At 41.2% G+C, this 57671-nt stretch carries 69 protein-coding genes (2 of these 69 only partly in view); 61 read left to right on the top strand and 8 right to left on the bottom strand.

The window, feature by feature from the left end:
* Positions 1-427: the 3' portion of a L,D-transpeptidase gene (locus EKC99_RS00685; protein WP_163149992.1), read on the top strand. It extends 77 nt beyond the left edge of the window; 427 of the gene's 504 nt are visible here — the last part of the coding sequence; its start codon lies off the left edge, out of view; it ends in the stop codon at positions 425-427.
* 35 nt (positions 428-462) lie between these two features.
* On the opposite strand, the gene prli42 is transcribed toward EKC99_RS00685, so the two are convergent.
* A complete protein-coding gene (gene prli42 / locus EKC99_RS00680; RefSeq protein WP_009373849.1) occupies positions 463-558 on the bottom strand; it encodes a stressosome-associated protein Prli42 in 96 nt (31 codons plus the stop codon).
* Between the two features lie 142 nt (positions 559-700).
* Here prli42 and mce point away from each other — a divergent pair, with 142 nt between their 5' ends.
* From mce to gndA, 5 genes are all read left to right on the top strand, one after another.
* Complete coding sequence (mce, locus tag EKC99_RS00675) at positions 701-1114, top strand: methylmalonyl-CoA epimerase (RefSeq protein ID WP_035063622.1); 414 nt, start codon at positions 701-703, stop codon at positions 1112-1114.
* Positions 1111-2661 (top strand): acyl-CoA carboxylase subunit beta, encoded by a 1551-nt coding sequence (locus EKC99_RS00670; protein ID WP_035047846.1) that lies wholly within the window; start codon positions 1111-1113, stop codon positions 2659-2661. The genes mce and EKC99_RS00670 overlap by 4 nt, the downstream gene beginning before the upstream one ends.
* Positions 2662-2777: 116 nt before the next feature.
* A complete protein-coding gene (locus EKC99_RS00665) occupies positions 2778-3902 on the top strand; it encodes a tripeptidase T (protein ID WP_009373846.1) in 1125 nt (374 codons plus the stop codon).
* 4 nt (positions 3903-3906) lie between these two features.
* Entirely contained in the window at positions 3907-4374 is a 468-nt protein-coding gene (locus EKC99_RS00660; protein ID WP_163149902.1) for a chemotaxis protein CheW, read from the top strand.
* A gap of 65 nt (positions 4375-4439) precedes the next feature.
* Complete coding sequence (gene gndA, locus EKC99_RS00655; RefSeq protein ID WP_019416977.1) at positions 4440-5849, top strand: NADP-dependent phosphogluconate dehydrogenase; 1410 nt, start codon at positions 4440-4442, stop codon at positions 5847-5849.
* A gap of 58 nt (positions 5850-5907) precedes the next feature.
* On the opposite strand, the gene EKC99_RS00650 is transcribed toward gndA, so the two are convergent.
* Complete coding sequence (locus EKC99_RS00650) at positions 5908-6519, bottom strand: cyclase family protein (protein ID WP_163149899.1); 612 nt, start codon at positions 6517-6519, stop codon at positions 5908-5910.
* Between the two features lie 13 nt (positions 6520-6532).
* Positions 6533-8020 carry a glucose-6-phosphate dehydrogenase gene (gene zwf / locus EKC99_RS00645; protein ID WP_009373843.1) on the bottom strand — a complete coding sequence of 496 codons (1488 nt, stop codon included), beginning with the start codon at positions 8018-8020 and terminating at the stop codon, positions 6533-6535.
* A 119-nt stretch (positions 8021-8139) separates the two neighbouring features.
* Between zwf and rnz the strand changes: the two genes are divergently transcribed.
* The gene (gene rnz / locus EKC99_RS00640; RefSeq protein ID WP_163149896.1) at positions 8140-9069 is read left to right on the top strand and encodes a ribonuclease Z; all 930 of its coding nucleotides are present in this window, start codon (positions 8140-8142) and stop codon (positions 9067-9069) included.
* A gap of 2 nt (positions 9070-9071) precedes the next feature.
* Positions 9072-9389, top strand: coding sequence for a CHY zinc finger protein (locus EKC99_RS00635; RefSeq protein WP_163149893.1), 318 nt, complete (start codon positions 9072-9074; stop codon positions 9387-9389).
* Positions 9390-9426: 37 nt separating this feature from the next.
* Here EKC99_RS00635 and namA read toward each other — a convergent pair whose 3' ends face one another.
* Positions 9427-10428, bottom strand: coding sequence for an NADPH dehydrogenase NamA (gene namA, locus EKC99_RS00630; protein WP_163149891.1), 1002 nt, complete (start codon positions 10426-10428; stop codon positions 9427-9429).
* 72 nt (positions 10429-10500) lie between these two features.
* Complete coding sequence (gene proI, locus EKC99_RS00625; protein WP_006318101.1) at positions 10501-11322, bottom strand: pyrroline-5-carboxylate reductase ProI; 822 nt, start codon at positions 11320-11322, stop codon at positions 10501-10503.
* 438 nt (positions 11323-11760) lie between these two features.
* Between proI and EKC99_RS00620 the strand changes: the two genes are divergently transcribed.
* The 3 genes from EKC99_RS00620 to EKC99_RS00610 are packed head-to-tail and all read left to right on the top strand — an operon-like array spanning position 11761 to position 13819.
* The gene (locus EKC99_RS00620; RefSeq protein WP_009373839.1) at positions 11761-12708 is read left to right on the top strand and encodes an MBL fold metallo-hydrolase; all 948 of its coding nucleotides are present in this window, start codon (positions 11761-11763) and stop codon (positions 12706-12708) included.
* On the top strand, positions 12705-13490 hold the full coding sequence (locus EKC99_RS00615) for an SDR family NAD(P)-dependent oxidoreductase (protein WP_163149889.1): 786 nt from the start codon (positions 12705-12707) through the stop codon (positions 13488-13490). Before EKC99_RS00620 ends, EKC99_RS00615 begins: the two co-directional genes overlap by 4 nt.
* An 11-nt stretch (positions 13491-13501) precedes the next feature.
* The gene (locus EKC99_RS00610) at positions 13502-13819 is read left to right on the top strand and encodes an iron-sulfur cluster biosynthesis family protein (RefSeq protein ID WP_019417013.1); all 318 of its coding nucleotides are present in this window, start codon (positions 13502-13504) and stop codon (positions 13817-13819) included.
* Between the two features lie 28 nt (positions 13820-13847).
* Here EKC99_RS00610 and EKC99_RS00605 read toward each other — a convergent pair whose 3' ends face one another.
* A complete protein-coding gene (locus EKC99_RS00605) occupies positions 13848-14054 on the bottom strand; it encodes a CDGSH iron-sulfur domain-containing protein (RefSeq protein ID WP_163149887.1) in 207 nt (68 codons plus the stop codon).
* Between the two features lie 187 nt (positions 14055-14241).
* Between EKC99_RS00605 and EKC99_RS00600 the strand changes: the two genes are divergently transcribed.
* Complete coding sequence (locus EKC99_RS00600) at positions 14242-15357, top strand: TIGR04053 family radical SAM/SPASM domain-containing protein (protein WP_163149885.1); 1116 nt, start codon at positions 14242-14244, stop codon at positions 15355-15357.
* A gap of 10 nt (positions 15358-15367) precedes the next feature.
* On the opposite strand, the gene EKC99_RS00595 is transcribed toward EKC99_RS00600, so the two are convergent.
* Complete coding sequence (locus EKC99_RS00595) at positions 15368-15856, bottom strand: DUF6803 family protein (protein ID WP_019418686.1); 489 nt, start codon at positions 15854-15856, stop codon at positions 15368-15370.
* A 329-nt stretch (positions 15857-16185) separates the two neighbouring features.
* Between EKC99_RS00595 and EKC99_RS00590 the strand changes: the two genes are divergently transcribed.
* From EKC99_RS00590 to EKC99_RS00430, 33 genes are all read left to right on the top strand, one after another.
* On the top strand, positions 16186-16992 hold the full coding sequence (locus EKC99_RS00590) for a hypothetical protein (RefSeq protein ID WP_163149883.1): 807 nt from the start codon (positions 16186-16188) through the stop codon (positions 16990-16992).
* Positions 16982-17404 carry a cytochrome c maturation protein CcmE gene (locus EKC99_RS00585; protein WP_163149880.1) on the top strand — a complete coding sequence of 141 codons (423 nt, stop codon included), beginning with the start codon at positions 16982-16984 and terminating at the stop codon, positions 17402-17404. Before EKC99_RS00590 ends, EKC99_RS00585 begins: the two co-directional genes overlap by 11 nt.
* A gap of 11 nt (positions 17405-17415) precedes the next feature.
* Positions 17416-19365, top strand: a complete 1950-nt coding sequence (locus EKC99_RS00580) for a heme lyase CcmF/NrfE family subunit (RefSeq protein ID WP_163149877.1) — start codon at positions 17416-17418, stop codon at positions 19363-19365.
* Positions 19362-19736, top strand: coding sequence for a cytochrome c-type biogenesis protein CcmH (locus EKC99_RS00575; RefSeq protein ID WP_163149874.1), 375 nt, complete (start codon positions 19362-19364; stop codon positions 19734-19736). Before EKC99_RS00580 ends, EKC99_RS00575 begins: the two co-directional genes overlap by 4 nt.
* Before the next feature lie 92 nt (positions 19737-19828).
* Positions 19829-20524 (top strand): heme ABC exporter ATP-binding protein CcmA, encoded by a 696-nt coding sequence (gene ccmA / locus EKC99_RS00570; protein ID WP_163149871.1) that lies wholly within the window; start codon positions 19829-19831, stop codon positions 20522-20524.
* Entirely contained in the window at positions 20521-21183 is a 663-nt protein-coding gene (locus EKC99_RS00565) for a heme exporter protein CcmB (protein ID WP_163149868.1), read from the top strand. Before ccmA ends, EKC99_RS00565 begins: the two co-directional genes overlap by 4 nt.
* Before the next feature lie 4 nt (positions 21184-21187).
* A complete protein-coding gene (locus EKC99_RS00560) occupies positions 21188-21883 on the top strand; it encodes a cytochrome c biogenesis protein (protein ID WP_163149865.1) in 696 nt (231 codons plus the stop codon).
* 12 nt (positions 21884-21895) lie between these two features.
* On the top strand, positions 21896-22048 hold the full coding sequence (locus EKC99_RS00555) for a CcmD family protein (RefSeq protein ID WP_163149862.1): 153 nt from the start codon (positions 21896-21898) through the stop codon (positions 22046-22048).
* Positions 22045-22539: a TlpA family protein disulfide reductase gene (locus EKC99_RS00550; RefSeq protein ID WP_163149858.1), complete on the top strand. Its 495-nt coding sequence runs from the start codon at positions 22045-22047 to the stop codon at positions 22537-22539. Before EKC99_RS00555 ends, EKC99_RS00550 begins: the two co-directional genes overlap by 4 nt.
* Before the next feature lie 62 nt (positions 22540-22601).
* Complete coding sequence (locus EKC99_RS00545; RefSeq protein ID WP_163149856.1) at positions 22602-23117, top strand: NapC/NirT family cytochrome c; 516 nt, start codon at positions 22602-22604, stop codon at positions 23115-23117.
* Between the two features lies 1 nt (position 23118).
* The gene (locus EKC99_RS00540) at positions 23119-24543 is read left to right on the top strand and encodes an ammonia-forming cytochrome c nitrite reductase subunit c552 (protein ID WP_163149853.1); all 1425 of its coding nucleotides are present in this window, start codon (positions 23119-23121) and stop codon (positions 24541-24543) included.
* Positions 24544-24730: 187 nt separating this feature from the next.
* Complete coding sequence (locus EKC99_RS00535) at positions 24731-25903, top strand: nitrate/nitrite transporter (protein WP_163149850.1); 1173 nt, start codon at positions 24731-24733, stop codon at positions 25901-25903.
* Between the two features lie 135 nt (positions 25904-26038).
* Positions 26039-27370: a NarK family nitrate/nitrite MFS transporter gene (locus EKC99_RS00530; protein ID WP_163149847.1), complete on the top strand. Its 1332-nt coding sequence runs from the start codon at positions 26039-26041 to the stop codon at positions 27368-27370.
* Positions 27371-27482: 112 nt separating this feature from the next.
* A complete protein-coding gene (gene modA, locus EKC99_RS00525) occupies positions 27483-28244 on the top strand; it encodes a molybdate ABC transporter substrate-binding protein (protein WP_163149843.1) in 762 nt (253 codons plus the stop codon).
* Positions 28245-28246: 2 nt separating this feature from the next.
* Positions 28247-28942, top strand: a complete 696-nt coding sequence (gene modB / locus EKC99_RS00520) for a molybdate ABC transporter permease subunit (RefSeq protein WP_163149840.1) — start codon at positions 28247-28249, stop codon at positions 28940-28942.
* On the top strand, positions 28923-29960 hold the full coding sequence (locus tag EKC99_RS00515; protein ID WP_163149837.1) for a sulfate/molybdate ABC transporter ATP-binding protein: 1038 nt from the start codon (positions 28923-28925) through the stop codon (positions 29958-29960). The genes modB and EKC99_RS00515 overlap by 20 nt, the downstream gene beginning before the upstream one ends.
* A 104-nt stretch (positions 29961-30064) precedes the next feature.
* Entirely contained in the window at positions 30065-31066 is a 1002-nt protein-coding gene (gene moaA / locus EKC99_RS00510) for a GTP 3',8-cyclase MoaA (RefSeq protein WP_163149989.1), read from the top strand.
* Positions 31067-31070: 4 nt separating this feature from the next.
* A complete protein-coding gene (locus EKC99_RS00505) occupies positions 31071-31568 on the top strand; it encodes a MogA/MoaB family molybdenum cofactor biosynthesis protein (RefSeq protein ID WP_019418484.1) in 498 nt (165 codons plus the stop codon).
* Complete coding sequence (gene mobA / locus EKC99_RS00500) at positions 31565-32134, top strand: molybdenum cofactor guanylyltransferase (protein ID WP_006318147.1); 570 nt, start codon at positions 31565-31567, stop codon at positions 32132-32134. The genes EKC99_RS00505 and mobA overlap by 4 nt, the downstream gene beginning before the upstream one ends.
* A gap of 151 nt (positions 32135-32285) precedes the next feature.
* Positions 32286-33539 (top strand): molybdopterin molybdotransferase MoeA, encoded by a 1254-nt coding sequence (locus EKC99_RS00495; protein ID WP_163149834.1) that lies wholly within the window; start codon positions 32286-32288, stop codon positions 33537-33539.
* Complete coding sequence (mobB, locus tag EKC99_RS00490; protein WP_049720894.1) at positions 33530-34033, top strand: molybdopterin-guanine dinucleotide biosynthesis protein B; 504 nt, start codon at positions 33530-33532, stop codon at positions 34031-34033. The genes EKC99_RS00495 and mobB overlap by 10 nt, the downstream gene beginning before the upstream one ends.
* Positions 34014-34469: a molybdenum cofactor biosynthesis protein MoaE gene (locus EKC99_RS00485; protein ID WP_006318154.1), complete on the top strand. Its 456-nt coding sequence runs from the start codon at positions 34014-34016 to the stop codon at positions 34467-34469. The genes mobB and EKC99_RS00485 overlap by 20 nt, the downstream gene beginning before the upstream one ends.
* Complete coding sequence (moaD, locus tag EKC99_RS00480) at positions 34466-34699, top strand: molybdopterin converting factor subunit 1 (protein WP_163149831.1); 234 nt, start codon at positions 34466-34468, stop codon at positions 34697-34699. Before EKC99_RS00485 ends, moaD begins: the two co-directional genes overlap by 4 nt.
* Before the next feature lie 4 nt (positions 34700-34703).
* Positions 34704-35192: a cyclic pyranopterin monophosphate synthase MoaC gene (gene moaC / locus EKC99_RS00475; protein WP_163149828.1), complete on the top strand. Its 489-nt coding sequence runs from the start codon at positions 34704-34706 to the stop codon at positions 35190-35192.
* Positions 35192-36205, top strand: coding sequence for a ThiF family adenylyltransferase (locus tag EKC99_RS00470; RefSeq protein ID WP_163149986.1), 1014 nt, complete (start codon positions 35192-35194; stop codon positions 36203-36205). The genes moaC and EKC99_RS00470 overlap by 1 nt, the downstream gene beginning before the upstream one ends.
* Positions 36206-36221: 16 nt before the next feature.
* On the top strand, positions 36222-36911 hold the full coding sequence (locus EKC99_RS00465; protein ID WP_006318160.1) for a Crp/Fnr family transcriptional regulator: 690 nt from the start codon (positions 36222-36224) through the stop codon (positions 36909-36911).
* A 108-nt stretch (positions 36912-37019) separates the two neighbouring features.
* Positions 37020-37547: a hemerythrin domain-containing protein gene (locus EKC99_RS00460; RefSeq protein ID WP_163149825.1), complete on the top strand. Its 528-nt coding sequence runs from the start codon at positions 37020-37022 to the stop codon at positions 37545-37547.
* A 144-nt stretch (positions 37548-37691) separates the two neighbouring features.
* Positions 37692-41375 carry a nitrate reductase subunit alpha gene (locus tag EKC99_RS00455; protein ID WP_035066887.1) on the top strand — a complete coding sequence of 1228 codons (3684 nt, stop codon included), beginning with the start codon at positions 37692-37694 and terminating at the stop codon, positions 41373-41375.
* On the top strand, positions 41365-42840 hold the full coding sequence (gene narH / locus EKC99_RS00450) for a nitrate reductase subunit beta (RefSeq protein WP_163149822.1): 1476 nt from the start codon (positions 41365-41367) through the stop codon (positions 42838-42840). The genes EKC99_RS00455 and narH overlap by 11 nt, the downstream gene beginning before the upstream one ends.
* Positions 42841-42855: 15 nt before the next feature.
* Positions 42856-43407, top strand: a complete 552-nt coding sequence (gene narJ, locus EKC99_RS00445; protein WP_006318164.1) for a nitrate reductase molybdenum cofactor assembly chaperone — start codon at positions 42856-42858, stop codon at positions 43405-43407.
* Positions 43408-44091, top strand: a complete 684-nt coding sequence (gene narI, locus EKC99_RS00440) for a respiratory nitrate reductase subunit gamma (RefSeq protein ID WP_006318166.1) — start codon at positions 43408-43410, stop codon at positions 44089-44091.
* 109 nt (positions 44092-44200) lie between these two features.
* Positions 44201-44440, top strand: a complete 240-nt coding sequence (locus EKC99_RS00435; RefSeq protein ID WP_163149819.1) for a DUF2552 family protein — start codon at positions 44201-44203, stop codon at positions 44438-44440.
* 191 nt (positions 44441-44631) lie between these two features.
* Positions 44632-44832, top strand: coding sequence for a DUF3886 domain-containing protein (locus tag EKC99_RS00430; protein ID WP_009373831.1), 201 nt, complete (start codon positions 44632-44634; stop codon positions 44830-44832).
* A 20-nt stretch (positions 44833-44852) separates the two neighbouring features.
* Here EKC99_RS00430 and EKC99_RS00425 read toward each other — a convergent pair whose 3' ends face one another.
* On the bottom strand, positions 44853-45767 hold the full coding sequence (locus EKC99_RS00425) for an aldo/keto reductase (RefSeq protein WP_163149816.1): 915 nt from the start codon (positions 45765-45767) through the stop codon (positions 44853-44855).
* Positions 45768-45864: 97 nt separating this feature from the next.
* On the opposite strand from EKC99_RS00425, the gene EKC99_RS00420 reads away from it, so the two are divergent.
* The 16 genes from EKC99_RS00420 to spoVAD form a co-directional block, all read left to right on the top strand.
* Entirely contained in the window at positions 45865-46404 is a 540-nt protein-coding gene (locus EKC99_RS00420) for an NUDIX hydrolase (RefSeq protein WP_009373823.1), read from the top strand.
* 83 nt (positions 46405-46487) lie between these two features.
* Positions 46488-47132: a stage II sporulation protein M gene (gene spoIIM / locus EKC99_RS00415; protein WP_009373822.1), complete on the top strand. Its 645-nt coding sequence runs from the start codon at positions 46488-46490 to the stop codon at positions 47130-47132.
* 104 nt (positions 47133-47236) lie between these two features.
* Complete coding sequence (gene fur / locus EKC99_RS00410) at positions 47237-47689, top strand: ferric iron uptake transcriptional regulator (RefSeq protein ID WP_009373818.1); 453 nt, start codon at positions 47237-47239, stop codon at positions 47687-47689.
* Positions 47690-47784: 95 nt separating this feature from the next.
* Positions 47785-47997, top strand: a complete 213-nt coding sequence (locus EKC99_RS00405; protein ID WP_163149814.1) for a YqzK family protein — start codon at positions 47785-47787, stop codon at positions 47995-47997.
* Positions 47998-48004: 7 nt separating this feature from the next.
* Positions 48005-48901, top strand: a complete 897-nt coding sequence (gene xerD / locus EKC99_RS00400) for a site-specific tyrosine recombinase XerD (RefSeq protein ID WP_009373815.1) — start codon at positions 48005-48007, stop codon at positions 48899-48901.
* Between the two features lie 156 nt (positions 48902-49057).
* Complete coding sequence (deoB, locus tag EKC99_RS00395; protein WP_009373813.1) at positions 49058-50239, top strand: phosphopentomutase; 1182 nt, start codon at positions 49058-49060, stop codon at positions 50237-50239.
* Positions 50240-50252: 13 nt separating this feature from the next.
* A complete protein-coding gene (locus EKC99_RS00390) occupies positions 50253-51077 on the top strand; it encodes a purine-nucleoside phosphorylase (protein ID WP_009373811.1) in 825 nt (274 codons plus the stop codon).
* An 18-nt stretch (positions 51078-51095) separates the two neighbouring features.
* Complete coding sequence (locus EKC99_RS00385; protein ID WP_009373809.1) at positions 51096-52397, top strand: pyrimidine-nucleoside phosphorylase; 1302 nt, start codon at positions 51096-51098, stop codon at positions 52395-52397.
* An 89-nt stretch (positions 52398-52486) separates the two neighbouring features.
* Positions 52487-53644, top strand: coding sequence for a D-alanyl-D-alanine carboxypeptidase family protein (locus tag EKC99_RS00380; RefSeq protein ID WP_163149811.1), 1158 nt, complete (start codon positions 52487-52489; stop codon positions 53642-53644).
* A 100-nt stretch (positions 53645-53744) separates the two neighbouring features.
* Entirely contained in the window at positions 53745-54095 is a 351-nt protein-coding gene (gene spoIIAA, locus EKC99_RS00375; protein ID WP_021095893.1) for an anti-sigma F factor antagonist, read from the top strand.
* Entirely contained in the window at positions 54096-54536 is a 441-nt protein-coding gene (gene spoIIAB, locus EKC99_RS00370; protein ID WP_004889709.1) for an anti-sigma F factor, read from the top strand.
* A 13-nt stretch (positions 54537-54549) separates the two neighbouring features.
* Positions 54550-55287: an RNA polymerase sporulation sigma factor SigF gene (sigF, locus tag EKC99_RS00365; RefSeq protein ID WP_035066892.1), complete on the top strand. Its 738-nt coding sequence runs from the start codon at positions 54550-54552 to the stop codon at positions 55285-55287.
* Positions 55288-55366: 79 nt separating this feature from the next.
* Positions 55367-55987 (top strand): stage V sporulation protein AA, encoded by a 621-nt coding sequence (locus EKC99_RS00360; protein WP_009373802.1) that lies wholly within the window; start codon positions 55367-55369, stop codon positions 55985-55987.
* Positions 55977-56396 carry a stage V sporulation protein AB gene (locus EKC99_RS00355; protein ID WP_009373801.1) on the top strand — a complete coding sequence of 140 codons (420 nt, stop codon included), beginning with the start codon at positions 55977-55979 and terminating at the stop codon, positions 56394-56396. Before EKC99_RS00360 ends, EKC99_RS00355 begins: the two co-directional genes overlap by 11 nt.
* A 10-nt stretch (positions 56397-56406) precedes the next feature.
* Positions 56407-56751 carry a SpoVA/SpoVAEb family sporulation membrane protein gene (locus tag EKC99_RS00350; RefSeq protein ID WP_009373800.1) on the top strand — a complete coding sequence of 115 codons (345 nt, stop codon included), beginning with the start codon at positions 56407-56409 and terminating at the stop codon, positions 56749-56751.
* Between the two features lie 13 nt (positions 56752-56764).
* A protein-coding gene (spoVAD, locus tag EKC99_RS00345) for a stage V sporulation protein AD (protein WP_035066894.1) crosses the window boundary here: on the top strand, positions 56765-57671 show its 5' portion. The gene runs 101 nt beyond the window's last position; the window shows 907 of its 1008 coding nt (coding positions 1-907); the start codon lies at positions 56765-56767; its stop codon lies off the right edge, out of view.

The raw sequence follows: 57671 nt of genomic DNA, 5'->3' as shown, positions 1-57671 counted from the left end.
GATGATTATTGTTAACAAACAAACGAATCAACTTGCTTTTATTCGCCATGGGAAAATTGAACGTATATATCGTGTTGCTACAGGAAAAACGAATGCGCTCACGCCAGAAGGATTATTTACCGTCACGGTAAAGGCAATCAATCCGTACTATCGAAAGAAAAACATTCCAGGCGGCGCCCCGAACAATCCGCTCGGTACAAGATGGATCGGATTTGATGCGCGCGGGACAGATGGACGAACGTATGGGATTCATGGAACGAATCGACCGTCATCGATTGGACGTTATATAACCGAAGGATGTGTACGCATGCACAATCGCGATGTCGAGGCGTTATATCCGAACGTGCCAATAGGAACGAAAGTAGCGATTGTAAAAACAAATGAATCGTTTCAGCAGCTCGGTAAAAAGTATGGGGCGCTGAAATAAACAAAGAACAAGCTGACCGAATTGGTCAGCTTGTTCTATATCCACATGCTTAATCCAGCGAGCAAAGAAGTCAAAAGCATCGAGCCGAGCATTAAATAAACAACAATTTTTTGCACTTTTTTTGAATGCATGTTCTTCACCTCTTGCTTCCTATTGTACAAACATGCTGTTTGGCAAACAAGAAGGAAAAATGCAAAAAAAGAAGGAAAAAAGAAAAAAGATGTCGAAATACATAGATGGTTTGCAACCGAGAACAACAAAGGGGTTGGGGTTATGGAGGTAAAAAAAGTCGATCATATTGGCATTGCAGTCAAATCGTTAGACGAGGCGCTTCCGTTTTATACGGATACGCTCGGCTTATCGTGCATTGGCATTGAAACAGTCGAATCAGAACAGGTCCGGGTAGCATTTTTAAAAGTTGGCGATGTCAAGCTTGAACTGCTTGAGCCGCTCTCTGAACATAGCCCGATTGCTTCTTTTATTGAAAAGCGAGGCGAAGGCATTCATCATGTCGCGCTTGGGGTTGATCATATCGAACAGCGCATCGAAGAGTTAAAAAATAACGGCATTCGTATGATTCACGAGCAACCGAAGCGCGGTGCAGGCGGTGCACACATCGCTTTTATGCATCCGAAGTCAGCCCGCGGCGTGTTATATGAGCTTTGTGAAAAGGTCGGTGGGCAATAATGGACATGTACGATAAAATCAACGAGCTGTATGACCGTCGCCGAGAAATTGAGTTAGGCGGTGGCGACGATAAAATTGCAAAACAACATGAAAAGGGAAAATTAACAGCAAGAGAGCGCATCGATCTTTTATTAGATGAAGGGACGTTCGTTGAGTTAAATCCGTTTATTGAACATCGTTGCACCGATTTTGGATTAGCGGGAAAAAAAGGACCAGGTGACGGAGTTGTCACAGGATACGGTAAAATCGATGGGCGAACAGTATTTGTCTTTTCGCAAGACTTTACTGTATTCGGTGGAGCACTTGGGGAGATGCATGCGAAAAAAATTGCGAATATTATGGATTTAGCGGCGAAAACAGGGGCTCCAATCATTGGATTAAACGATTCTGGTGGCGCGCGCATTCAAGAAGGTGTATTGTCGCTTGATGGATACGGCCATATTTTTTATCGGAACTCGATTTATTCGGGGGTCGTTCCACAAATTTCCGTCATTATGGGGCCATGTGCAGGAGGGGCTGTCTATTCACCAGCCATTACTGATTTTGTATTTATGGTCGAAAAAACGAGCCAAATGTTTATTACCGGACCGAAAGTGATTGAAACGGTGACAGGCGAAAAAATTAGCGCGGAAGATTTAGGTGGCGCGCGCGTTCATAATACGATTAGCGGAAATGCTCACTTTTCAGGAGCGACAGAAGAAGAGGTGCTTGCGCAAGTACGACGACTATTAAGCTATCTTCCACAAAATTGTCAAGAAAAGCCGCCTGCTGCACCTGCACAAAAGGAAAGCGATTATCGTCCCGATTTAGCGGATGCCATTCCTATTGATGCGGTGCGTCCATACGATGTGCGAAACGTCGTGTGGCAAGTCGTTGACGAAGGATCGTTTATGGAAGTACAAAAAGATTTTGCGAAAAATATTGTCATCGGTTTTGCCCGCATAAAAGGGGAAGTTGTCGGACTTGTATGCAACCAGCCGAAGTTTATGGCGGGAGGACTAGATATTGACTCATCGGATAAAGCGGCGCGCTTTATTCGCTTTTGCGACTCGTTTAATATTCCGATTATTACATTTGAAGATGTGACAGGCTTTTTCCCAGGAGTCAAACAAGAGCACGGGGGCATCATTCGCCATGGAGCGAAAATTTTATATGCGTATTCGGAAGCGACGGTGCCGAAAATAACGGTCATTTTACGGAAAGCATATGGCGGAGCATACGTTGCATTAAACAGTAAATCGATCGGAGCCGATGTCGTATACGCATGGCCAAATGCAGAAATTGCCGTTATGGGACCACAAGGGGCAGCGAACATTATTTTCGCAAGCGACATCGAAAATAGTCCGAACCCAGAAGAAACGCGGGCGCAAAAAATTGAAGAATACCGCGATAAGTTCGCGAATCCGTATGTCGCAGCCAAGTACGGTATGGTCGATGACGTCATCGATCCGCGAGATACGAGAATCAAGCTCATTCAAGCGCTCGATATGCTTCGCCATAAACAGGAAGAGCGTCCAAAAAAGAAACATGGGAATATTCCGTTGTAAACATATACCGCCATTCGTTTGGCGGTATATATTTTTTGAAAAATAATCGTACATTTCGCAAACGATGTAAAAATCCGTTATACTTAAAAGTGAGTACATACATAGGAGGATGCATGATGGTCAATGAGCAACGTTTAGTTGATGAATTTTTAGAGCTTGTACAAATTGATTCTGAAACAAAATATGAACGTGACATTGCAGATGTGCTGAAAGCGAAATTTGAAGCGCTCGGTTTACACGTTATTGAAGATGATACGACCGCACAAACAGGTCATGGAGCAGGAAACTTAATTTGTACATTGCCCGCGACAAAAGAAGGAGTCGATCCGATTTACTTCACATCACACATGGATACCGTTGTGCCAGGAAAAGGGGTCAAGCCGTCGATTCAAGATGGATATATTGTGACAGATGGGACAACGATTTTAGGAGCGGACGATAAAGCAGGGCTTGCCGCCATGTTTGAAGCGATCCGAGTATTAAAAGAAAAACAAATCGCGCACGGCACAATTCAATTTATTATTACTGTTGGAGAAGAGTCCGGTCTCGTTGGGGCGAAGGCGCTTGATCCGTCGCTCATTCAAGCGAAATTTGGATATGCGCTAGATAGCGATGGAAAAGTTGGACAAATTATCGTTGCTGCTCCGACGCAAGCGAAGTTGAAAGTGACCGTTCACGGAAAGACGGCTCATGCTGGTGTTGCACCAGAGCGTGGCGTATCGGCAATTACAATCGCCGCGAAAGCGATTGCGCAAATGCCGCTTGGGCGCATCGATGAAGAAACAACCGCCAACATCGGCCGTTTTGAAGGTGGAACACAAACAAATATCGTTTGCGATCGCGTTGACATTTTAGCAGAGGCGCGTTCGCTCGTTCCGGAAAAAATGGAAGCGCAAGTCGCGAAAATGAAAGAAGCGTTTGAGCGAGTAGCGGAAGAAATGGGTGGTCGTGCAGATGTTCACGTGGAAGTGATGTACCCAGGATTTAAATTTGGAGATGGGGATCATGTTGTTGAAGTAGCGAAGCGAGCGGCTGAAAAAATTGGTCGTCCGCACGAGCTGTTGCGTAGCGGTGGCGGTAGCGATGCGAATGTCATTGCAGGATTTGGTATTCCGACTGTAAACTTAGCGATCGGTTATGAAGACATTCATACAACAAATGAACGAATGCCAATTGAAGAACTTGTCAAAGCAACGGAGATGGTGCTTGCCATTATTGAGGAAGTAGCGACAAGGGGGTGAAACGATGGAAAAAGTCGTCGTTTTTCAACTTGCGAACGAACAATATGCCATTCCCGTTGAACATGTTGTTTCCATCGAAAAAATGAGCCGTCCGACGATCATCCCAGGAATGCCTTCGTATATGCTCGGTGTTGTGCGCATTCGCGGCGAACTCGTTCCTGTGCTTGATACGTCGCAAATTTTATATCGCCGTCCATATACAGAAACAGAAAAAACGCGTCTCATCGTTGTCGATACAGACGATGTACATGTTGCGTTTATTGTAGACGATGCAAAAGAAATTATTGATATCCCGTCACATATGATGAAGCAAGTGAATATGCTCGCTTATCAACAAACGCCATACTTCATCGGCATTGCGAACTTGCCTGATCGGCTAATTACCGTCATTGATCCGACAATATTGTTCGATCATTTAGAAGGATCGAGTACAATTAAAGAACATATAAAAAATGAGAAACAGAACACTTGAACGAGAAAAGATGATTATGGTATGTTCTTTTTTGAACAATCAAAATATAGAAAGGAACGTTTGCTATGGCGAAACAACAAATTGGTGTGATCGGTTTAGCGGTCATGGGAAAAAACTTGGCGCTTAACATTGAAAGCCGTGGATATTCCGTTGCCGTATATAACCGTTCACGCGAAAAAACAGACGAGTTTTTAAAAGAAGCGGAAGGGAAAAACGTCGTCGGTACATATAGCATCGAAGAGTTTGTCAACGCACTTGAAAAACCGCGCAAAATTTTATTAATGGTAAAAGCAGGTGCCGCAACAGACGCAACCATTGAGCAACTAAAGCCGTATTTAGAAAAAGGCGATATCGTGATTGATGGCGGCAACACGTATTTTAAAGATACACAACGCCGCAATAAAGAACTTGCTGAACTTGGTATTCATTTTATCGGTACAGGCGTTTCCGGTGGAGAAGAAGGGGCGCTGAAAGGCCCTTCCATTATGCCGGGGGGACAAAAAGAAGCGCACGAACTCGTTCGCCCGATTTTTGAAGCGATTGCCGCAAAAGTCGATGGCGAGCCGTGTACGACATATATCGGTCCAGACGGTGCGGGCCATTACGTAAAAATGGTGCATAACGGCATTGAATACGGCGATATGCAATTAATTGCCGAAGCGTACTTTTTACTAAAACATGTGCTTGGCTTAAACGCGCAAGAGCTTCACGAAGTGTTTGCGGAGTGGAATAAAGGAGAATTAGATAGTTATTTAATCGAAATTACGGCAGACATTTTTACAAAAATCGATGAAGAAACAGGCAAGCCGCTCGTCGATGTCATTTTAGACAAAGCAGGGCAAAAAGGAACAGGAAAATGGACGAGCCAAAACGCGCTCGATTTAGGCGTTCCGCTGCCGATTATTACCGAGTCCGTATTTGCGCGCTTTATTTCCGCCATGAAAGAAGAACGTGTGCAAGCAAGCAAGCTATTAGCAGGCCCAGCAGTGAAGCCGTATGAGGGTGATCGCGCGCACTTCATTGAAGCCGTTCGCCGCGCGCTTTACATGAGTAAAATTTGCTCGTACGCCCAAGGCTTTGCGCAAATGAAAGCTGCTTCGGAAGAATACAACTGGAATTTACAATACGGCAATATCGCGATGATTTTCCGTGGCGGTTGCATCATTCGTGCGCAATTTTTACAAAAAATTAAAGAAGCGTACGACCGCGATCCAGCGTTGCCAAACTTATTGCTCGATCCATACTTTAAAGACATCGTCGAAAACTATCAACAATCGCTTCGCGAAATTGTCGCAACCGCAGCGATGCGCGGCATTCCAGTCCCAGCGTTCGCTAGCGCCTTAGCATATTACGACAGCTATCGAATGGACACATTGCCAGCGAACCTTATCCAAGCACAGCGCGACTACTTCGGTGCGCACACATACGAGCGTATCGACAAAGAAGGCGTTTTCCATACGGAATGGTTGAAATAAACGAACACCCCCTAGGGCAAGTGGCTCTAGGGGGTATACTTTTTCCACCAGCAAATGCTTATTGTTCAAACAATAATACACGCGCTGGGGCGGCGTCAGTGCCGACGAGTTTGAGGGGAGCAGCAACCATCCAATATTCGCCAGCTGGTACGTCTTTTAGGCGAAGTCCTTCGATGACGATAATGCCGTGACCGAACAACGTTTTATGTGTTGGATGTCCCGCTTGGTTTCGTTCGACGCCGAGCGCATCAATGCCGACGCCGCGAATGCGTTTTTTTGCTAAGTGCATCGCAGCATCTTCAGCAACGTAAATAAATTCAAAGTTAAAGGCATCGTCGAATGAATTTTTTGTTTTAAATAAGATAAAATCATTCTCTTGAATATCAAAATGAATGAGATCTTCTTTTGTAATGCGATCATTGACGTTTGTGACGTCTAAAACTTTGCAGTAGCCGACGAGTTTTTCAAGCGGAATCGTTTCAAATGTTTCCCCGTCTTTTACCATATGGAGTGGTGCGTCAATGTGCGTGCCCGTATGCACATCCATATCGATGCGCGATTCAGTGACGTAATCGTTCGTGACGGTCGTTAGCTTCGGCTGTTTTTCCGGCTTATTTTTATACACAGGCATCCCTTCAAAAATCGGGGCGGTGACATCGTACATTTTCATGTTTCGTTCCTCCTTACATTGTTCCGTTTAGCGACCACCAGTGGAAGCCGTCTTTTTGCAATAGTTCATCTGCCTTTTTTGGCCCCATCGAGCCAGCTTCGTAGTTCGGGAAGTCAACCGCTTTCGTATTTTCCCATACTTCAGAAATCGGGTCGACAAAGCTCCATGACGCAGCGACTTCGTCCCAGTGCGTAAAGTTTGTCGCATCGCCGCGCATGCAGTCATATAACAACTTTTCATACGCTTCTGGTGTATTAATGCCGTCAATGCAATTGTTGCAGTAATCTAGCTTAATCGGCGTCGTTTTCATGCTTTCGCCGCTTTTTTTCGCATTTAAATGAAGCGTAATCCCTTCATCTGGTTGAATATGAATGACGAGCAAATTCGGATGAACGTATTCGCTCGTGCGATAATATAAATTCATCGGTACGTCTTTAAATTGCACAACAATTTTCGTTGATTTTTCAGTCATTCGTTTTCCTGTTCGTATGTAAAATGGCACACCTGCCCACCGGAAGTTGTCGATCATTAGTTTCCCTGCGACAAACGTTTCCGTATTAGAATGTGGATCGACGCTATGTTCTTCACGATACCCGACGACTTGTTGCCCGCGCACAATGCCGCGCCCGTATTGCCCGCGCACGAAATATTTGTCGACGTCATCATGCGTCATCGGACGAAGCGCGCGAAGCACTTTCACTTTTTCACTGCGAATGTCATCTGTTGTCAGCTTAATTGGCGGCTCCATTGCGAGAAGGGCAACCATTTGTAGCATATGGTTTTGCACCATATCGCGAAGCGCACCAGAATGATCATAGTAACGACCGCGATCTTCCACTCCGAGCGTTTCGCTTGATGTAATTTGAATATTGGCAATAAAGCGATTGTTCCAAAGCGGTTCAAAAATCGCGTTCGCAAAGCGAATGACTTCAATGTTTTGCACCATTTCTTTTCCAAGGTAATGGTCAATTCGGAAAATTTGTTCCTCGGAAAACGATTGTCGAATTTCTTCATTTAATTTTTGTGCGCTCTGTAAATCGTGTCCGAACGGCTTTTCAATAACTAATCGCGTCCAGCCGTTTGTCGCTGTCAGTCCTTCTGATTTTAAATGCGATGTAATCGTTCCGAAAAACTCAGGCGCCATCGCCAAGTAAAAAATGCGGTTGCCTGGAATATGAAATTGCTCTTCCACCCGCGTTAATAATTCATTTAATTGTTCATATGATTTTGTATTTGTTGCATCTAATGAATGATAGTAAAAATGAGAAATAAATTGATTATCCATTAATTCTTGTTTTGTTGCTTCTTCAATCGTTTCTTTTACGTAATGACGAAACGATTCATCTGTATGGGGACGACGAGCGACGCCAACAACCGCAAACTGTTCAGAAAGCTTTCCTTTTTGATAAAGTTTATAAATAGATGGGAATAATTTGCGTTTTGCTAAGTCGCCAGTCGCGCCAAAAATAACAATTGTTGCTTTTGGTTGTACGTCATTCACGGACCATATACCTCACTTTTATTCATTTTTTGAAAGGTTCATGATAATGTAATTTTAGAGGTTTATTGTGGTAAACGCAAATGTTTTATCCGACTAAAGAAAAGAGAGGAGTTTGTAGCGTGGAATTATTGTTTTTAGGAACGGGCTCTGGTGTCCCGTCAAAAGGGAGAAACGTATCGGCAGTTGCCCTTCAGCTATTAGAAGAAAGAGGAGCGACATGGCTGTTCGATTGCGGCGAAGCAACGCAACATCAAATTTTACATACGTCTATTCGCCCGCGACGCATTGAACGTATTTTTATTACTCATTTACACGGCGATCACATTTTTGGCTTGCCTGGATTGCTTGGAAGTCGCTCATTTCAAGGGGGAGAAACGCCTCTTTTTGTTTACGGTCCGGCTGGTATTCGTTCGTTTGTTGAAACTGCCTTGGCGGTTAGCGGCACGCGGTTAAAATATGATTTGCATATTCATGAGTTTACAGAAGGTGTTATCTTTGAAGATGAGCAGTTTATTGTTACAGCGAAATTGCTTGATCACGGTTTGCCTTCATACGGTTTTCGAATCGTTGAAAAAGATTTACCGGGCACGTTGCTCGTTGATCAATTGCGTGTACTTGGCGTGCGCCCAGGCCCGATTTATCAACAAATTAAGCGAGGGGAGATTGTCACATTAGATGATGGAACTGTCATTGATGGACGGAACTTTGTAGCCCCGCCAAAGAAAGGACGCATTGTTTCGATTATAGGAGATACGCGTTATTGTGAGGCGAGTGTGGAATTGGCGAAACAAGCGGACGTCCTTGTCCACGAGGCAACATTTCGTGCCAAAGAAGCGCATTTAGCGCATGATTACTATCATTCAACGACGTTGCAAGCAGCGGAAGTAGCGAAACGAGCGGAAGTGAAGCAACTCATTTTGACACATATTAGTTCCCGTTACCAAGGAGAGATGTGTGACGAACTCGTTGAAGAAGCGAAAACGATTTTTCCGAACGTGTCACTTGCTTTCGATTTTTCATCGTTTCCAATTTTACGAAAAGAGGGTTAACAATGATCGAAGTAAAAGGAAGCGTCATTGATAAACACACACGATGTGTACATTATCATAGTGAACGCGATGTCATTGCGATTAAGTTTTATTGCTGCAAAACATATTTTCCGTGTGTACATTGCCATGAACAACATGGTTGTGGCAAGCATATCGTATGGCCGAAAGAACGTTTTCATGAAAAAGCGGTTTTATGCGGTGTTTGTCAAACTGAGCTGACGATTGAACAATATATGACAAGCAATTACCATTGCCCACATTGCAACGCGGCGTTTAATCCGGGATGTCAACTTCACGCTTACTATTATTTTGAAATGTAAAAGGATGTCCGCCACATTGGACATCCTTTGTCGTGTTTTACCACCCTCTGACATATGGCTTCGGTGCTTCAAGCGATATACCGAGTTCGTTGGCAGCTGTTTTTGGCCAATATGGGTTGCGAAGAAGCTCGCGACCGATAAAAATGAGATCGGCACGGCCATTGCGTAAAATTTCTTCCGCTTGTAAGCTAGACGTAATGAGTCCGACAGCACCAGTTGGCACGTTTGCTTCACGGCGAATCGTTTCCGCAAATGGCACTTGATAACCTGGATACGCATCAATTTTTGCTGGAACGACGGCGCCAGAGCTGACGTCAATGAGGTCAACGCCTTGCGCTTTCATTTGTTTTGCATATTCGACATAGTCTTTCACTGTTAAACCATCTGGATGATAATCGTGTGCGGAAATACGGACAAATAGCGGTCCGTTCCATACTTCTTTTACTGCTTCAATGATTTCACTTAAAAAGCGGTAACGGTTTTCTCCACCGTATTCGTCTGTTCGTTTGTTTGTGAGCGGCGATAAAAATTCGTTAATGAGATAGCCGTGAGCAGCATGAATTTCAATGACGTCAAATCCCGCTTCTTTGGCGCGTCGTGCCCCTTGTTGAAACGCATCGATCGTTTCTTCAATGTCTTCTTTTGTCATTTCTTTTGGTGTTCGCATCGTTTCATCAAATGGAATGGGGGATGGTGCAATAATTTCTCCAGAAACGGTTGCCTTTCGTCCGGCATGGGCAAGCTGAATGCCGATGTTTGCACCTTGTTCATGAACGAGCGTGGTAAGCGTACGCAAGCCGTCGATATGGTTATCATCCCAAATCCCTAAATCGCGAGCTGAAATTCGTCCTTGTGGCGTCACGGCTGTCGCTTCCACCATAATGAGCCCGACTTGCCCGACAGCGCGCGTTGCATAATGAACGAGATGCCAGTTGTGCACCGTTCCGTCTTCGCGATCGCACGCATACATACACATCGGCGACATAACAATGCGGTTTTTAAAGGTAACATCTCGAATCGTATATGGTGAAAATAACATGTTTCATCCCTCCCACAGTATGTTTCATAACAAATGATACCATGGGTGTTTGGAAAAGAAAAACAACTTGCACTATTGAACGGAAGAAAGCAATGCTTCGCCAAGTTCTTTTGATCGTTCAGTTGCTCGTTTAATGCATGCAATCATCGCTTCTTGGTAGCGATAACGTTCAAGTACCCCAATGCCAGCTTCTGTCGTTCCGCCTGGACTTGTTACTTCTTTGCGCAAAACGGAAGGATGTTTGTTTGTTGCTTTTAACATATGAGCAGCACCGATAATCGTTTGTAAAATAAGCTCTTTTGCAATATCGCGCTCAAGTCCAATTTCATCCGCTGCTTTTTCCATCGCTTCGACTAAATAGTAAACGTACGCCGGTCCACTACCCGATAGCCCTGTTACTGCGTGTAAATGCTTTTCATCAACAATCGTCACAATCCCGACCGTTTCAAATAGCTCTTTTGCCATGTGGACATGTTTATCTGTTGCATAGGCACCTTGTGCGAGCGCTGTGGCAGATTGCCCGATAGCTGCTGATGTATTTGGCATGGCACGAATGACAGGCATTTGTTTTCCGATGAGCGATGCAATCGTATCCGTCGTCACTCCCGCAAGCAATGAAATAATAAGTTGTTGTTCATGAAAAGCATGTGCGATCGGCGTTAAGCTTTCGGCAACGTCTTTTGGCTTCATCGCTAAAATAACGATATCAGCTTCTTTGACGGCTTGTTCTTTATTCGTTTCGATTCGTACCCCGTATGTTTGTTGCATATACGTCAGTCGCTCCATTCGAGAGCGATTCGTTACAATCATTTGTTTCGGCTCATATAGTGTCTGTGTCACTCCTGAAATGAGCGCTTCTGCCATCGACCCTGCACCGAGAAATGTGATCGTCATTTTTTTCTCCTCCTCGTCTCCAAAATAAAAAGACCTTTCGTCCGATAAAGGACGGAAAGGTCTTTATTTCCGCGGTACCACCTTTGTTGGCACAATGTGCCCACCTCTGATGCCGATATCGTCGGCAAGACGGTTAGGTTTGCCTAACTGCTCATAGGGTAGGTTCCATGATAAAGAGGGTAATGAAACCTTTCAGCCTATGGGTTTCACTCTCTTGTTACCGTTTATCATGTACTGGCCCTATTCATCGCTTTACACATATATGATTTGTTTGCAATTATGCATGAAAAACAAGCTTGTTGTCAATAGGTTATACGTTTTTATTTTCTGAATTTTTTAATAAATAAATAAAAATAAATGACAAACGAAAAAAATAAGTGTAAACTGATAAACAGACGAAACGAAAAGTTATGATGATATAATGAAGGAGCCGAAAAAATGGAACAGTTGCATCGCATTGTCGTCCCAACGCCATTTGCCGTTGGCGATGTCAATATGTATATTGTCAAAGGAGACCGTTTAACGCTTATTGATGCTGGGGTGAAAACGGAAGAAGCATGGCATGTCTTCGTTCGTGAATTACGCGAACTCGGCTATGAACCGGAAGATATTGAGCAAGTCATCATTACACATCACCATCCAGATCACGTCGGTTTACTCGATTATTTACCGCCGTCGCTTCCCGTTATTGGCCATCGCAAAGCTGCACCGTGGATTGCGAAAGATGCTGCTTTTTTTGCGTGGCATCAACAATATTTTGAGCAATTTTTAATTGAATGTGGAATTGGAGAAGAAGGGCTCGCGAAACTTGGAAACTTTCGACGCTCTCTCCGTTTTTCGTGCGAGCGCTCGCTCACCCAAGAAGTAAAAGAAGGGGATATGATTGAAGGCTGGACGGTTATCGAAACGCCAGGTCATGCACAAAGTCATATTGTATTATATCGTGAAGCAGATGGCTTGATGATTGGAGGAGATCATTTGTTAGCGACCATTTCATCTAATCCATTGTTAGAGCCGCCTGCGATCGGGAAACAAGAGCGCCCAAAACCACTTTTGCAATATAACGATTCATTAAAAAAACTACTGAATTACGACATTGCCACAATTGTTACAGGACATGGAGAAGATGTGACAGATGTTGCATCACTTGTCGAAAAGCGGCTTGAAAAACAAAAAGAGCGTGCACAATATGTATGGCAATTGTTAAGTGAAAAGCCAATGACGGCATTTGACGTATGTCGTGCGCTTTTTCCGTCCGTATATGAACGTGAATTTTTATTGACGATGTCCGAAACGATTGGTCAACTCGATTATTTAGAAGCGATCGGAGCAGTGAAAAAAGAAAAAGATGATCAAATATATATGTACGAAGTGGTGAGATCATGAATTTAGCAGGGAAATACGTCGTTATTACAGGAGCGTCGAGCGGCATTGGCGAACAAATTGCATACGAAGTAGCTAAACGTGGAGGAATACCGATATTGCTCGCTCGCTCAAAAGAAAAGTTGGCGCAAATCGCGCAACATATTGAACAAACGTACGGCATGTCTTGCTTATATGAACAGTTAGATGTCAGCAATCAAGAGGAAGTAGATGTTGTATTTGATCGATTACTTGCGTCTGTCGATATCGATATTCTCGTCAATAATGCCGGATTCGGTGTGTTTCGCTATGTCGAGCATATTGATTTGTTGGAAGCGAAGCAAATGTTTGATGTCAACGTACTCGGATTGATCGCGTGTACAAAAAAAGTGTACACACATATGATGAAAAAACGATCCGGCCACATTATTAATGTCGCATCTCAAGCAGGAAAAATTGCGACGCCGAAATCGAGCGTATATGCCGCAACAAAACATGCTGTCCTTGGATTTACAAATAGCTTGCGAATGGAAGCGTCCATGTATGGCATTTTTGTCACTGCTGTGAACCCTGGACCGATCGAAACAAACTTTTTTACCGTTGCTGATACGTCTGGGGAATATGTGAAAAACGTGAAACGATGGATGCTCCGCCCTGAATTTGTCGCAAAACGTATCGTTGATGTGATGCTTACTCCGACGCGCGAAGTGAATTTGCCGTTTTGGATGCATATAGGAAGTCGATTGTATCAATTATTTCCATCGGTCATCGAAAAAATGGGAAAACAGGCATTTTTAAAAAAGTAAGCGAGGTGTAAATGGTGAAAATTACGATAACAGAACGGGCGATCGAACAACTTCGCCGTGTTCGTGGAAACAAGCACGTCAAGCTGACATACGATACAGATGATTGCGGATGTGCCGTAAACGGAGTGCCTATGTTACTGCTTGTCAATCAATTAGACGAACATGATGTAGAGATTGAAACAAACGATATACCTATTTGGATGGAAAAACATCGGCTCATTTTTTTTGATGAACAAATGACGATTGATGTTGTTGATGGAGCAGGATGTTTTCAATTAAAAAGCCCGAATCAAATTTTAAATGCGCGCATGTCGCTTATGGAGCGTTGAAAAGACAAGCCCGGAATAAAAGCCGGGCTTATTCGTTTTTCGGAGCGCGAACGACGGATTGAAATTTTCCTTTATGAGCTGTATCACAAAATGGCATATTTTGTGAGAGCCCGCAACGACAGAGAGAAAATGTTTCTTTCGTTTCAAACTTGTTTCCTTCCATATCAATTAATTCAACATCTCCGGTTACACGAAATGAACCGTTATCCATCACTTTAATTTGCACTTTCGCCATATATCCCACCTCCTTGTATACCTTATATCGTATATACTATCTGTTTTATATCAGAAAAGCAAGAACGTGAATATTTGTCAGAACAGTGACAAGATAAATGGATATGATTTTTTGTGACCAATGTCACATGATATAAACATTCCTTCTTGTACAATGAGAAGTAGTGAGCGAATCGGAGGGATGAAATATGCGTGATTTTCAAAAAAATCCATTTATTGTTATATGGGAGTTAACGAGGGCGTGTCAGCTCAATTGTCTTCATTGTCGAGCCGAAGCACAGTATCATCGCGATCCGCGTGAATTAACGTTTGAAGAAGGAAAACAATTGATTAATGACATTTATGAGATGGATCAGCCTCTTCTCGTGTTTACAGGTGGAGATCCGCTTATGCGTCCAGATGTGTACGATATTGCTAAATATGCGATTGATAAAGGGCTTCGTGTATCAATGACCCCAAGTGCAACCCCAAACGTGACAAAAGAAGCTATCCGAAAAGCGAAAGAAGTAGGCCTTGCTCGTTGGGCATTTAGCTTAGATGGTCCGAATGCGGATATTCACGATCACTTTCGTGGGACGTCCGGTTCATTTGATTTAACGATGAAGGCGATTCAATATTTACACGAACTCGACATTCCAATCCAAATAAATACAGTCATCTCTCGTTATAACGTTCATGTGCTTGACGAGATGGTGCAACTTGTTGAAAAGCTCGGCTGCGTGCTTTGGAGCGTATTTTTTCTCGTACCGACGGGCAGGGGAAAAGAGACAGATATGATTTCGCCTGTTGAGCATGAAAAAGTGTTTCGCTGGCTTTACGAAACGAGCAAACGTGTACCGTTTGATATAAAAACAACAGCAGGACAACATTATCGTCGCGTTGTTTTGCAACAAAAAATGCGCGAACAGCAAATTCATGGCGACATTCGTTATGAAGATGTGTTAATGAAAGGATTAACTGGACAAGTAGACGGACTAGGGCGTGCTCCAAAAGGAGTAAACGATGGAAACGGTTTTGTATTTATTTCGCATATTGGTGACGTATATCCAAGTGGACTATTGCCTGTAAAAGCAGGGAATGTACGTGAACAATCGTTATCTCATATTTATCGCCATTCTCCAATTTTCAAACAGTTAAGAAATCCAGACGGATATAAAGGGAAATGTGGGGTATGTGAATTTCGTTACGTTTGTGGTGGGTCGCGTTCAAGAGCATATGCCGTTACAGGCGACTACTTAGCAAGCGAACCGTACTGCATCTACATCCCAAAAGCATGGCGTCAAAAAGAAAAGGTCGGCGAATAGCCGGCCTTTTTTACATGTTCATATGATGTCCTTGCCCATTTCCGAGGGATGGATCTAACATACCAAAAATCATGGCGATATGAGCGACAATTAAAAAAATACCAACGAATATAGCATGCATTTTTAATTTTTGTTCTTCGCTCCAATTTCGTCCAATAACATGTAAATCTAATAAAGTTAATCCAAAGAGAGGGATAACTCCTAATAAGTAAAATGTTACAGCAATAACATCAATCCACCCTCTCCATTCCCCATTCATTGTGAGTGGAATGACAGCTGTGATGAACAAATAAATGAAGACAAACAAAAAATAAATCCCACCTATAATGCTACATATTTTATTTACTTTTCGAATGTTTCCATCAAAACGTCTTGTAAAAAGAATGGCTAATTCAGTAATGGCAACAGTTTCAGCGAGTATCACGGGAATTGCCATGAATAAAATTAAATTCCATGGTTGATTAACGGCCAATAGCTCCATATAGTGCGTCATGCTCATATATGCTTCCTCCTTTATTTTTTTTGTTTCACATTGTATATAACAATAAATTGTGCATTTTTTTTGCAGAAACGAAGAAAAAATTGTGACTAATTCTATATTTTTAAAAAAATAGTTTGTGAATTAATGATCATTATGATTGTGCTCTAACAAAAAATTATAGCGCGAATAAAGTAAGGGAAATATGAACTTTATCACATTTCATGTTGTATTTTTCATGAAATGTGATATTGAACAAATTGTGAAAATATTATCATGTATACTCAAAAATTCCAAATATTTTTCTATACTAAATGTAGAAGATCGCTCAAAGAAACGAGGGGACAACAATGAGAAAGTATGTATATATTTTTACCTGTTTATTTTTCATATGTGTTCATTCTGTAGCTGCACAAGAAAATGTTTTTGTACTAGAAAATGCGTTGATACAAGTGATGCCAGAGTATGCAAATCATCCAAACGATCGAAGTAATAAGCCGTCCGTGTTAGTCGGAATGCATCTTTCGTTTCGAAATGTAAGTAAACAAAAACAAAAAGGAGCAATCGTCATCCCACTTCCAACAAAAGAAAAAGGGTTCCGAATTGGGTATGTTGCTCAGTATGTAAACGATGAGCCAGAAGAAATAGATTATGTACTTGATCTAGAAAAAGGGTATATTTCTTTTGAAGTAAATAAAGAAATTCAATCAAATGAGCGTTACGATGTTGTCATTGAATACTACACAAAAAATATAAAGCTAGAAAAAAAGAAACGGATGATCACTTACACATATCATCATTTGTTACCTATTGAACATATGAAAATCATTTTTTACCAACCATTGAAAGCGGATGGTTTCAAAATAACCCCTTCGCCACAATATTATGAAGAAAACAGTTATGGAATGGGAATGTATTTATATGAATTGACAAAACTCCAGCAAGGAGATGTAAAAACGTTCGATATTACATATTCTCGAGAAGATATGCGTCCCACGTACGAATTACTTAATGAATATCACGGAAATCAAAAAGAACAAAAGAATAAAACATTACCACCTATGTTAGTAGCTAGTGCTGTCGTTGGCGGAAGTTTATTTTCAATTACAACGATGATTTTTACGCTTTACAAAAGGAGGATGAAAAATGGGAAATAAAAAAATTGCCATTGGGATATGCTTCATCGTTTTGGCCATTGGTATGTTGTTATTTACATCTATGCCTTCTGCAAGCGTTGTAGAAGTGAAATTGAAAGATTTAACAAAAAGCGAACAATATGAAAATGAATATGTGTTAACACAAGGAATGCTCAAACAATCTTCTGTACAATGGGATGCGAAACGTACGCAATTATCGTTTGAGTTATATGATGAAAAAGAAACGATCCAAGTGCGTTACACGGGGGCGAAACCTGATAATTTTTCTGATGGAGTCATCGTCATTATCGAAGGAAAATGGCGTAATAACATATTTTACGCTGAAAAACTTCAGACGAAATGCCCATCAAAATATGAAGGGGAGGATATGAAAAATTACGATAAAGAAATGCATAAAAAACTTTTAGATTGAGGCGGTGCTTTATGTATATATTGGGATACACAACCATGATCGCTAGCTTTATTTTTTCACTATATGGCCTTTGGGCGTATGGATATGGGATAAAGAAGAAAAAAGAAACGTATGTGGAGAGCGGTAAAGGTGCTGTTTTTGCTGTTTTTGTTACAGCGACTATCGGAATTTGTTTACTTGTTTATTTACTAGTAACCAACCATTTTGAGTATAAATATGTCGCCGCATATACGAATTCATCATTAGCGTGGTTTTACCGTTTTTGCGCGCTTTGGGCAGGGAATGCAGGATCTCTTCTTCTATGGGCATTTTTGCTTAGTTTATTTGCTTTCATTATCGCATATTCGAAACGTACGCAGGCACATGCTTTAACGCCGTATGCGCTTCTCGTTTTACTCATGAATCTTGTATTTTTCTTTCTCGTTTTATCAATAAGCGAAAATCCGTTTAAAATGACAAAAACGATTCCGTTAGATGGAAATGGTCTGAATCCGATGTTGTTACATCCGGGAATGATCATTCACCCTGTTTCCACATATGTCGGTTATGTTACTTTAGCGGTCCCATTTGCTTATACAATTGGAGTTCTTTTTCAAAGGGATTGGAGTGCAATATGGGTTCCCCTTATAAGAAAATGGACGCTCATCGCATGGGTTAGTTTAACGATTGGGAATCTAGTCGGTGCATGGTGGGCTTATGTCGAATTAGGATGGGGGGGATATTGGGCTTGGGATCCTGTTGAGAATGCTTCGTTTATGCCATGGTTAACGACAACGGCATTGTTACATTCACTCATGATGCAAGAGAAAAAACAAATGTTGAAAGGATGGAACGTAGCACTCGTTATTGTATCGTACTTTCTTTCACTGTTTGGAACATTTATTGTGCGAAGCGGCGTGTTAACATCTGTTCATGCTTTTTCAAATTCAACGTTAGGAACATATTTCCTCGTGTTTATTATCGTTATGTTTATCGTTACGATGTATGTCGTTGCTGATCGCGCACATGTATGGAAACAAAACAAAGTAGTGATCGAACATATTTTTTCAAAAGAAATGAGCTTTTTAGTTGCGAATTTAATTTTCATCGGCGGAATGATAGCAATTTTCTGGGGAACCATTTTTCCACTTGTATCGGAAACGGTAATGGGAAAAAAAGTGAATGTCGGCGCTCCGTATTTCAATGAAGTGACAGCACCTATTTTTCTAGCACTCATCTTATTGATGGCCATTTGTCCCATTGTTCCGTGGAAATCAGCATTTATTCCGGTTATGTTGCGGCGCTTAAGCATACCTGCAATTGTAAGCGGATGTATCGTTGTAGCGCTATATGTCATGGGGAAAAAAGATTTATACGTCACTTTGGCATGTTTCATCGTTACGTTCATGATCGTTGTACACATCATAGAGTTATTTAGCGATGTATGGAAAAAGAAAAAAAGAGCGCAACAATCGATTGTTCATGTACTTGTTCATTTATTAAGGCATAACAGCCGCAAGTATGGAGGATACATCGTTCATATCGGTATTGCTTTCATCGCTTTTGGGGTGATTGGCTCACAGGCATATAGCGAAGAAATGATGAAAACGCTGTCACTTGGGGAAAGTGTGAAAATTGGAGACTATAAATTGTTGTATAAGTCATTAGATGAACGGTATGAAAAAGATAAAGATGTTGTGTATGCAACGCTAAAAGTACATGAGGATAATGAGAAGACGAATGTGTTAGAGGTAGAAAAATGGTTTTATCATCATTGGAAGGAACCTTCAAGTGAAGTTGCTTTACAGTCGAACGTATTTGAAGATTTATATATTGTGTTAAGTTCATGGGAAAGCGACCGAAGTGCAACATTTTTAATAAAAATAAACCCGCTCGTTTCATGGATTTGGATCGGGGGAGTGATCATGATGATTGGAGCCGTGATTGCGATGACGCATCCGATGAAAGGGGGGAGAAAATGATAAAAAAGCTTTGGTTCAGTTTCTTTTTAGCATGTATTTTACCAGTTAGCGTCTTCGCCCAAACGTATGATTACAATTCTAAAGTATTTCAACGTATTGTGAATCAATTGGCTATGCAAGGGCATAAAGAACACGATCTCGCTACGTGCACAGTAAAGCAACAGTATTACAAAGAAGTTCTTGATATGTTGAATAAAGGAAAAAGTGAAGATGAAATTTTAAATTATTATGTTGAACAATTGGGAGAACAAGCGCTTGTCGTTCCGCAAAAAAGTGGATTTAGCTTAACTGCTTGGGTTGTACCTATAGCCATCTTCATGTTCGGGGCGTTTGTCATTTATCGAACGGTTCGTCGGAAAGAGGGGAACTAAATGGAATATATGTATATCGTTATAAGTATTGCCGTTGTTACAGGATGTTCATATTTTATCGTTAGCCCGTTTTTTAAAAAGAGGGAGAGCGAATGATTGTTTTACAAAACGTTCAAAAAAAGCTCGGTATGCGCCCGATACTACGACACATTAACATGGAAGTAAAACCAGGGGATTGTTTCTCCATTGTTGGACCGAATGGCGCCGGAAAAACAACGCTTCTCAAAGTTTTTGCATGTATTCATAAAGCTGATGAAGGAAATGTGTATTGGAACGGTCGAGACGTATATAAACAGTTAGCACAATATAAAAGACATGTTGGATGGATTTCACATCATCACTTTCTATATGAAAATTTCACTCCAATAGAAAATTTACGATTTTACAGTGAGTTGTACGGAGTAAAAAACCGTGAAGAAACGATTAAAAGATGGCTAAAAATTGTCGATTTATATGTGTTTAAGGATATCCCTGTACGTACATTTTCAAAAGGAATGAAACAGCGGCTATCTTTAGCGCGTGCGCTATTACATGAACCGAGCATTTTGCTTCTCGACGAACCGTTTACGGGGTTAGATCAAGATGGAGTGCAATTGCTTTTCCACTTGTTGAAACAAGAAAGAGAGAAACAATCAACGATTATGATGGTGACACATGATTTTAGTCATATTGAAAAAATAAGCAATAAAGTCGTTTTTCTATACAAAGGAACAATAGCTACTGAAAGTGTGCAAACAAAAGCGGAACATATAAGAGAAATTTACAAAACATTGGTGGATGAACCATGAACATAAAACGAATATGGACGATTACGAAAAAAGAGCTTTACTACGAGTATAAAGAGAAGCAAAACGTCATGTTCATTCTCGTTTTTGCACTATTAATGATTACAACGTATAGTTTTTCCTTTACGATTACACAAGATTTATTGAAGCAAATTACGCCCGGTTTTATTTGGATTGTGACCATTTTTACAGGTATGATGTGTTTTGAACGTTCTATGTCCTATGAGTTATATAATGATTGTTTTACAGGGTTGCTCGTTGCGCCAATTGAAAAAAATGCAATTTACATGGGGAAAACAATCGCAAATTTTATTATTCTTTTTTGCACGAATGTCATCGTTGTTCCACTTTTATTTATATTATTTGATTTTCGTTATTATCATCATCTTTCCCTTTTCTTCGTTGTCATGATCGTTGGTTTATTTGGCTTTTCGATTGTCGGTACATTTTTAGCATGTATATCAAACAAAGTATTGTTTTATATTTTGCTTTTACCGATGATCAGTCCATTGCTTATTGCAGGAGCGCAGTCTACAAAAATATTGTTTCTTGCTGAAAATCAAATTTATGATACGTTCAGTTGGCTAAAGATGATGATTGCGTATGATTGCATCTTTTTTACCGTCTGTTACTGGTTAATCGATTTTGTATTAGGAGAGTGAGGAGATGAAGAAACTTGATGCCATTTTGCTTGCGTGTGCGACAGTTTGTATGCTCATCGCATTATACATGGTGTTTATTTGGTCACCGATCGAAGTACAAATGGGGGTTGTACAAAAAATTTTTTACATTCACGTATCATCAGCGTGGGTAAGTTTCTTAGCATTTTTGGTCGTATTCATTTGTAGCTTGCTCGTCATTTGGAAATCGAATGAGTTAGCTTATCACGTAGCGGGAGTGTCAGCAGAAATTGGTGTCGTGTTCACAGCCATTGTACTAACGACGGGGCCCATTTGGGCGCGTAGTGCATGGAATACATGGTGGACGTGGGAACCACGGTTAACGACAACGTTGATTTTGTTCTTTATGTATATCGGTTATTTACTGTTGCGTCAATCCGATGGAGAACGACATAAAGTTGCTCGTTTTTCTTCAGCATTCGGTCTCGTGGCGTTCGTTAACGTTCCGATTGTGTTTATGGCTATTCGTTGGTGGAACTCTCGCTTGCATCCTGTTGTTTTTGGAGATGGAAAAAATCAAAAGGGCGGAGGGATAGAACCGGAAATGTTGTTCACATTAATTGTTTGTGTGGTGGCGATGACGCTTCTTTATGTTGTTCTCGTTAGAAAAGGTGTTCGCATTGCACGAATGAAAGAAAAAGTAAAAATGTATATGGAACAAGTGTATACACACTTTTCATAAGGGGGTTATCAAATGATTTATTTATTTAGTGCTTACGCAGCGGCATGGTTTATCATTTTTTCATACTTGTTCTTTCTTTTTCGTCGTGAAAACAAACTGAACGAACAGTTACAATTTATTGAACATTTTCTGCAAGAAAAACAGAATAGGAAGATGGTGAAATGAAAAAAAAAGTATGGTGGTTTGCGACATTTATGATAATAGTTATGATTGCTGTGCTCGTTGTCAATAAAAAACAAGAAAAGCTTCATGTTGGCGATATTGTTGAAGAAGTTCAATTACCAACGTTAGACGGTCAAATATGGAAAGTGGAAGAAACGAGGGGAAAAGTAACGGTGTTAAACTTTTTCGCTACATGGTGCGAACCGTGTGAAGAAGAGCTTCCTGAATTAGAAGCTTTTCATAAACAATATAAACAAGCGAACATATTTGTTATTTCAAAAGGTGAACCAAAAAGTTGGGTACAACAGTTTGTTCATAAGCATCAAACTTCTCTGCCTTTTTTACTCGATGTGGATGAAAAAGTTTCAAAGCGATTCCAAATTGTTGGGCAACCGGAAACGGTCATTCTTGATCGCGACGGTGTCATTCGTGAAAAGATTGTCGGTCCGGTCACAAAAGAAACACTCATTGAAAAAATTGAAGCGATGCAATGATAACAACGCTTCGTTTGGAGCGTTGTCATAGATCATCATGGAAGGAGAAAGGAGGTGAGAGCATGTGGAAGAAGCTGTTCAGTCTTGATAAAAAGGTGCTCGTTATCGTCTTCCTATTTGTTGGAATTGTTGGCACAGTGGCGACTGCAGAAACGTTGAGTTATACAGACTCGGCGCAATTTTGTAGCAACTGTCACATCATGAATGAAGCGCATGATTCGTTTGCGGCATCGACGCACGCAAATGTAGCATGTAACGATTGTCACTTGCCACACGATAGCGTAGTAAATAAGCTTGTTTTTAAGGCAAAAGCAGGCATGACACACGTTTACTTTAACACGTTAGGTTCTGAAAAAATACCGAAAGTGCTTCATGCAACAACAGCTTCAAAAGATGTCATTAATAAAAATTGCATAAGTTGTCACGAAGCAACGATTCAAAACGTCTCGCATGACGCAAAAGAAAACTGTTTTAGCTGTCATCGCGACGTCCCACATGGAAAGGCGACATTTAAAACAAAAGAATTTGATGAACAATTGCCTTCGGGAACATTATTAAATAGAAAAGGAGGGTTTTAAGGTGATGAAACGGGCTTTCATGCTTCTTGGGTCGCTTCTTCTTATCCTTGTTGGTTGTAGTCAAACAGAGGAAGCGGCCAAACAAAGCAAAAGCACAGGACTTGCGAAAGATGAATATCGCAACGAAGCATTTAAAGATTTGTTTCCGTTACATTATGAAAGTTATATGAAAAACAAACAAGAAGAAGATACGAAATATAACGGATCTGTCAAACGTAGCAAGTTTGAACATGATAAAGAGCCGTATTTACCAATTTTATTTAATGGATTTGGTTTTGCGACAGAATACAACGAAGATCGTGGTCACGTGTATGCAACAGAAGATGTACGCAATATTAAACGGATTACCGACAAATCAGTCGGATCGTGCTTAACTTGTAAAAGTACAGCTGTACCAAAATTAATTGAAGAAATGGGCGATAATTATTGGGGGGCAAACTTTAATCAAGTCATTTGGCCGAAGGCAGAGGCCATGGGACATTCCCCAATTGGTTGTTCCGATTGCCACGACCCACAAACGATGGATTTACGAATTACACGTCCAAGTTTTATTGAAGCAATGAAAACTCGTGGTGTCGATGTCACGAAAGCAACGAAAAACGAAATGCGCTCATATGTATGTGCGCAATGCCATGTAGAGTACTATTTTGAGCCATCGAAATCAAAAGTAACATTCCCATGGGCAAAAGGATTTAAACCTGAAGAAATGTATGCGTATTATGAGGAGATTGGTAAACAGCAAGGATTTGAAAAAGACTGGATTCATAACGTGTCAGGAACACCGATGTTAAAAGCACAACATCCAGAGTTTGAGACATGGATTGAAGGACCTCACGGAAAAGCAGGGGTGTCTTGTGCAGATTGCCATATGCCGTATGAACGGGTAGACGGCAAAAAGAAAATTACGTCCCATTACTGGACATCGCCATTAAAAACGATTGAACAATCTTGTTTAACATGTCACGCGGATAAATCAAAAGAATGGATAAAGACGCGTGTAGAAGAAATTCAAACGACGCATATGGAAATGCTCCATAAAGCGGAAGAAGTATCAGTGTTTGCGCATTATTATGTGAATAAAATGATTACAGCAAAAGTAGACGAATCAAAAATTAAAGCAGCCCAAGAACATATAAGAAAAGGTCAATGGTATTGGGATATCGTCGCTGCAGAAAACTCAACAGGATTCCATAATCCACAAGGAACGATGGCGACGTTGAGCAAGTCCATTGATGAATCTAATCAAGCCATTTTAATTGCGACAGAAGAGTTAATGAAAAAAGGAATTGACGTAGATAAGCTGAAAAAAGAAATTGAGGAGCGGATGGAAGCTGTCTATAATGAAGCGGATCCATTTAAGAAAAAAGATCATGCCATTACAGACAGTTTTCCAGGTCAAACTCCGCCTCCTCCAGCAAAAAAGTAAGGTAAAGAGGGGACCCGGCATCCCCTCTTTTTCATCTTATTGTGATTTACATCATGTTGCAAGTGAAAAGAAAGAACGTATGAAAGTTTTGTGAACATAACAAAAATTGTGAACAATATAACAGTAGCAATTGATAAATTTTTTTACGATAAAATTGTCAAATGATAAAACGAAGGGGGAAATCGAAATGGAGCGATTCAAACAGTTTCTCCGAGTGGGGCATTTACTAACACTTCTCGCATCTTTTTTGTACTTTGATATTAGTTTTATGATCTGGGTAATTCTTGGGGCAACAGGGACGTTTATTGTGGAAGACTTAGGCTTGACACCTGCACAAAAAGGAATGATGGTAGCGATCCCGGTATTAGGAGGGGCATTGCTTCGTATTCCAATGGGACTACTAGCAGACCGATTCGGTGGTAAGAAAATGGGAATGATCGGAATGGCTTTGACATCTATCCCTCTTTTATGGGGTTGGCTTGTTGCTGATACATTGACACAAATTTATGCGCTTGGATTGTTATTAGGCGTTGCAGGGGCTAGTTTTGCCGTCGCTCTTCCTTTGGCAAGCCGTTGGTACCCGAAAGAACATCAAGGGTTGGCGATGGGAATTGCAGGTGCGGGAAATAGCGGAACAGTTTTGGCGATGTTGTTTGGCCCGCGCATTGCAGAAGCGTATGGCTGGAATAGTGTATTTGGATTAGCGCTCATTCCTCTCTTTGTTGCTTTTATTGTATTTATCATCTTCGCAAAAGAATGTCCGACTGCGGTAAAACCAGCAAAAATATCGGAATATACGCGCGTGATGAAAATGAAGGAAACGTGGTTGTTTAGCTTTTTTTATAGCTTATCTTTTGGTGGATTTGTCGGAATGACGAGCTATTTAACACTATTCTTTTTCGATCAATACGGAGTAGATAAAGTGACGGCAGGAGATTTTGTGACGCTTGTCGTATTTGCGGGAAGCTTTGTTCGGCCAATTGGTGGCTATTTAGCTGATAAATATGGTGGAATGAAATTGCTCGTTTGGTTATTTACAGGCGCTACTGTGACGTTAGCCGTTGTTGGTATGCTCCCGCCTGTTTATGTTGCGTTAACTCTTTTATTTATTACACTTATTTTTTTCGGTACAGCAAATGGTGCACTATTTCAAGTTATTCCAACTATATTTCCTAAAGAGGTTGGACTATTAACAGGTTTCGTTGGAGCTGCTGGCGGTTTAGGAGGCTTCTTTTTACCGAATATTTTAGGTATGTTTAAACAATGGACGAATTCGTATTCATATGGCTTTTGGTGGGTAGCAGCAACTATGTTTGTTGCAATGTTTATCATGAGACGATTGCGAAAAACAATCGCTTAAACATTATTTTTTAACATTGTATGAACGTTTGAAAATATGTGATACGTATCACATTCTTATTGACACTCTTTCTTTATGATAAAAGTACAGCAATTATTTTTACAATCATACTTCAAAAAAGGAGAGACGATCATTATGAGTCAAACATTGAAAACGGCTTCAGATCATGTTGAACGGAAAAGCCGCATCGGTTCATATTGGAACCCAGAAGATCCTGTGTTTTGGGAAAAAGAAGGGAAAAAACATGCTCGTCGAAATCTTTGGATCTCTGTTCCAACGTTAATGTTGGCATTTATCGTTTGGCAAATTTGGTCCATTGTTGCAGCAAGACTAAATGACATTGGCTTTCAATTTACACAAAGTCAATTGTTTACGTTAGCTGCTGTTCCAGGACTTGTTGGAGCAACACTACGCTTCGTTTACACATTTGCTATTGGAAAATTTGGAGGAAGAAACTGGACAATTTTCTCGACAGGGATATTGCTCATCCCAGCTATTGGTGTTGGGTTAGCGGTACAAAATCCAGATACACCGTATTGGGTCATGTTACTATTAGCAACTCTCTGTGGACTTGGTGGCGGAAACCTTTCGTCTTCAGCAGCTAACATTAGCTTTTTCTTCCCGAAAAAAGAAAAAGGAACAGCACTTGGTATTAATGTTGGTTTCGGGAATATGGGTGTATCTGTCGTTCAGTTCGTTACACCACTTATTATAACAATTGGTGTATTTGGAGCACTTGGTGGCGAACCACAAGTACTCGCAGACGGTTCAAAAGTTTGGTTACAAAATGCGGCATTTATTTGGGTTATTCCCATTTTGTTCTTTACTATTTTGGCGTATTTCGGTATGGATAACTTACCAAACACTAAACAATCAGTGTCTGAACAATTTGTAATCGTGAAACGAAAACATACATGGATTATGACATGGTTATATGTTGCGACATTCGGCTCATTTATCGGATATGCGGCAGCGTTTCCACTTTTATTAAAATCACAATTCCCAGAACACGTATCGCTTGCCTTTTTAGGAGCGTTTTTGGCAGCGGCATTCCGTCCGGTTGGGGGATGGTTGTCCGATAAGTTAGGTGGAGCGCGTATCACGAACTACGTTTTAATCGTCATGGGTCTTGGTGCTGCGGCAGTCATGTATTTTACAACGGAAAAACACTTTATCGGATTTATCGTATCTTTCTTAATTTTATTTATTGCTGCAGGGATGGGATCAGGATCGACATTCCAAATGATTCCGATTATCTTCCCGCCGAAAGAAGCGGCACCTGTTCTTGGTTTTACAGCAGCATTTGCCGCATATGGCTCATTCTTCATTCCGAAACTATTCGGCTGGGCAGCTCAAAATACAGGGACACCAATTACAGCATTTTACTTCTTTATCGCATTTTATGTTGTATCGCTTGCATTAAACTGGTATTATTATGCTAGAAAAAATGCAGAAGTGAAATGTTAGAAGAATAGAAGGGGATATCTATAATAGATATTCCCTTTTATTGATATGTGGGTTTTATTGATATGTGGGTTTTATTGATATGTGGGTTTTATTGATATGTGGGGGGACGAAAGTGAAAAAAATATGGTTTTTTATTATGATTTTGTCATTAGTGGCATGTAATCCTCACACCGCTCAACCAAATGCGGCACCATCTATTAAAGTTGCCGCAGCAGCAGATTTAACTCATGCATTTAAAGAAATTGGAGAGCAGTTTACAAATAAAACAGGGATAGACGTTACGTTCATTTTCGGTTCGAGTGGTCAGCTAGCAGAACAAATCAAACAAGGGGCTCCCTTTGACATGTTTGCTTCGGCGAATGTAGAATATGTCGATGAACTTGTTCGTGATCATGTTGCGCTTGAACAAACAAAAAACGTATACGCCTTTGGTCGCATTGGCATGGCTGTCAAAAATGGAGTAGCTGTATCGTCATTACAAGATTTATTAAAGAAAGAAGTGAAAAAAGTGGCAATTGCCAATCCGGATCATGCACCGTATGGGTTAGCAGCAAAACAAGCATTAATGAAAGCTGGCGTTTGGGAACAAGTAGAACCGAAGCTTGTTTACGGAAAAAATATTGCTGATACACTTGCTTATGTCGAATCGGGGAATGTTGAAGTAGCGATTGTCGCGCTTGCACTAATGAAGGATCATCATCTTCCGTTCTACCTTATTGATGAACATATGCACGAACCGATTCGACAAGCGATCGTTATCACTAAGCAAACGAAACATGAAAAAGAAGCGCGCGAATTTCTCGCATTTTTAAAAGGGCCGACTGGCACGAGCATCATGAAAAAATACGGTTTTATCATTCTTGAGGAGGAATAATTGTGGAGGCGGTCAATCTTTTTCCGCTCTTTCTGTCATTAAAAGTAGCAACAATAGCCACGGTTTGTGCTCTTGTTGTCGGATTGCCCATTTCTTACTATTTAAGCCGTTCTCATCATAAATGGAGTGACATACTCGATTCTTTATTGACGTTGCCAATCGTATTGCCCCCAACTGTTCTCGGTTACTATTTACTTGTACTACTTGGTCGCTCAAGTCCAATTGGTCGTTGGTTGGAAGAAACATTTGGGATTTTGATTGTATTTACACCGACAGGAGCGGTTGTTGCCGCTTTTGTTGTCGCTTTGCCGTTTTTTGTGAAGACGGCACGGGCAGCATTTGCAAGTATTGACCAGCAATTGTTGAATGCGGCGCGCGTACTTGGACGATCGGAGAGGGATATTTTTTTTACTGTCGTCATCCCGCTTTCTTGGCGCAATATCGCATCAGCGACTACGCTTGTTTTTGCGCGTGCGCTTGGGGATTTTGGTACGACGCTTATGGTTGCAGGAAGCATTCCGAATGAAACGATGACGATGCCGATCGCTATTTACGATGCATTGCTTGCAGGAAATAAAAAAATGGCAAATATACTTGTCATCATCATGACGAGTGTATCTGTTGTTTTATTGTATACGATGAAACGATTAGAGAAGCGAATGATGCGAGGAGAAAACGATGCTTTACGTCGCCATTAAAAAAACATTTTCGCATTTTCAATTAGATGTAAATTTTACAATACAAAAAGGGGTTATTGGTATTTTAGGTCCATCGGGATGTGGAAAAAGTTTAACGTTGCAAAGTATTGCGGGGCTACAACGGCCAGATGAAGGCGTTATTCAATTGAATAATCATTTATTTTTTCATTCGGACAAACGAATTCACATCCCCGCCCGTCATCGAAATGTCGGGTATATGTTCCAACATTATGCTCTTTTTCCACACTTGACGGTTTACGAGAATATTGCGTTCGGTTTGAAAAAATGGCCAAAAAAGCAAGTACAACATACGGTTACGAATATGATTGAAAATATCGGATTAAAAGGGTATGAAAATCATTACCCCCACCAATTATCCGGAGGACAGCAACAACGAGTAGCACTTGCGCGAACGCTTGTTACACAACCGAGTATATTATTGCTTGATGAGCCGTTCTCAGCGTTAGATCATCATACAAAACAGGCGATGGAACAACAATGTTTTTCTTATTTACAACAACATTTTTCCGGTCTCGTTCTTTTTGTGACACACCATTTAGAAGAAGCATATCGATTATGCGATGAGCTTATTTTGTATGATCGTGGCCACGTAATACAACATGGAAAAAAAGAACGTGTATTTTATGAACCGGAAAATGTACAAGCCGCAAACATTGTCGGCTGTAAAAATATATTTTCTTGTACGTTTGCTGAAAAGGGAGAACAGATTATTTGTTATGTCAACGGTGCACAATTGGTCGTCCCTGCACATAAAAAAAAGAGCGGAGCGACATATGTTGGTATTCATTCGCATCATATTCGTTTTGTAGATGATGCAATATACAATGCCTTTTCTTTTCGCGTCATTCGCGCTGTCTCACATGTATATACGTATGATGTGACAATACAAACAGATCATTTTATATTGCAAGCTAGTGTGAGTGAAGAACAGTGGCGACATATGCATAATAAAAAAGTATATTTACCGCCTGAGCATTTATTTTTTTTATTTGAATAAATCATGAACATATATGTTTGTGTGACGTACGTCACATTTCTCAGTTAAGCGATTTAGTAACATGAACATAGAACCTCGATAAACGAAAAGAGGGATTGATGAAGATGGTATATGATGCATATGAACGGCCATTATTAGATTTGCGTATGTCGGTAACAGATCGCTGTAATTTTCGTTGCACATATTGCATGCCAGATATAGAAGGAAAACGATATTGTTTTATGGATCGGGAACAACTGATGACATTTGAAGAAATGGAACGTTTTGCCCGATTGTTTGTCAAACTCGGGGTAAGAAAAATTCGTTTAACGGGAGGAGAGCCGTTATTAAGAAAAAATATCGATGTGCTTGTGGCGATGCTGACAAACATTGACGGTGTTCACGACGTATCGTTAACGACGAATGGATTTTTTTTGAAAAAGTATGCGAAAAAATTAAAAGATGCAGGAATGAAGCGAGTGAATGTGAGTTTAGATGCACTCGATGATACTATTTTTACAAAAATGAACGGAGTCGGCGTGCGTTCTGAGCACATTTTAGAAGGAATTGATGCAGCGCTTGCGGAAGGGCTCCATGTAAAAGTAAATATGGTTGTCAAAAAAGGGCTAAACGATCATGAAATTTTACCGATGGCTTATTTTTTTAAAAAGAAAGGTGTAACACTTCGTTTTATTGAATTTATGGATGTCGGCTCTTTAAATAGGTGGAAGTTAGATGATGTTGTGACGAGCAAACAAATATATGACATCATTTCTGAACATATGCCACTTGAGCCGGTTGCTTCTAGTCATGTTGGTGAAGTAGCTAAGCGTTATCGCTACGTAGGGACGAATGTGGAAGTAGGTTTTATTTCTTCTGTCTCAGCCGCCTTTTGTTCAGACTGTACACGTAGCCGATTATCTGCTGATGGGAAGCTATATACATGTTTATTTGCGACAAATGGGACAGATTTATTAAGTATGATGCGAGCTGGGGCGAGCGATGAACAGCTCATTTCATCCATTGAACGTGTTTGGCGAAAGCGAGTCGATCGTTATTCAGAAGAGCGCGGAAAACAAACAACGTGGAATGGGAAACGAATTGAAATGTCATATATTGGAGGGTGACGATATGGGTGTTCATGATCATAAAAAGCAGGCGATGCTCCCTGTCCGATGTAAAATTGTGACCGTTTCTGATACGCGCACATATGAAACAGATACGAGTGGACGATGGATACGTGAACAATTAGAGCAATCAAACATTGTTGTTGCTGCATACGAAATTGTTAAAGATGATGTATTCGCCATTCGACGAGCCGTTCAATCAGTTGAACAAGTAGATGTCATTTTAATGAATGGAGGAACGGGATTTACAAAACGTGATGTGACGATTGAAGCCATTCAGCCGTTGCTTGAAAAAGAAATGGTTGGGTTCGGTGAGCTTTTTCGCTTTTTAAGTTATGAGCAAATCGGAAGTGCAGCGATGTTAAGTCGTGCGCTTGCTGGTTCGATGAACGGCATGATCATTTTTTGTATGCCCGGGTCAACAAACGCTGTGCGCTTAGCAATGGAAAAGCTCATTTTACCCGAAATTCGCCATCTTGTTTGGGAGCTTCGTCGCCAATGAAAACGATCGGCATTGTTTTAGCGGGCGGACAATCAAAACGGTTTGGTGAACCAAAAGCGCTTGCGTTGCGACATGGAAAACCTTTTCTTTTTTATAGTATTGAGGCGTTGCGTCCGATCGTTGATGAAATCGTTATTGTTGCACAGCCACATATTCGAACGAAATTATCGTTTCAAGACGTATCATGGATCGAGGATGATCCACAATACAAAGGGAAAGGCCCATTAGCAGGAATTTATTCGGCTATCGTGCATCATGAAGCAACGTGGTATGTTGTATTGCCATGTGATATCCCGTTTATTCATGAGACGATTATACGTATGCTTAAGGAACAAGCAGATGATGCATTCGATGCCATTGTGCCATATGTGAATGGGAGACTCCAACCACTGATTGCTATATATCACTATCGAGTGAAATCGCTTATATACAATTGTCTTCAACAAGAGGAGTATCGCATGCATACGTTTCTTTCCTCTTGTCGAGTGAAACGTGTTGGGATGAAAGAAGAACAACCGTTTATGAATATTAACACAAAAGAGCAATTTTATAAATGGATTAGTTAGAGGCGAGTTGCCTCTTTTTTTATCAATATTTATGAAAAAAATGTGAATTTCGTCACAACACCGCTTGTTTTTGTGACGTATATCACACGATTTTATGATCAAAAGGCGATATAGTAGAGATAGGATATTATTTTAGAAGGGATGAACGTAAATGCGCAAACCGATTCCGATTGACGAAGCAATCGAACGAGTAATGGAATGGTACCGTGAAGGAGAAAAAGAGTATGTTTCGTTAGAGCAATGTGATGGACGCATTTTAGCGGAACATGTGGAAGCAACGATGCCGATTCCATGGTTTGATCGCTCACCATATGACGGCTATGCTCTTGTTGCGGATGCGACAGAAAGGGCTTCAACTCATGCTCCTGTATTATTAGAAGTCGTTGGCACAATTGGAGCTGGTTCGGTTTGGGATGGAACGTTGGCGCCAAACGAAGCAGTAAAAATTATGACAGGTGCAGCCATTCCAAATGGAGCAAATGCAGTCGTGATGATTGAATTGACGAAAGAGATTGAAAAAGATGGGAAGCGCTTTGTGCAAATAAAAAGAAAAGTGAATGAAGGCGAAAATATTTCGCGTGTTGGGGAAGATATGAGACAAGGTGAGATCGTCGTTGAAAAAGGAACTGTCATTCATCCAGGGATTGTTGCGGTTTTAGCAACGTTTGGATATGATCGCGTTCCTGTGATGAAAAAGCCAAAAGTCGCCATTATTTCAACGGGAAGTGAACTTCTTCATGTTTACGAGCCACTTGAAAAAGGGAAAATCCGCAACAGCAACGCTTATATGCTTCAAGCGCAAATTCGACGCGTTGGGGGAGAGCCTATTTTGTTTGGCAAAGTGGCCGATACGTTTGAACATACGCTACACGTCGTACAAAAAGCGTTACGTGAAGCAGATGTGGTCATAACAACGGGTGGTGTATCCGTTGGGGATTTCGATTATATGCCTCGCGTCTATGAACATCTCGGTGCCAAATTGTTATTCAATAAAGTAGCGATGCGACCAGGAAGTGTGACATCAGCGGCTGTATTTGAAAATAAAATGTTGTTTGGACTGTCAGGCAATCCTTCTGCATGTTATGTGGGCTTTGAATTGTTTGCTCGTCCATTTATAAAAGCGATGTTAGGACAGCCTAAACGTTATTTAAAGAAAGTGCAAGCGGTTTTACAAAAAGATTTTTTAAAACCGAATCCATTTACTCGTTTTGTTCGTGCAAACGTATCGTATGACGATGGAATGTTACACGTGGAACCGGTTGGAAAAGATAAATCAAATATTGTTTCATCGCTCGCACAAGCAAACGCTTTTATCGTTTTGCCGGGGGGAACACGCGGTTTTCAAGCGGGTAATCGTGTTGATGTGCTTTTACTTCATGATGAAGGAGACAATGTTTGGTCATGATAATTTTACAAATCGTTGGTTATCAAAATAGTGGAAAAACGACACTTATTGAAAAAATCATTCACCAGTTATGTGAAAATGGATATCGTGTTGGAACGTTAAAACATCACGGACATGGTGGGAAAGTCATGTTACCGAAAGAAAAAGATACAACGCGTCACGCAGAGGCTGGGGCAATGGTATGTGCAGTGGAAGGGGACGGCACGTTTCTTCTTCATGCGAAAGGAAACTGGGAGCTTGATGAGTTACTATGTATATATGAACGATTTCCAATTGATGTATTGCTTATTGAAGGATTTAAACATGCAGCTTATCCGAAAATTGTTTGTTTACGTCATCGGGAAGATGAACATTTATTGCATTTAAAAAACATACTATTTTCAATTAGTTGGCAACGTACGGACGGATCTTTTTTTATTGAAGATGAACAAGCGTATATGGAGCGCATTATTGCTTATGTAAAGGGGGAACAACATGTTTGCGATCGTTCGTGAACCTATCCATGTAGGAAGTGTCATTGAAGCAGTTGCTGATCGTCATGCAGGGGCGATTGTAACGTTTCTTGGCACAGTAAGAGAATTAACGAATGGAAAAAAAACTGTATATTTGCAATATGAGGCGTATGAGTCGATGGCGCAAAAAAAATTAGAACAAATTGGTCAAGAAATTGTTGCCCGCTTTCCACAAGCAAAAGTAGCGATTGTCCATCGCATCGGTCGGCTTGATATTGCTGATATTGCGGTAGCTATTGCGGTCTCAACGCCGCATCGCGCAGACGCATACGAAGCGAATCGTTATGCCATTGAGCGAATTAAAGAGATCGTTCCTATTTGGAAAAAAGAGTATTGGGAAGATGGGGAAATGTGGATTGGTAATCAAAAAGAAACAGTTCGTTACGATCATGGCGCACCAAAGGAGGAAGAGATATGATTCGCGTATTACTATTTGCCTACATAAGAGAACGACTCGGCAAAGAGGAAATTGTATTCAATGAACAACAAATGACTGTTCGGCAACTTCGTGAGCGTCTTGAGCAAGAATATCATTTACAAGCCGCTTCTTCACTTATGATCGCGATTAACGAAGAATTTGCAACAGATGATGACATAGTATATGCCGGTGATGTCGTTGCACTGATTCCACCGGTCAGTGGAGGGTGATCAAATGGGAACATTTACACATTTTAATGAACAAGGTCGGGCGAAAATGGTTGATATTTCAGAAAAAGGAGAAACGGTGCGAACTGCTTGTGCGATGTCTCGCGTGATCGTGTCAAAAGAGGTGTACGAAAAAATTGTGCGCTCGGAAGTGAAAAAAGGAGACGTATTAGCCGTCGCTCAAGTGGCTGGCATTATGGCAGCAAAGCGTACAGCTGATCTTATTCCGATGTGTCATCCTATTTCGTTAACGGGAGTCGATATTTCGTTTACATGGCAAGCGAAAGAAACAAATTATGAATTGCAAATTGAAGCGTTTGTCAAAACAAAAGGAAGTACTGGGGTGGAAATGGAGGCGTTAACAGCTGCTTCGATTTGTGCTTTAACCATTTATGATATGTGTAAAGCAATCGATAAAGGAATTGTGATTGGTTCGACATATTTAGTAGAAAAAACGGGTGGGAAAAGTGGAAATTTTAAAAGACAAGAGGGATGATGATGGAGCGGTACTCGCGACAAATGTTATTTTCTCCAATTGGTGAAAAGGGACAACGAGTCATTCAACAAAAGCACGTTTTGATCGTCGGAGCAGGAGCACTCGGTTCAGCAAATGCAGATATGTTAGCGCGTGCAGGAGTCGGTCGCTTAACAATTGTTGATCGCGATTATGTTGATTGGACAAATTTACAACGCCAACAGTTATATAGTGAAGAAGATGCTGACAACAGATGGCCAAAAGCGGTTGCTGCCAAGCGTCGTCTAGCTTCAGTAAACCATGACGTTCATGTTGAGGCACTGGTCATGGATGCCCAAGACGAATCGTTCGCTTCTCTTTTTGAACAACAAATTGATCTCATCATTGACGGAACAGATAATTTCGAAACGCGCTTTCTACTAAATGATTTGGCACAAAAGTATCGGATTCCTTGGATATACGGGGCTTGTGTGGGAAGCTATGGTCTTTCGTTTACAATCATACCAGAACAAACGCCATGTTTCCGCTGCGTTATGAATCATTTGCCTTCTTATCATTTGACATGCGATAACGTCGGTATTATTTCTCCTGCCGTGCAAATGGTTGCGGCGTATCAAACAACGGAAGCGTTAAAAATATTAGTGGGAGATGTCAGAGCGATCCGACGTTCACTCGTTATTTTTGACGTTTGGCAAAACGAACATCGCTTTTTACAAGTTCATAAATTAAAAAATGAGCATTGTCCATCATGTGGAAATAATCGAATATATCCTGCTTTGCGAAGTGAAAGAGCAAAAACATCTGTTCTATGCGGCAGAGATACGGTACAAATTCGTCATACACACCCATTTCACATCACAAACATGATGGAACAAATGAAAGCAAATGGACAACAAGTACATGGTAACGAATATTTATTGATGACTCAATTGGAAGGGCATCGTGTCGTTTTATTTGCTGACGGTCGCATGCTTGTACATGGTACAAAAGACGCTACATTTGCTCGTTCGTTATATCAAAAATATTTTTCTTAAAAAGGAGGCATACGGGATGTCTCAATTTATTAGTAAAAAAAATTTTGAACAACTAAAGAAGTTAGCGTATAAAACGATAAAAGTGAAAAAAGGGATGTTTTTATTTCAAGAAGGACAAATTGGCGAAAACTTTTTTGTCGTCTTATCTGGTAAATTTCAAATTAGTAAATTTTCCGGCGATGGAAAAGAGTTATGTTTACGGTTATGTGGTCCGAATGCTGTCATTGGCGAGTTGATGATTTTTTCAGATAACGGAAGATATCTGTTCAACGGACGGGCGTTAGAAGATAGCGAAGTGCTTGCGATTAAAAACGAAGATATTGAAAAAGAGTTGCTTGCCAATTCGGAGTTTGCTGTTGAGTTTTTGAAAATGATGACCGATCATTTCCGTAAGCAACATACGAAATTTCGCGATCTCGTTCTATATGGAAAAAAGGGCGCATTATATTCTACACTTATTCGGATGGCAAACAGCTATGGCGTTCAGACAAAAGACGGCATTTTGTTAGACGTCCCTGTTACTCACCAAGATTTAGCTAATTTTAGCTCTACATCGCGTGAAAGTGTGAATCGTGAATTAAATACATTAAAAAGCAAAGGCATTATCTCCTTCAAAGGAAGAAAAATTATTATTCATAGCCTAGATTATTTAAAAAAACAAATTAACTGTGAAGGATGCCCATCGTCATATTGCAACATTGAATAGTCAATAAACGTTCATTTTTTTAACAAAAGGTGTGACGTGCATCACACGAAAAATCGTTTTCCTTCTATACAATAAATATGTAAGCACATAAAGAAAAGAGGGATGACGATGGATTTTTCACCTTGCAGTCTCATTGGGCATGAACCTGTTTCATTATGTCCGCCATTGCAACGATTAAAAGACGAACACGGTCCATTAAATAAAGAAAAATATGCTCTTTTTGTTGCAGCGAAAAGCATTTACGATGGGGAAGAGGAAGATGTTGTTCAAGCGTTCATTCGTTTGCGTGAGAAAGTACAGCAATTTTTGCAACATTTAGATCCTCACTCTCGGCGCGAAGAAGATGTATTATTTCCGATGATGGAACGCTATATCGGCAAACAGTTTGGTCCGATTGCAGTTATGGAATACGAACATCAAGAAGCGAAACAAAATATTGCAACATTTTTACAAAAGACAGAAATGATTCGTTCAGAAGAAGCGAAACAATTAGCTTCATATGTCATGAACGCGTATATGATTTTAACTGATCACTTTGCCAAGGAAGAGCAAGTACTTTTCCCGATGGCTGAAAAGTTACTATCAGCCGAAGAAAAAGAAGAATTAGCAAAAAGAATAGATGAGATTAAAGGCTAATCCGTTAAGGGTTAGTCTTTTTTTATATAATATTTCGACATATTTGTGACAATTAAAAAACATGTGAGGTACCTCACATTTATTTGTTACATCCCGTTTTATAGTGAAGATAGAAGGATTTCATCATGAAGAGGAGTGAGAGATGTGAAAAAGAAATCACCATTGTTCAAGCGTTTGAACTACGTGAAGCCGATTGAACGTCATGCGGATGCACATAGTGAAGTCACATATCAAGATCGTGATTGGGAGCAAATATATCGCAGAAGATGGCAACATGACAAAGTTGTACGTTCAACACATGGTGTCAACTGTACGGGCTCATGTAGTTGGAATATTTATGTAAAAGACGGTATCGTGACATGGGAAGGACAAAAGCTTGACTACCCAACAACCGGACCTGATATGCCAGACTTTGAGCCTAGAGGCTGCCCACGGGGAGCGAGTTTTTCGTGGTACATTTATAGTCCACTTCGTGTCAAATACCCATATGTTCGTGGCGTGCTGTTAAATATGTGGCGCGAAGCGTTGCAACAACATAAAAATCCGCTTGATGCTTGGAAAAGCATCGTCGAGAACCGAGACAAAGCGAAACGTTATAAGCAAGCGCGTGGAAAAGGTGGATTTGTGCGCGCAGAGTGGGATGAAGTATTAAAGCTTGTTGCGACGTCTTTACTTTATACAGTAATTAAGTACGGTCCAGACCGAAATGTCGGATTTTCTCCTATTCCGGCCATGTCGATGGTAAGCCATGCAGCAGGTGCTCGCTTTATGTCGCTTATGGGAGGTCCTATCTTAAGTTTTTATGATTGGTATGCAGATTTACCTCCAGCTTCGCCGCAAATTTGGGGAGATCAAACGGACGTGCCAGAAAGTAGCGACTGGTACAATGCCGGTTACATTATGACATGGGGATCAAACGTGCCGATGACGCGTACGCCAGACGCTCATTTTTTAGCGGAAGTGCGATATAAAGGAACGAAAGTCGTTTCGATTAGTCCAGATTTTGCTGAATCGACGAAGCTAGCAGATGAATGGTTAAGCGTGAAACAAGGGACAGATGGCGCTTTAGCGATGGCGATGGGACACGTCATTTTAAAAGAGTTTTATGTTGATCAACAAATAGAATATTTTATGAATTACGCAAAACAATACACCGATTTTCCGTTTTTAATTACGCTCAAAAAGAAAGAAAACGGCGAATTGATTGCGGATCGTTTCTTGCATGCATCTGATATCGGACGAAATACGACAAACGGGGAATGGAAGCCAGCGCTTTGGAATGATCGAACAAACGATTTTGCCATTCCGAACGGAACGATTGGATCACGTTGGGAAAATAAAGGGAAATGGAATTTAAAAATGGTAGACGAAGAAACAGAAGAAGCGATCGAGCCACGTTTGACGATGTTAGGAATAGAAGACGAAATCGCAACGGTACAAATTCCATACTTTTCACATGATGGAAACAAAATTTTAAAACGCGCGATACCTGTAAAACGTGTGCATATTGGGCACGAGGAATTGTACGTTTCGACTGTATACGATTTAGTTCTTGCGAACTATGGAGTGGACCGTGGTATTGGCGGGGAAGTGGCGAAAACGTACGATGATCTCGTACCGTTTACACCAGCATGGCAAGAAAGCATAACAGGCGTAAAACGTGACCTTGTTATTCAAATTGCGCGTGAGTTTGCGCAAAATGCGGTAGATACAAAAGGGCGTTCAATGATTATCGTCGGTGCAGGAATTAACCATTGGTTTAACTCCGATACAATTTATCGAGCCGTTTTAAATCTCGTTTTATTCGTTGGCGCACAAGGAGTAAACGGTGGAGGCTGGGCGCATTATGTTGGTCAAGAAAAATTGCGTCCGGTAGAAGGTTGGCAAACGATTGCGATGGCGCGTGACTGGCAAGCACCACCGAAATTGCAAAACGGAACATCATTTTACTATTTTGCGACAGACCAATGGCGTTATGAGGACACACCAGTTGGACAGCTCGTATCGCCGCTTGCCAAAGAAGCACGTTATCAACATTATGCTGATTACAATGTTCTTGCGGCTCGTTTAGGTTGGTTGCCTTCTTATCCAACTTTCGAAAAAAACGGAATTGATCTTTACAACGAAGCGGTCGCATCAGGGGCAAAAACAGTCGAAGACATTGGAGCATATGTAGCGAAGCAGTTAAAAGAGAAAACATTACGTTTTGCAATTGAAGACCCAGACAACGAGAAAAACTTCCCTCGCAATTTAATCGTTTGGCGTGCTAACTTAATTTCAAGTTCAGGAAAGGGACATGAATACTTTTTAAAACATTTGCTCGGTACGTCGCACGGATTAATGAACGATGACAAAGATAGTCTTCGTCCGCAAGAAATAACGTGGCGTGAGGAAGCACCTGAAGGAAAATTAGATTTGCTTATTAACCTCGATTTCCGAATGGCTGGAACGGCGTTATATTCTGATGTTGTATTACCTGCAGCAACATGGTATGAGAAGCATGATTTAAGCAGTACAGATATGCATCCGTTTATTCATCCATTTAATCCTGCGATTGCCGTACCATGGGAAGCACGTTCAGATTGGGAAATTTTTAAATCGCTTGCAAAGGCCGTATCACAAGTAGCGGAAGAAGTAGGCATGATGCCAGTTAAAGAAGTTGTGGCGACACCGATCCTTCACGATACACCACAAGAATTAGCACAACCGTTTGGAAAAATTAAAGATTGGAGTAAAGGTGAATGTGAGCCGATTCCAGGAAAAACGATGCCGCAAATTCACGTCGTTGAGCGGGACTACACAAAAATATTTGAAAAAATGACAGCGCTCGGTCCAAATGTTGTCAAAGCCCCTTTTGGTGTAAAAGGTATGACATGGTCGGTAGAAGAAGAATATGAAAAATTAAAACATGTGTTAGGAACGGTTCGAGGCGCCACTGTTGCGAATGGCTGCCCAGATATAAGCGATGCGAAAAAAGTAGCTGAAGCCATTTTAACTCTTTCATCAACAACAAATGGTCATGTAGCGGTAAAAGCATGGGAATCTCTTGAGAAAAAGACGAATTTACAATTAAAAGATTTAGCGGAAGAGCGGGAAGAAGAATGCTTTACATTTGAACAAATTACAGCGCAACCGAAAACAGTCATTACCTCACCAGCATTTAGTGGGTCGGAAAAAGGTGGACGTCGCTATTCGCCATTTACGACAAACGTGGAACGACTTATTCCTTGGCGAACGTTAACAGGGCGTCAATCATTTTATATTGATCATGAGTTAATGCAAGAGTTTGGTGAAACGATGGCAACGTTTAAGCCAATTTTGCAACATAAACCGTTCCAAAAAAATCGTCCGGATGTCGAAGGAAAAGAGATTACGCTCAATTATTTAACGCCGCATAATAAATGGTCTGTTCATAGTATGTATTTTGATTCGCAACCGATGTTGACGCTATTCCGCGGCGGTCCAACTATTTGGTTAAGTAAAGAAGACGCGGAAGAAGCAGGCATTCAAGATAACGACTGGATTGAATGTTTCAACCGAAACGGTGTCGTTGTTGCGCGTGCAGTCGTTTCTCACCGCCTTCCGAGAGGAATTGCATTTATGCATCATGCTCAAGATCGGCATATTAACGTACCGGGATCAAAATTAACGAACAATCGCGGCGGTACGCATAATAGTCCGACACGCATTCATGTCAAACCGACGCATATGATCGGAGGATACGCGCAATTAAGCTATGGATTTAACTATTACGGTCCGACTGGAAACCAACGCGACTTGAACGTCATTATTCGCAAGTTGAAGGAGGTTGATTGGCTTGAAGATTAAAGCACAAATTGGCATGGTAATGAACTTAGATAAATGTATTGGCTGCCATACGTGCAGCGTCACATGCAAAAACACCTGGACGAATCGTCCAGGTGCCGAATATATGTATTTTAACAACGTAGAAACGAAACCTGGTATCGGTTATCCTAAAAAATGGGAAGATCAAGAGAAATATAAAGGCGGTTGGGAGTTGAAAAATGGGGAGCTACAGCTAAAGGCGGGCTCGAAAGCAAATCGATTACTCAATTTATTTTACAATCCGAACTTACCAACGATCGACGATTATTATGAACCGTGGAATTACGATTATGAAACGTTAACAAATAGCCCTGAGAAAAAACATCAGCCTGTCGCACGTCCAAAATCTTCATTGACTGGAGAGTTTATGGAGTTAAAATGGGGGCCGAACTGGGAAGATGACTTAGCTGGTGCGCATGTCACAGCATTAGAAGATCCAAACGTAGTGAAAATGGAGCAGTCGATTCAAGCGGAATTTGAACAAGTATTTATGATGTATTTACCGCGCATTTGCGAGCATTGTGTTAATCCTCCATGCGTATCAAGCTGTCCATCTGGAGCGATGTATAAACGAGAGGAGGACGGCATCGTACTCGTAGATCAAAATGCTTGCCGTGCTTGGCGATATTGCGTATCAAGCTGTCCATATAAAAAAGTGTATTTCAACTGGCAAACAAGCAAAGCGGAAAAATGTACATTATGTTTCCCACGACTAGAAGCTGGATTGCCAACAATTTGTTCTGAAACGTGCGTAGGGCGCGTGCGTTACCTCGGAGTCATGCTGTATGATGCAGATCGTGTAAAAGAAGTAGCGAGCGTATCAGATGAAAAAGAATTGTATGAAGCGCAGCTATCGATTTTCTTAAATCCACATGATCCGGAAGTCATTGCGAAAGCGAAAGAAGAAGGAATTCCACAAGCGTGGATTGAGGCGGCACAAAAATCACCAATTTATAAAATGATCGTTGATTGGAAAATCGCATTACCGTTACATCCAGAATATCGGACGTTGCCAATGGTATGGTATATTCCGCCATTAAGCCCAATTACAAATATGATTGAAGGAAAAGGAAGCAGGGCAAGTGAATACGACATTTTCCCAGCCATTGATGAGATGCGCATTCCAATTGAGTATTTAGCTCATTTATTAACGGCTGGTGATCAATCACATATTCGTACAGTGCTGAAAAAAATGGCAGCGATGCGTTTATATATGCGTGCGCTACAAACAAATAAACAACCGAATGAACAAATGATTCAGTCGTTAGGGTTAAACGGAGAAGATATTGAAGAAATGTACCGTCTATTAGCGATTGCTAAATACAACGACCGTTTCGTCATTCCAGCATCGCATCGCGAACAAGTAGCTGAATTATATGCGGAACAAGGAACGTGCGGATTATCGTTTATGGGTGGACCAGGTTCATGCGGTACCATTTCGTCATAAAGGGAGAGGATTTAAATGGATTATGCTCATGTACAAACGGTGTTTGAAATCGTTTCGTATTTGTTATCATACCCAGATCGACAATGGCGTGACCAACTTGATGATTGTGCAATGTTTAGTCAACAAATTCCGCATCGCCCTATTGTGCAAAACATACAAAAATTTATTGATTATGTAAAACAAACGGATGAAACGTCATGGATTGAAACATATGTGTATACGTTTGATTTTGGCAAAAAAACAAATTTATACGTCACATATATGAGCACAGGCGAACAAAGAGAACGTGGAATCGAACTGTTACAATTGAAGCAGCTGTACAAATCAGCAGGTTTTGACATAACAGAGCGAGAGTTGCCAGATTACTTGCCACTTATGCTTGAATTTGCGTCGCAAGCCGAACGTGTGTATGTTCAGCCGCTTATGCAAAAATATTTCAATCATATGTCTCACATTCGTGAACAGTTAATTGCGGCGGAAAGTTATTACGCCATTTTATTCGATGTGTTGCTTATGGCACTTGAGGAAATTGGCGTGCGTAAACTTGCGGAAGGGAGCGTGTCGTAATTGCTCGAACAATTTCTTTGGGGATACTTCCCTTACATCGTTTTAACTATTTTCATTGGTGGGCACATTTATCGTTATCAACACGATCAGTTCGGATGGACGACAAAATCGAGCGAATTTCTTGAAAAAAAATCGTTGCGGCTCGGAAGCATTTTATTTCATTGGGGGATCATCTTTGTTTTTATCGGTCATGTCATGGGGATTCTTATTCCAAAATCGTTTTATGATGCGATCGGCATCTCTGAACATACGTATCATACGCTAGCCATCGCGTTCGGTCTTCCGGCAGGGATCGTTTCTATTGTTGGTTTAGTTATTTTCATCCAACGTCGTTTAACCGTTAAACGCATTCGCTTAACAAGCAGTAAAGCAGATTGGCTCGTTTTAATTTTATTAGCGATTGTCATGTTGACTGGTTTTGCTTCTACATCGTTGAACGTGAACGCAAACGGCTTTGATTATCGCACAACGATCAGCCCTTGGTTTCGCACCGTTTTAACGTTTCGTGCTGATCCAACGTATATGGAAAGCGTACCGATTTGGTTTAAAATTCATATCGTCTCCGCTTTATGTATTTTCGTTGTTTGGCCATTTACGCGATTAGTTCATGTATTTAGTATGCCGTTTCGTTATTTAAGCCGAAGTTACGTTGTTTATCGTCGTCGAATGCCGAAACAACAATGAAAGAAGCGATAATGAAAAGAGGTCTCTTTTGCGAGAGCTCTTTTCTTATTTTCCGATATTGAGTTAAAATAAGGATGTATACGTAATTGACATAGAAAGAGTGATTGTTGTGAATGATCAAGTGAATCGTCTTCGAAAAATCGTAAAAGAAAAAACATGGGTGTCGTTTTTGTACAATAACCATCCGTATAGTTTACTTCATTGGTCCGTTGCAGGATTTTTAAACGACGAGCGCGATGTCTGGCTGCTGCAAGATGAGATGACATTTGAAACACAATCGTTCGTGCAGTTAGATGAAGCGCTTGCTTGGATTGAACAACATATGCCGCATATTACAGATATTTTATAAGGGGCCGAATGCCCCCTTCTTATTGCGGAGAATTTTGCCGTTTTGTCGGATGAATCGCTTTTTCTAATTCTTCCTTTGCAATGACAGGACGAACCGTATCGGCTGTCGGCTTTCCTTTTTGGCTTTTATTTTTTGCCATAAAAGTTCACTCCTTTATGTTTTAGTCATGATTAGTTTGGAGAAAGAGAGGGATGTTTATGCTAAAAGATCGATTAAATGAGCAACTGATCGAACAGCTTAAGCAAAAACAAAAGCAACTGCAAGAGGAAGAACAAAAACGAAAAGAAGAAGAGGAAGCAAAGCGCAAGGAAGAAGCTCGTAAGCGAGAAAAAAATAAAACGTTTGCTGAATGGTTAGAAGAAAGTGACTTAGATTGGCGAAAATTTAAATAACCGAGGGCGAACACCCTCGGTTACCGATGATCAGTAAACATCGTTTGTTTTGTCAGTTGTTTTAGGATAGCTATTTGTTCATCGCTCAATGTTACTGATTGAGCAGCGACGTTTTCGATTAGTTGCGATAATCGGCTTGCGCCTGGAACGACTGTAGCTACTGCTTCATTTGCTAAACAAAAACGAAGGGCAATCGCCGTAAGCGTTTCATTCGGAGCAACCGCTTTTAATTTTGGAATGAGCGTCACTAACTCGGCAAACGAATAATCGACATAGCCGTTTTGTTTCGTATTTTCGCTTGCTCGTTCAATCGGACGTTCAGTTAATAATCCTTTCGCTAGCGGTCCGCGAGCAATGACGCTCACGTTATGTTGCTTCAAAAGCGGAAACCATTCTTCAGCGCGGCGATCAAGCAAACTATACGGCATCATGACAGAAACGATGCGCGATCGCTTCACATATTCGCGAATGACGTTTGGACGCATAGAGGAAATGCCGTAATAACGAATGATGCCCTCTTGTTGCAATTCCTCAAACGCCTCAATGGTTTCATCGATCGGATCATCAATTGTCCCGCCATGTAGTTGATATACATCAATATAATCGGTTTGTAATCGTCGTAAGCTATGTTTCACCGCTTGTTTTATGTATGCTTTTGACGGATCCCATGTCCAGCCGTTTCCTTGTTCCGTCCAACGATTTCCTACTTTTGTCGCAACGATGACATCGTGTCGTTTTCCTTTTAATGCCTTACCGACAATTTCTTCATTTAACCCACGATCATATAAATCGGCTGTATCGAAGTAGTTTACGCCTTGATCGATCGCTTCATGAATGATGCGAATCGCATCGCTTTCCGACGTACCGAGCGACATGCAGCCAAAGCCAATTTCACTTACATATAAATGTGAATGTCCAAGTTTCCGTTTTTTCATGTTCCCACTCCTTTTTAATCATTATAACGAATAAGTTTTCCATTTGTCTTTGTTCATGTAGTACAATGGAAATGAAAAATGACATGGTGGTGAAACGATGGATCATTTATATGAAAAAACGATAAATCAAAAGCGCATTTTTTCTGGAAAAGTGATTGACGTATATGTGGAAGATGTGTTGTTGCCAAACGGGGAAACGAGCAAGCGTGAAATTGTTAAACACCCTGGAGCGGTTGCGGTGCTTGCGATAACAGAAGAAAATAAAATGGTGCTCGTTCGTCAATATCGAAAAGCGTTAGAGCGAGTGCTTGTTGAAATTCCAGCCGGAAAACTTGAGAAAGGGGAGGCACCGATCGAAACAGCTAAGCGTGAGCTAGAAGAAGAAACAGGATATGTATGCGAAAAAATGGAGCCGCTTCACTCTTTCTACACATCGCCGGGGTTTGCAGATGAATTAGTACATATATTTCTTGCGAAAGGGTTAACGAAAAAAAGCGAAAAGCAAATGCTTGATGATGACGAGTTTGTCGATGTGCTTGAAGTGACGTTAGAAGAAGCACTAAACATGGTCGAAGAAAAACAAATTTATGACGCAAAAACGATTTATGCTCTTTTATATTGGCAATTGCAGGCGTAAAGCGGTCATCTCGACCGCTTTTTGTCATATCACGCTCCTTTTCCCATACAATGTAGTAACAGAACGTGTAGGGGGATGGAGCGATGAGAAAGCGATCATGGACGACAACATGGGGGCAGCATGTACAAGAGCATTATACGACATATGTGTTTACCGTCGTTCTTTTTGTGATGGGCGTTGTTTTTGGCGCGATTGTTGTCAACAGTTTAAGTTTCAGTCAAAAACAAGATTTATATTATTATTTAACGAATTTTTTTGGACAAGTGTCTGCGGGACATATTGCAAGTGCGCATGACGTATGGAAAGAAAGTTTTTTACAAAATTTAAAATATATTGGGCTGATGTGGATTTTAGCGATGTCGCTTGTAGGGTTACCACTTATTTTAATTTTATTATTTTTAAAAGGGCTTGTTGTCGGTTTTACCGTTGGATTTTTAGTCAATCAAATGGGATGGAACGGATTTTTGTTAGCTTTCGTCTCTGTCGTCCCGCAAAATATTATTCTCGTTCCCATTTTTATTATGATGGCCGCTGTATCGATTTCGTTTTCTTTAAAAATGATTCGACATCAATTTGTGAAACGAACGTCCGAACCAATTTTTCGAGCGATGCTTCGTTATACGTTTGTCATGTTATCGTTTAGCATCGCATTAGTGTTTGCATCTTCGCTTGAAGCATACGTATCCCCGTTGCTCATGAAAGAAGTTGTGGAATTAATAGAAAAATAATTATTATTTAATAATCATTTTATTTATCAGTTTGTAATCATTTTATTTTGACACGTTCCTTTCTTTTGTTATAATGAGAATGAGTAACGAGGGAGGGAATGAAAATGGAAAGTCGCCTTGAAAGAATTAAAAAACAATTGCATGCCGCAAGCTATAAATTAACGCCGCAACGGGAAGCGACGGTACGTGTGTTGCTTGAACATGAAGAAGATCATTTAAGCGCGGAAGATGTTTACCTCCTCGTGAAAGAAAAAGCACCGGAAATAGGGTTAGCGACAGTATATCGCACGTTGGAGCTATTAACAGAATTGAAAATTGTCGATAAAATTAACTTCGGGGATGGCGTTTCCCGCTACGATCTTCGTAAGGAAGGTGCGGCGCATTTTCATCACCATTTAGTGTGTATTGAATGTGGGGCGGTCGATGAAATTCAAGAAGATTTATTAGAAGATGTCGAAGCGATTGTAGAACGGGATTGGAATTTTAAAATTAAAGATCACCGTTTAACATTTCACGGCATTTGTTATCGTTGTCAAGAGAAGCATGAAGAACAGTAAACCTTTTCGTCTATGAAAAGGTTTTTTCATTTATGTATAAAATGCGATGAAACGGGCATATCCTCTTACTATATGACAGTTGACGGAGGTATGCGATGAAAAGAATGGTGGACGTGTTAAAAGTGTTTCTTTTATTTACGGGATGTACGATTTTATTTTATTATAGTATTGTATGGATGAGCGAGGAATATAACTATTACCGTCGTTACGACGAGCCGATGGGATCAGCTGTGAAAGTATCAACGACTGAACGGCAAGAAACGAATTGGCTCGATCGATTGTTGTTTTTTTATCAAAACGGGGAGTAGGATGCGTGTGGAAGATCAAGTAAAAGATTTTATTCACTATTTAATTGTTGAGCGAAATTTAGCTCATAATACGATCGTATCATATGAACGTGACTTAAAAAAATATGTTCAATATTTACAAAAAGTTGAGCAACGATGTCGTTGGAATGACGTCACCCGTTTTCATATTATGCAATTTTTAAAGTTTTTAAAAGAAAAAGGAAGCTCGCCAAAAACGATTGCGCGCCATCTGGCGTCTGTTCGGTCATTTCATCAATTTTTATTACGTGAAAAAGTAGTCGACCAAGATCCGACTGTTCATATTGAAACACCGCAACTGCCGAGAAAATTGCCAAACGTGTTGTCGATGGCGGAAGTTGAAGCGTTATTGGAAGCACCGAAACAAAACACGCCGTTTAGCATTCGGGATAAGGCGATGCTCGAGTTGTTGTATGCGACAGGCATTCGCGTGAGTGAGCTTATTCAATTAAACATATCCGATGTTCATTTAACGATGGGGTTTATTCGTTGTTACGGAAAAGGGCGGAAAGAGCGAATCGTTCCGATCGGAAAAATGGCGACAGAAGCATTAAAACGGTACATGGAACAAGGTCGTCCAGAGTTGCTGCAACGAAAAAAAGGAACGACAGATGCATTGTTTTTAAACCATCACGGCGAGCGGCTAACAAGGCAAGGGTGTTGGAAAATTTTAAAACGGCTCGCCCAAGAAGCAAACATTCAAAAAACGTTAACGCCACATACGTTGCGCCATTCATTTGCAACGCATTTATTAGAAAATGGCGCCGATTTACGCGCCGTGCAAGAAATGCTTGGACATGCAGATATTTCGACAACGCAAATTTATACGCACGTCACGAAAACGCGCTTAAAAGACGTGTACAAGCAGTTTCATCCGAGAGCATAACTGTGACGATGATTTGTCACAGTTTTTTTATTGCAATTCATTATGAAAACGTTTTATAATTTAGTTGTCAGACTTCTGACAAATACGAATGATGCGTGATTTTGTTTCATAGTGGGTATGCTATGAAGCGAATGAAGCGATTGGGGAGGTAAAACGGTGAAGCCTACATATAAACGCGTATTTTTAATTGTGATGGACTCAGTTGGAATTGGTGAAGCGCCAGATGCCGAAAAATATAACGACAAAGGTGCGGATACGCTTGGGCATATTGCCGAACATCGCGGTGGCTTACATATGCCGAACATGGCGAAGTTAGGCTTAAGCAATATTCGTGAAATCCAAGGGATTCCGAAAGCAGAAAAGCCGCTTGCTTATTTTACGAAAATGCAAGAAGCATCGGCTGGAAAAGATACAATGACAGGACATTGGGAGTTAATGGGTCTTCGCATTGATACGCCGTTTCAAGTGTTTCCTGACGGATTTCCAAAAGAGCTGATTGATGAATTAGAAAAACGAACAGGAAGAAAAGTGATCGGGAATAAACCAGCAAGTGGCACAGCGATTATCGATGAGCTTGGCCCTGAACATATGGAAACAGGTGCGCTTATTGTATATACGTCAGCCGATTCAGTGTTGCAAATCGCAGCGCATGAAGAAATCATTCCGTTAGAAGAATTGTATCGTATTTGTAAAATTGCGCGTGAATTGACGCTTGATGAAAAATATATGGTCGGTCGTGTCATTGCTCGTCCATTCATTGGGAAGCCAGGAAGTTTCCAACGGACAGCGAATCGTCACGATTATGCGTTAAAACCGTTTGGTCGTACAGTCATGAATGAATTACAAGATGCAGGATACGATGTGATCGCCATCGGTAAAATTGCTGACATTTACGATAACGAAGGTGTGACACAAACGTTGCGCACAAAATCAAACATGGACGGAATGGACAAATTAGTCGATACGTTACAAATGGACTTTACAGGACTCAGCTTTGTGAACCTTGTTGATTTTGATGCATTATACGGTCATCGTCGCGATCCAAAAGGATACGGCGATGCGTTAGAAGAGTTTGATGCCCGTTTACCAGAAGTGTTTGAACGTTTAAAAGAAGACGATTTATTAATTATTACGGCGGACCACGGAAATGATCCGGTTCATCACGGAACCGATCATACGCGCGAATATGTGCCTCTTCTCGTTTATAGTCCGAGCATGAACGGAGGAAAACAACTTCCGTTGCGTGAAACGTTTGCAGACGTTGGAGCAACAATTGCGGAAAACTTCCGTGTAAATATGCCGAAATACGGAACGAGCTTTTTACATGAGTTGAAATAAGGAGCGTGACAAAATGAATCGAGCAGCAATTGAACAAGCCGCGCAATTTTTAAAAGAAAAGTTTCCAACTTCACCGCAAATCGGCTTAATTCTTGGTTCTGGTTTAGGTGTGTTGGCAGATGAAATTGAACAAGCGATTAAAATTCCGTACAGTGATATTCCAAATTTCCCTGTATCGACAGTCGAAGGACATGCCGGTCAACTTGTATACGGCCAGTTAGAAGGTGCGACTGTCATCGTGATGCAAGGGCGATTCCATTATTATGAAGGATACAGTTTTGAAAAGGTAACATTCCCTGTACGCGTGATGAAAGCGCTTGGTGTTGAACAATTAATTGTGACAAATGCGGCAGGCGGTGTAAATGAATCGTTTGAACCAGGGGATTTAATGATTATTTCAGATCATATTAATAACATGGGTGGCAATCCGCTGATCGGTCCGAATGATTCGGCACTTGGTGTGCGCTTCCCAGACATGTCGGAAGCATATAGTAAACGACTTCGTCAACTCGCGAAAGACGTGGCGAATGAAATTGGATTGCGTGTACGTGAAGGGGTATATGTCGCCAATACAGGTCCAGCATATGAAACACCAGCAGAAATTCGTATGATTCGTGTCATGGGCGGTGATGCAGTCGGTATGTCTACGGTACCTGAAGTGATCGTCGCTCGCCATGGAGGAATGGAAGTGTTAGGCATTTCATGCATTTCTAATATGGCTGCAGGCATTTTAGATCAGCCGCTCACACATGATGAAGTGATCGAAACGACAGAAAAAGTAAAAGCTGACTTTTTACGATTTGTAAAAGCGATCGTGCGCAACATGGCGAAAAAATAAACGAGAAGGTGAATGACGATGAGAATGGTCGATTTAATTGAGAAAAAACGTGACGGCCACGCATTAACGAAAGAAGAAATTCATTTTATCATTGAAGGTTATACAAAAGGTGATATTCCTGACTATCAAATGAGCGCATTAGCGATGGCGATTTTTTTCCGTGGCATGAACGAAGAAGAAACAGCTGAATTAACGATGGCGATGGTACATTCAGGGGATACGATCGACCTTTCAAGAATTGAAGGAATTAAAGTTGACAAACACTCAACGGGCGGTGTGGGTGATACAACAACGTTAGTGTTAGGTCCACTTGTTGCATCTGTCGGCGTTCCGGTTGCAAAAATGTCTGGTCGCGGCCTTGGTCACACAGGCGGAACAATTGATAAATTAGAATCCGTGCCAGGATTTCATGTTGAAATTAGCAACGACGAATTTATTGAGCTTGTAAATAAAAATAAAATTGCTGTTGTCGGTCAGTCTGGCAACTTAACACCAGCCGATAAAAAATTGTATGCGCTTCGCGATGTAACAGCAACGGTCAATAGCATTCCGTTAATCGCTTCATCGATTATGAGCAAAAAAATTGCAGCCGGTGCAGATGCGATCGTGTTAGACGTAAAAACAGGTGCGGGCGCGTTTATGAAAGATTTAAACGATGCGAAAGCATTAGCGAAAGCGATGGTCGATATTGGAAACCGTGTTGGACGTAAAACGATGGCGATTATTTCCGATATGAGTCAGCCGCTCGGTTATGCGATCGGAAACGCCCTCGAAGTAAAAGAAGCGATCGATACGTTAAAAGGGGAAGGTCCGGACGATTTACAAGAACTTTGTTTAGTACTTGGCAGCCATATGGTATATTTAGCTGAAAAAGCATCTTCGCTTGAAGAAGCGCGCCATATGTTAGAAAAAGCGATGAAAGACGGTTCAGCGCTTGAAACGTTTAAAACGTTTTTAGCTGCACAAGGTGGCGATGCGTCCGTTGTCGATGATCCGAGCAAATTGCCTCAAGCGAAATATGTGATTGAACTTGAGGCGAAAGAAGACGGATACGTATCAGAAATCGTTGCCGATGCGGTTGGAACGGCAGCGATGTGGCTCGGTGCTGGGCGTGCAACGAAAGAATCGACGATTGATTTAGCGGTCGGTTTAGTGCTTCGTAAAAAAGTTGGCGATGCGGTGAAAAAAGGGGAATCGCTCGTTACGATTTACAGCAACCGTGAACAAATTGATGATGTGAAACAAAAACTATATGAAAACATTCGCATTTCTACGACACCTGTCCAAGCGCCAACATTAATTTACGATAAAATTTCGTAACCTGGAGGATTCGTTCCTTCAGGTTTTTTTATGTATAAAAAAATAAAAAATGGAAAGGATGGCAAGTATAAAGAAATGGAGGGTTGGAGATGAAGCGATTTTTTTATGTGCTTGCCATCACGTTATTATTTTTCCCGATCGTATCTGTGCACGCGGAACAACCAAAAGTGGAGTTAGCGACAGAGGCGCGATCAGCCATTTTAATTGAACGAGACACAGGGGCTGTTTTGTATGAAAAAAATGCCCATGAGCCGCTTCCGCCAGCAAGTATGACGAAAATTATGACGATGCTTCTTATTATGGAAGCGATTGATCAAGGAAAGCTAAAGTTAGACGAACGGGTGCGAGCAAGTGAATACGCTGCATCGATGGGCGGATCGCAAATTTTTTTAGAACCCGGGGAAGAAATGACTGTTGACGATTTATTAAAAGGTGTCGCCATCGGATCGGGCAATGATGCTTCGGTTGCATTAGCAGAACGAATTGCAGGATCAGAAGAAGCGTTCGTCCATCTGATGAACGAAAAAGCAAGACAGCTTGGGCTCAAGCATACGGCATTTGAAAATACGACAGGTTTGCCAGCAAAAAATCATTATAGTACCGCATATGATATGGCGGTGATGGCAAAAGAGCTATTAAAATACGATTTAATTACAAAATATACAGGCACATATGAAGACTACTTAAGAGAAAATACGAACAAAAAGTTTTGGCTTGTGAATACAAATCGGCTCGTAAAATTTTATCCAGGTGTCGACGGATTAAAAACAGGCTATACGAGCGAAGCGAAATATTGTTTAACTGCAACGGCGAAAAAAGGAAACATGCGCGTCATCGCTGTCGTGTTCGGAGCTCCGACGCCAAAGGCGAGAAACGCACAAATTACAAAAATGTTAGATTACGCGTTTAGCCATTACGAAACGAAACCGCTTTATAAAAAAGATGAAACGATTGCGATGCTTCCTGTCAGCAAAGGAAAGAAAAAGGCGGTTGCGGCTGTAACGTCTGAGCCGATTTCTGTTTTGTTAAAGAAAGGGGAAAAATCAGAAGCGGTAAAAACGACGTGGAAATTAAATAAAAAAGTGAAAGCGCCTGTGAAAAAAGGAGATGTGCTCGGTACGCTCATTGTGAAAAAAGATGGAGTGGTGATCGCGAAAAGTCCTTTAGTGGCAAAAGAGCAAGTGGAAGAAGCAAATATGTGGGAGTTGTTTAAACGAATGTTTAGCTCATTCTCGCGCACATCTTGACGAAACGAGACGAATGGCGACTAGTTTTGTCGGGAAGAAGGATTGACGCATAAACAAATCGAATTCTTCCTTAACCTAAACGGATAAGGAGGAAATGATCGTGAGTTTATCGATTCAATTAGAAGTGAAACAACATGTATTGCTCGTACGATTAGCTGGTGAGCTAGATCATCATACCGCAGAACAGTTGCGCGCAGAAATGACGGATGTATTAGAGCGAGAGCGAATAAAAGCGATCGTTTTAAACTTAAATGAGCTAACGTTTATGGATAGTTCAGGATTAGGTGTCATTTTAGGAAGATATAAGCAAATTCAACGCATGGGTGGAGAGATGGTCGTCTGCTCTGTTTCTCCGTCAATTAAGCGTTTGTTTGATATGTCAGGGTTGTTTAAAATTATTCGGTTAGAAGTCAATGAACAGTACGCATTACAAACGTTGGGGGTGGCGTAAATGAGAAATGAAATGCATCTTCAATTTTCCGCCCTCAGCCAAAATGAATCGTTTGCCCGTGTGACAGTTGCTGCGTTCGTTGCGCAACTCGATCCGACGCTCGATGAGCTCACGGAAATTAAAACAGTCGTATCTGAAGCTGTAACCAATGCGATTATTCACGGTTATGAAAATGATCCAAGCGGCGTCGTCTACATTTCTGTCATCATTGAAGGACATACAGTCCATTTAACGATTCGCGATCATGGAAAAGGGATCGAAAACGTGGAAGAAGCGCGACAGCCGTTATTTACGACAAAGCCAGAGCTCGAGCGTTCCGGTATGGGATTTACGATTATGGAAAATTTTATGGATGAAGTAAACATTTACTCAAAAGTGAATGAAGGAACGACCGTGGAGTTGATTAAGCATTTAACGAAAAGCAAAGCGCTATGCAATTAAGGGAGACGTGCCTATGGATGTCGAGGTACAAGCTGTCAAAGACCATGAAATCAAAGAGTTGATTCGGAGGAGCCAGCAAGGGGATCAGCAAGCGCGCGATGAGATTATCGAAAAAAATATGCGGCTTGTCTGGTCGGTTGTGCAACGGTTTTTAAACCGAGGATATGAGCCAGAAGATTTGTTTCAAATCGGTTGTATCGGTTTAATGAAATCCGTCGATAAATTTGATTTATCGTATGACGTCAAATTTTCAACGTATGCAGTACCGATGATTCTTGGAGAAATTCAACGTTTCATTCGCGATGACGGATCGGTGAAAGTGAGCCGTTCATTAAAAGAAATCGGGAATAAAATTCGCAAGGCAAAAGATGAGTTATCGAAGCGAAACGGTCGCGTCCCAACGGTGAATGAAATTGCTCAATTTTTGGAAATTTCACCTGAGGACGTTGTATTAGCGCAAGAAGCGATTCGTTCGCCCGCATCTATTCATGAAACGGTGTACGAAAACGATGGCGATCCGATTACGTTGCTTGATCAAATTGCAGACGAACAAGATGTTTGGTTTGATAAAATTGCGTTGAAAAAAGCGATGGAAGAATTAGATGAACGCGAACGATTAATCGTGTATTTGCGCTATTATAAAGATCAAACGCAATCAGAAGTGGCAGCTAGATTAGGCATCTCTCAAGTGCAAGTATCTCGTTTAGAAAAAAAAATATTGCAACAAATGAAAGCCCGAATGGATGAATAAGTCCGTTCGGGCTTTTTATGCATACGGAGGAAGGTCATATCTCATACTACAAATACAATGATGGAAGCAAGGTGTGAGTATGAAAGAGACGATTTTTTTGAAAATGCGTCATCGTGTGCAAGTGCAGCCGAATGCGACGGTTCGAGTAGGAGATGTTGCACAAGTCGTCGCAAAGAAACGAATGGACGATATTGTGCAAACCCCGATTTATACCGTGCAAAAAAAAGATCGAAACATTGTTATTATTGATGTCATGCATGTGATGAAAGCATTAATGGCCGTTGCGCCGCATGATGATATTCAGTCGCTCGGACCGTCACAAACGATCGTTGAAGTCGTTTATGAAAAAAAGAGATGGGGCTATTTATATGTTCCAATCGTTTGGCTTCTTTTATTTATCGGATCGGGGCTTGCGATTATGAATTTTCACGAAGATGTGAGCATGCAACAAGTACAACAACGTCTGTATCGGGTAATCACAGGAAAAGAAGTAGACAAACCGTTATGGTTTCAAATCCCGTATTCCCTCGGATTAGGTCTCGGGATGATTTTATTTTTCAATCATTTTTTTAAAAAGCGAATTAATGAAGAGCCGAGCCCACTTGAAGTCGAAATGTTTCAATACCAACAGTCGCTCGATCAATATGTCATTATGCATGAAAATAAAGAAGCGATGAGGCGAATGGACGATGATTCGTGAGCTGATTGTAGCATTTGTCGGATTGGCAGGAGGATTAGCTGTCGGTTCTGGTTTTGTGGCGTTTTTAACCGTTCTTGGTGTCATTCCGCGATTGACACAGCTTACAAAAACGATGAAATGGATTGCGACGTATGAATGGGGCGTTGTACTCGGTGCGGTCGTAAGCAGTTGGGTGAGCTTGCGTGACCCCCTTTTTTCTTTTCCGCCTATGTTAGCAAGCGTCATCGGATTGCTTAGCGGTGTATTTGTCGGCATGCTTGCTGCGGCCTTAACGGAAGTATTAAACGTATTTCCGATTTTAGCGAAACGACTCGGCATTGATGAACAAATTGTCGTGTTATTAATGGCGATGGTATTTGGCAAAGTAGCAGGCTCTCTTTTTCATTGGATATATTTTGTTGATCGATAGGGGGAGACAGATGGGAAAAGCATTTTTGTTCGGAGGGGTTATTGCTGTCATTGGACAAGCGCTCATCGATATGTACAGCGTATGGTTTCATATGAATGAGCCAGAAGCCGTTCGGTGGATGAACGGGACGTTGATCGTATGTGCGGCAATATGGACGCCTACTCGATTGTATCGCCAGTTCACACAGTTTGCAGGGGCAGGAATGATTGTGCCGATGATGAGTTTAGCAAACATATGGAGCGCAAGCGCGCTCGAATATCGCAATGAAGGAGCGGCAGAACATATGCTTTCTGTTGGCGGGAGCATCATTGTGACGTTAGTGGCGGCATCATATGTTGCGTCATTGTTTTTATAAAAGGGGGGGTTACATGAAAAAAGTAGGGGAACAAACGATTATATTCGATACTGACATTTATATCGAATCGGTCGGCACGGTTGTCGGTCCGAAAGAGCGTGAAGGTCCACTCGGTTCGTCATTTCATCGAGCTTATGACGATTTATATTGCGATGAACAAAGTTGGGAGCTCGCAGAACGGCGGTTGATGAAAGAAGCGATTACGATTTGTTTAACAAACGGAAACGTACAAACAAAAGACGTTGACTTATTTATTGCGGGGGATTTGCTCAATCAAACGGTCACTGCGAACTATGTTGCCAAAGAAATAGATGTCCCCTTTTTAGGAGTATTTAGCGCCTGTTCAACGATTACGGAAGCGATGCTCGTTGCCGCTACGTTTATTGACGGAACGTTTGCTCGCCGCGTGTTAGTGGCAACGAGCAGCCACTACGGAGCGGCAGAACGTCAATTTCGCTTTCCGACGACAATGGGTGTCCAGAAGGGAGAAAGTGCATCGTGGACCGTGACTGGCGGAGCGGCCGCATTATTAAGTACGATACGTTCCCCCTTTCGCATTCGCGCAGCAACGATTGGAAGAGTAATCGATAGCGGTATAACGAATCCGCTCGACATGGGACGTGCGATGGCGCCGGCCGCATTTGCCACGATCAAGCAACATTTTGCAGACTGTGGACTTTCACCGACATCGTATGATGTGATCGTTACAGGAGATTTAGGAAAAGTCGGAAGCAGCGAACTTAAGGCATTATGTCATGAGGCGAACATGAACATAAGCGAGCGATATGACGATTGTGGCGTGCTCATTTACGATGCAGAACAGCAAGCGTTTGCGGGCGGGAGCGGGTGCGCGTGTTGTGCCGTTGTCACGTACAGTTATTTTCTTGAACAGATGAGGGAGAAAAAAATAAAAACGATGC

The organism is Anoxybacillus sp. MB8 (assembly GCF_011006755.1).
Taxonomy (GTDB): Bacteria; Bacillota; Bacilli; order Bacillales; family Anoxybacillaceae; genus Anoxybacillus; species Anoxybacillus gonensis.
Note: the sequence above shows the minus strand (reverse complement) of the source record. Positions and strands in the feature narration are given on the sequence as shown.

What these genes read in the sequence shown, in the direction of transcription:
- EKC99_RS00635 (WP_163149893.1), top strand. Translation starts at nt 9,072, where the DNA reads ATGATCGAAGTAAAAGGAAGCGTCATTGATAAACACACACGATGTGTA.
- EKC99_RS00470 (WP_163149986.1), top strand. Translation starts at nt 35,192, where the DNA reads ATGATGGAGCGGTACTCGCGACAAATGTTATTTTCTCCAATTGGTGAA.
- gndA (WP_019416977.1), top strand. Translation starts at nt 4,440, where the DNA reads ATGGCGAAACAACAAATTGGTGTGATCGGTTTAGCGGTCATGGGAAAA.
- EKC99_RS00600 (WP_163149885.1), top strand. Translation starts at nt 14,242, where the DNA reads ATGCGTGATTTTCAAAAAAATCCATTTATTGTTATATGGGAGTTAACG.
- EKC99_RS00485 (WP_006318154.1), top strand. Translation starts at nt 34,014, where the DNA reads ATGTTTGCGATCGTTCGTGAACCTATCCATGTAGGAAGTGTCATTGAA.
- EKC99_RS00615 (WP_163149889.1), top strand. Translation starts at nt 12,705, where the DNA reads ATGAATTTAGCAGGGAAATACGTCGTTATTACAGGAGCGTCGAGCGGC.
- EKC99_RS00530 (WP_163149847.1), top strand. Translation starts at nt 26,039, where the DNA reads ATGAGTCAAACATTGAAAACGGCTTCAGATCATGTTGAACGGAAAAGC.
- spoIIAB (WP_004889709.1), top strand. Translation starts at nt 54,096, where the DNA reads ATGAGAAATGAAATGCATCTTCAATTTTCCGCCCTCAGCCAAAATGAA.
- EKC99_RS00545 (WP_163149856.1), top strand. Translation starts at nt 22,602, where the DNA reads ATGTGGAAGAAGCTGTTCAGTCTTGATAAAAAGGTGCTCGTTATCGTC.
- EKC99_RS00580 (WP_163149877.1), top strand. Translation starts at nt 17,416, where the DNA reads ATGTATATATTGGGATACACAACCATGATCGCTAGCTTTATTTTTTCA.
- EKC99_RS00425 (WP_163149816.1), bottom strand. Translation starts at nt 45,767, where the DNA reads ATGAAAAAACGGAAACTTGGACATTCACATTTATATGTAAGTGAAATT.
- EKC99_RS00605 (WP_163149887.1), bottom strand. Translation starts at nt 14,054, where the DNA reads ATGGCGAAAGTGCAAATTAAAGTGATGGATAACGGTTCATTTCGTGTA.
- EKC99_RS00465 (WP_006318160.1), top strand. Translation starts at nt 36,222, where the DNA reads ATGTCTCAATTTATTAGTAAAAAAAATTTTGAACAACTAAAGAAGTTA.
- spoIIM (WP_009373822.1), top strand. Translation starts at nt 46,488, where the DNA reads ATGAGAAAGCGATCATGGACGACAACATGGGGGCAGCATGTACAAGAG.
- moaD (WP_163149831.1), top strand. Translation starts at nt 34,466, where the DNA reads ATGATTCGCGTATTACTATTTGCCTACATAAGAGAACGACTCGGCAAA.
- EKC99_RS00385 (WP_009373809.1), top strand. Translation starts at nt 51,096, where the DNA reads ATGAGAATGGTCGATTTAATTGAGAAAAAACGTGACGGCCACGCATTA.
- prli42 (WP_009373849.1), bottom strand. Translation starts at nt 558, where the DNA reads ATGCATTCAAAAAAAGTGCAAAAAATTGTTGTTTATTTAATGCTCGGC.
- EKC99_RS00565 (WP_163149868.1), top strand. Translation starts at nt 20,521, where the DNA reads ATGAACATAAAACGAATATGGACGATTACGAAAAAAGAGCTTTACTAC.
- EKC99_RS00505 (WP_019418484.1), top strand. Translation starts at nt 31,071, where the DNA reads ATGGGTGTTCATGATCATAAAAAGCAGGCGATGCTCCCTGTCCGATGT.
- moaC (WP_163149828.1), top strand. Translation starts at nt 34,704, where the DNA reads ATGGGAACATTTACACATTTTAATGAACAAGGTCGGGCGAAAATGGTT.
- EKC99_RS00420 (WP_009373823.1), top strand. Translation starts at nt 45,865, where the DNA reads ATGGATCATTTATATGAAAAAACGATAAATCAAAAGCGCATTTTTTCT.
- mce (WP_035063622.1), top strand. Translation starts at nt 701, where the DNA reads ATGGAGGTAAAAAAAGTCGATCATATTGGCATTGCAGTCAAATCGTTA.
- EKC99_RS00620 (WP_009373839.1), top strand. Translation starts at nt 11,761, where the DNA reads ATGGAACAGTTGCATCGCATTGTCGTCCCAACGCCATTTGCCGTTGGC.
- EKC99_RS00460 (WP_163149825.1), top strand. Translation starts at nt 37,020, where the DNA reads ATGGATTTTTCACCTTGCAGTCTCATTGGGCATGAACCTGTTTCATTA.
- EKC99_RS00555 (WP_163149862.1), top strand. Translation starts at nt 21,896, where the DNA reads ATGATTTATTTATTTAGTGCTTACGCAGCGGCATGGTTTATCATTTTT.
- proI (WP_006318101.1), bottom strand. Translation starts at nt 11,322, where the DNA reads ATGACGATCACATTTCTCGGTGCAGGGTCGATGGCAGAAGCGCTCATT.
- EKC99_RS00665 (WP_009373846.1), top strand. Translation starts at nt 2,778, where the DNA reads ATGGTCAATGAGCAACGTTTAGTTGATGAATTTTTAGAGCTTGTACAA.
- EKC99_RS00650 (WP_163149899.1), bottom strand. Translation starts at nt 6,519, where the DNA reads ATGAAAATGTACGATGTCACCGCCCCGATTTTTGAAGGGATGCCTGTG.
- narJ (WP_006318164.1), top strand. Translation starts at nt 42,856, where the DNA reads ATGGATTATGCTCATGTACAAACGGTGTTTGAAATCGTTTCGTATTTG.
- EKC99_RS00350 (WP_009373800.1), top strand. Translation starts at nt 56,407, where the DNA reads ATGGGAAAAGCATTTTTGTTCGGAGGGGTTATTGCTGTCATTGGACAA.
- EKC99_RS00585 (WP_163149880.1), top strand. Translation starts at nt 16,982, where the DNA reads ATGGGAAATAAAAAAATTGCCATTGGGATATGCTTCATCGTTTTGGCC.
- moaA (WP_163149989.1), top strand. Translation starts at nt 30,065, where the DNA reads ATGGTATATGATGCATATGAACGGCCATTATTAGATTTGCGTATGTCG.
- EKC99_RS00430 (WP_009373831.1), top strand. Translation starts at nt 44,632, where the DNA reads ATGTTTATGCTAAAAGATCGATTAAATGAGCAACTGATCGAACAGCTT.
- EKC99_RS00550 (WP_163149858.1), top strand. Translation starts at nt 22,045, where the DNA reads ATGAAAAAAAAAGTATGGTGGTTTGCGACATTTATGATAATAGTTATG.
- sigF (WP_035066892.1), top strand. Translation starts at nt 54,550, where the DNA reads ATGGATGTCGAGGTACAAGCTGTCAAAGACCATGAAATCAAAGAGTTG.
- namA (WP_163149891.1), bottom strand. Translation starts at nt 10,428, where the DNA reads ATGTTATTTTCACCATATACGATTCGAGATGTTACCTTTAAAAACCGC.
- EKC99_RS00390 (WP_009373811.1), top strand. Translation starts at nt 50,253, where the DNA reads ATGAATCGAGCAGCAATTGAACAAGCCGCGCAATTTTTAAAAGAAAAG.
- ccmA (WP_163149871.1), top strand. Translation starts at nt 19,829, where the DNA reads ATGATTGTTTTACAAAACGTTCAAAAAAAGCTCGGTATGCGCCCGATA.
- EKC99_RS00515 (WP_163149837.1), top strand. Translation starts at nt 28,923, where the DNA reads ATGCTTTACGTCGCCATTAAAAAAACATTTTCGCATTTTCAATTAGAT.
- EKC99_RS00495 (WP_163149834.1), top strand. Translation starts at nt 32,286, where the DNA reads ATGCGCAAACCGATTCCGATTGACGAAGCAATCGAACGAGTAATGGAA.
- EKC99_RS00360 (WP_009373802.1), top strand. Translation starts at nt 55,367, where the DNA reads ATGAAAGAGACGATTTTTTTGAAAATGCGTCATCGTGTGCAAGTGCAG.
- EKC99_RS00660 (WP_163149902.1), top strand. Translation starts at nt 3,907, where the DNA reads ATGGAAAAAGTCGTCGTTTTTCAACTTGCGAACGAACAATATGCCATT.
- EKC99_RS00535 (WP_163149850.1), top strand. Translation starts at nt 24,731, where the DNA reads ATGGAGCGATTCAAACAGTTTCTCCGAGTGGGGCATTTACTAACACTT.
- EKC99_RS00610 (WP_019417013.1), top strand. Translation starts at nt 13,502, where the DNA reads ATGGTGAAAATTACGATAACAGAACGGGCGATCGAACAACTTCGCCGT.
- EKC99_RS00575 (WP_163149874.1), top strand. Translation starts at nt 19,362, where the DNA reads ATGATAAAAAAGCTTTGGTTCAGTTTCTTTTTAGCATGTATTTTACCA.
- EKC99_RS00380 (WP_163149811.1), top strand. Translation starts at nt 52,487, where the DNA reads ATGAAGCGATTTTTTTATGTGCTTGCCATCACGTTATTATTTTTCCCG.
- EKC99_RS00355 (WP_009373801.1), top strand. Translation starts at nt 55,977, where the DNA reads ATGATTCGTGAGCTGATTGTAGCATTTGTCGGATTGGCAGGAGGATTA.
- fur (WP_009373818.1), top strand. Translation starts at nt 47,237, where the DNA reads ATGGAAAGTCGCCTTGAAAGAATTAAAAAACAATTGCATGCCGCAAGC.
- mobA (WP_006318147.1), top strand. Translation starts at nt 31,565, where the DNA reads ATGAAAACGATCGGCATTGTTTTAGCGGGCGGACAATCAAAACGGTTT.
- EKC99_RS00590 (WP_163149883.1), top strand. Translation starts at nt 16,186, where the DNA reads ATGAGAAAGTATGTATATATTTTTACCTGTTTATTTTTCATATGTGTT.
- EKC99_RS00560 (WP_163149865.1), top strand. Translation starts at nt 21,188, where the DNA reads ATGAAGAAACTTGATGCCATTTTGCTTGCGTGTGCGACAGTTTGTATG.
- EKC99_RS00595 (WP_019418686.1), bottom strand. Translation starts at nt 15,856, where the DNA reads ATGAGCATGACGCACTATATGGAGCTATTGGCCGTTAATCAACCATGG.
- EKC99_RS00405 (WP_163149814.1), top strand. Translation starts at nt 47,785, where the DNA reads ATGAAAAGAATGGTGGACGTGTTAAAAGTGTTTCTTTTATTTACGGGA.